The organism is Myxococcus sp. AM011 (genome assembly GCF_013372595.1).
GTDB lineage: Bacteria > Myxococcota > Myxococcia > Myxococcales > Myxococcaceae > Myxococcus > Myxococcus eversor.
In genome coordinates this window covers 1-42,305 of the sequence record NZ_JABXEM010000064.1, presented here as the reverse complement: position 1 = coordinate 42,305, position 42,305 = coordinate 1, and the positions used below count along the sequence as shown (strand labels likewise).

The window sequence follows — 42,305 nt, the reverse complement described above, 5'->3', positions numbered from 1 at the left end:
CCACCCGCCCGAGCCCGAGGCGGGTGTCAGCGCGACGTCAGCCCCCGGCGCCATCCTCTTCGTCTCCGCGGACACGCGCGGCTACCTGGGCCCCTGTGGCTGCAGCGAGAACATGCGCGGCGGCATCGCCCGGGCGGCCTTCCAGGTGCGCGAGGCGCGACAGGGCACCCTGCCCGTGCTGTACGTGGACGGCGGCAACAGCCTCTTCGGTGAAACCACGCTCAAGCCCGGCCAGGTTCCCCAGGAGGAGCTGAAGGCGAAGGCGCTGGCGGACGCCATGCGGTTGATGGGGCTGGCGGTGCGTGCCACCGGGCCCCTGGACGACACGCGCGGCGCGGACTTCCGACAGGGGCTGGGACTGCCCGAAGTCGCTGACGGCGCGGTGAAGCTGCTGCCCGCGGGCTCGCGCAAGGTAGCCGTCGTCGCCGCGGACTCGCCGGCCCAGTTCGTGGCGGCCAGTGCCAGGGCCCGCGCGGAGGGCGCGGACTTCGTGCTGGGGCTCTTGGATGCGCCCTTGGAAGAGGCGCAGAAGGCGGCGGAGACGCCGGGGCTCTCGGTGGACGTGCTGGTGGCCACGCGCTCCGCCACGGAGATGAGCGGAGAGCAGAACCGGCTGGTGAAGGCTTCGGTGCCCGTCGTCGCGCCGCAGAGCAAGGGCCGCTCGCTGGTGCGCGTGGACCTGAGCTACGCGCCAAAGCCGGGACGCTTCACGCTCCAGAAGGGCCAGGCCGACCTGGAGCGCGAGGTGGCCGCGCTGGAGCAGCGCACCGCGCTCCTGGACAAGGAGATCAACCTCCCGGGCATCGACCCGAAGCTCAAGGCGCTCAAGCAGGCCAAGCGCGACGAGCTGGTGGCGCGCAGGCAGGCGCTGGTGACGGCGCCGCCCGCGTCATCGCCGGACGTGAATGGCTTCACGGTGCGCTTCGTGCCGCTGGAGTCGGGGCTGCCCTCGTCGCCGGACGCGCAGGCCCTGGTGGCGCGCTACGACGCGGAGGTCGGCAAGCTGAACCTCGCGTGGGCGAAGGAGCACGGGCAGGACTGCCCCGTACCCGCCAAGGGCCAGTCGGCCTTCGTCGGCAACGAGCCGTGCCGCTCGTGCCACGAGGAGTCCTTCCCGGTGTGGGAGAAGTCCAAGCACCACCACGCATGGGAGACGCTGGAGGAGGTGGGCAAGCAGCATCACCTCAACTGCGTGGGTTGCCATGTCACGGGCTGGGAGCAGCCCGGAGGCGTGTGTCGCCTGGACAAGGTGGCGGGGCGCGAGGACGTGGGCTGTGAGAGCTGCCACGGTCCGGGCTCCGCGCACTCGGACGAGCCGAGCGCGGACAACATCATCGCCTCGCCCGGCGAAGCGGTGTGCGTCACGTGCCACAACCCGGAGAACTCGCCCCACTTCGACTTCGCGACGTACCTGCCGCGAATCCTGGGGCCGGGACACGGAAAGCCCGTGGACGCCCAGCCGCCGGGCAAGCCAGCGGACGCACCGAAGCCCGCCAAACCGTAATCACGTGTCAGCGCCTGGCCGCTCGTACCCACGGAGCGTGCAGAGATAAGCCTTACCGCGCGACTCGTTGTTTGACTGTCAAGAAAAAGCGCGAATACTTCGGCCTTCGCCTGCTTCTGGGCGCACTCTTCCTGCGACCAAATGCTGCCTCTCTGCCTGCTCTTGCTGAACCTGGCCTCGCTCCCCATCTCGGAGGGAGTGCCACCACCCATGCCCCCGTCACCGCCGGGCATGCGCGTGCTCGCCGCGGAGGAGACTCGGGCCATGGCCACCGCTCCTTCGGTGGTGAAGGACACGCTGCCCACCTCGGGCGGCGCCGTGACGAAGAGCGAGCCCGTGCCTCCTCCGAGCACCGGTGCCGCGAAGACCGAGGGCTCCGCCTCCTCGCCTGCCGTGGGCTCCACGGCCCAGGTCGTCGCGCCTCCGGGCGTGGGCACCGCCGCGACGCCGGCCCCGAGCAACACGGTGAAGGCTCCCGCCTCCACGGGTGCGGGCGAGGTCAAGGCTTCCGTCGCAGGCAATGCGGCGGCTGAAGACGACAAGGCTGATGGCGACGGGCCAGACGCCGACGACAAGCGCGCGGGAGCGAACGGCGCGGACGCGGAGGACCCGGACGATGAGCCCGAGGCCACGCGTGAGATGGTGGAGTCCGAGTCCGCGGAGCTGGAGGAGTTGCGCGCGCTGGAAGGCGCGACGTTGGACCCGGCGGCGCGGCCGAGCGCGGAGGTGATGCAGTCCCTGCGTCGCCTGGGGCTCGCGAACCCGCTGCGCATGCGGATGCTGGACGCGCTGGAGGAGCCCACCTTCCGCGAGGACGACACGCCAGAGCAGCTGCCGCTCATCACCAACCTGGCTGCGTTCGACGTGGGGTTGATTCAGGACCGCTACGACATCCCGGTGGAGATGCAGCCGCTGGTGGCGCAGTACATCCAGTTCTTCCAGGGGCCCGGACGGCGCTGGTTCCGCAAGTGGATGTCCCGCTCAGCGCGCTACCTGCCGGTGATGCAGCCGATTTTGGAGAAGCACGGCCTGCCTCGGGACACGGTGTACCTGGCGATGATTGAGAGCGGCTTCTCCGCGCACGCGTACTCGTGGGCGCACGCGTCCGGCCCGTGGCAGTTCATCTCCAGCACCGGCAAGCAGTACGGCCTCAAGCAGGACTTCTGGGTGGACGAGCGCAGGGACCCCATCAAGGCGACGGGCGCCGCGGCGACGTACCTCAAGGACCTCTACAGGGAGCTGGGCCACTGGTACCTGGCCTGGGCGGGCTACAACACGGGCTCCGGCCGGGTGCGGCGCATGGTGGAGCGCCACGGCACGAAGGACTTCTGGGTGCTGTCGGAGGAGAAGGGCCTGGCGAAGGAGACGAAGCACTACGTGCCCAAGCTCATCGCCGCCGCGCTGGTGGCGAAGAACCCGTCGGCGTTCGGCTTCTCCGAGCAGGAGTTCGACTACGAGCAGCCGCTCGAGTTCGACGTGGTGGAGCTGACGGACGCGACGGACCTGGACGTGGTGGCGCGCGCGGCGGGGGTGAACATCCAGGACGTGCAGGACCTGAACCCGGAGCTGAAGCGCTGGTGCACGCCTCCGGCGACCGCGAAGAACCCCTACAAGCTGCGGTTGCCCACGGGCTCGTCGCCCCGGTTCGTGGAGGGCTTCAAGAAGCTCTCTCCGGCCGAGCGACTGACGTTCCGGGTGCACACCGTGAAGCGGGGCGACACGCTGTCGCAAATCGCGGAGCGCTACGGCACGGCGTCGGAGGCCATCCTCCAGATGAACCGGCTCAAGAGCGCGCGGACGTTGAAGCTCGGCACGGACCTGGTGATTCCGGTGCCGGCGAGCAAGGCGGGCCCCACCGGTGGCGGCGCGTTGGCGAGCAAGGTGGCGCAGGCCCGCCGCAATGGCGTGGTGGTGCACCGTCCCGAGGACGAGGTGCCCGCGGGCACACCGAAGGGGCCCGTGGCCGCCGGCCCGGTGAAGACGGAGACGCTCAACGGACGCAAGCGCGTGACGTATGGCGTGCAGTCCGGCGACAGCCTCTGGGTCATCGCCACGAAGTTCAACGTGTCGGTGGATGACCTGAAGAAGTGGAACAACCTCCGGCGGCGCAACCCGACGTTGCAGGTGGGCTCGTTGGTGTACGTGTGGCCCGAGGGCACGTCCCAGGTGCAGGAGCGCGCGGGCACGGTGGTGATGGCGAAGCAGGTGGCCGCGAACGTGGGGAAGCCAGGTGGCAAGGTGCACGCGCTGGCCGAGGGCGAGACGCTCTGGTCCGTGGCGCAGCGCTACGGCGTCACCGTCGAGGACATCATGCGGTGGAACAACATCAAGGACCACCGGACCCTCCCCACGGGGAAGGTGCTCTCACTGAGCGCGCCGTGAGCCTTCGCGCGAGGACGTCTTCGGACGTCCCCATGTCGGGCGAGTGATTTGCAAACGGGCCGGGGATGACCTTGCCCATTTCGCGGAACGACTCGCTCGCCCTTCCCTTCTCACTCGACGCCAACGACGTCGCCCGCCCGAGCGAGGCAGGCCTCGGATGGGCTCACACGCATCCTCCATCGCGAGCCCGCGACAACGTCCTGGAGACCGCACCGCGCATCCAGGTCTCGCGACTCCCGTCCCACGAAGCGCGGACGGCTCAACGTGGCCCTGAGGCCGACAGGCTCGCCCACGGAATCACGGGGCCGAACGTTCTGGAGCCTGCTTCGATATCACTCGGCACACCCACGCGCCCTACCACCTCGCGCGGCGATGGTCCGGCTCCCGCGCAGCCCACCTCCGTGAGCGGCTGGGGCAGCTCCTCCTGGCCACCCGCCCCCTTGGCGCAACCACTCGCCAACGCCCATTTCACCGGCCTGCCCCAACTCGCGGACGTGGCCTCGGGCCAGGCAGTCCTCGGCCCGGGCTCACGAGGTGGCGGCCCGCGCGCGGTGCAGACGGCGTTGTTGAACATGGGCTTCGCCCTCCACGGCGGCGCGGACGGAGAGTTCGGCCCCCAGACGGCGCGCGCCCTGCGCAATTTCCAGGTGCACGCGGGCCGCGACTTTCCCACCGTCAAACCCACGGGCGTACTCGACACCGCCACACTGCGCGCCCTGGACGCGCTCGCGCCCGAGCCCGGCACGAAGGGCCAGTCCCAGGGAATTCCTCCCGCCGTCTACGACGGGCAGCCCGTGCGCGTCGTCGTCGCGCTGCGCGAGCACCGCACGTTCCTCTACGACAACGAGGGGCGCCTCGTGGACATCTTCCCGAACGCCTCGGGCACCACCGCCACGCCCACGCGCGCGGGCCTCAAGGTCGTCCGAGCCCGGCTGGACCAGGCCGCCGCCGAGGCAGCGGGGGCGCGCCTGTGGAACGACAGACACGTCTTCGGCACGCGCATCCTCGATTTGTCCTGGGCCGACGGACGGCACTCCGCCGAGGAGCTTCACGGAACCAACGCCCCCGCCCTGCTCGGCGGGGACGTGTCCCACGGCTGCATCCGTCACTCGAACGAGGCCATCGTCGTGCTCCACGACGCGCTCTCCGCGGGAGACCGCGTGGCCATCGTGGAGCACGTGGACGACCCGCACCTGGGTGGCGCCCTGGTGCCGGTCTCCTGAGTGCTACCCCTCCTCGAGCAACGCCTTCAGCTCCCGCACGCGGCGGGTGATGGCGTCGCGGTCCACCGAGCGGTAGACCTCCGGCAACAGCTCCCGGCTGGTGCACTCCTGCACCGCCACGAGGTTCTGGAGCTCGATTTCCAGCGGGTAGCTGGGAGGCACGAAGTCCGCCAGCACCGCGGCCAGGTCCTCCTTCGCCACGGACTCGCGGCCCTCCGCCAGTGCGCGGAACTTCGAGCGCACCATGACGGCCTCGATATCCGCGCCGCTGAAGGCCCGAATCCCCTCCGGAATCATCTTGGAGAAGGAGTCGATGCCCTCCACGGACACGCCCGTCTTCTTGGACATGACCTGGAACAGCTCGTCCCGCTCCGCGTCCGTCTGCGGATAGAAGAGCGCCAGGTGCTCCTCCGCGCGGCCCTGCCGCTTGAGGTCGATGGGCAGCAGGTCCGGCCGCGCCGTCATCAGGAACCAGACAATCTTGCCGCGGTACTGCGTGTTGCCCATGAAGGAGGCAATGGAGCCGAACACGCGGCTGCTCGTCCCGGAGTCCCCGCCCGAGTCACGGTTGCCGAGGAAGGTGTCCGCCTCGTCAATCATCACCGCCACCGGCCACAGCGCCTTGAGGAGGTTGAAGATCTTCTCGAGGTTCGCCTCGGTGACGCCCTGCCACTGGCTGCGGAAGTTCAGGAACTTCACCACCGGGATTCCAATCTCCCCGGCGAAGCAGCTCACCATGAACGTCTTGCCCGTGCCCACGGGGCCCGACAGCAGGTAGCCCATGGGCATGACCTCGATGCGCCCCTTCTTCAGGGCCGAGGCCGCCTGCCGCAGCATCTGCTTCGCCTTGGCATGTCCCGCCACCGCGTCCAGCGTGTGCGAGGGCTCGATGAACTCCAGCAGGCCGTGGCACTCCGCCTGGATGATCTCCTTCTTCTTCTCCTTGAGCAGGTCGGAGGTGATGCGAATCTCCCGCTCCAGCGCCTCCGTCAGCACGCGGTCCAGGTTGATGCGCGACAGGCCGGCCGTCATCTTCGCCAGGCCCGCCAGCGGCACGTCCGACAGCGACTGGAGCCGCTTGCCCTCCAGCTTGTAGCGCACGTACTCCAGCCGCTCCTCCTCGGTGGGCAGCGGCAGCTCAATCGGCGCCACGTACGGGTTGCGGGAGATGCGCGGAGAGATGTCCGCCAGGTTCTCCGCCAGCAGCACCACGGACACGTCGCCCGCGAGGAACTGCGGGTCGTGCGCCCACTTGTCCAGCGTGGCCAGCACGAAGCGGTCCTCGGACGACAGGTGGGAAATCTCCCCGCCCGGCACCAGCGTCTCCGCGAAGTCGATGATGAGCGCCAGCGAGCGCCCCTCGCTCAGCCGCATCCGCAGGAAGTTCTCCAGAATCTGGAGCGCGCGGCCCGGGTCTCTCGGCATCACCTTCGAGTAGTCCGTGCCGTACATCGCGTCATAGCCGGCCATCGTCCGCGCCAGGTCCTTCTGCGTCTCCGGCGTGGCCGAGCGGATGCCCGACGAGCGGTCGTAGAAGAGGACGTGGTCTCGCCCGCCGAACAGCTCCTCGGAGAGGAAGGTCTTCAGCGTGCCGAAGCCCCGCCCGCCGTCCTCCAACTGGAGCGGCTGGAGGTCCCTCACCGCCCCGAAGAGCAGGAAGGTGCTCACCGTCTTCGTGTAGTACTTGCGGGCCAGCTGCTGCGCCCAACGGGGGAGGTCCGCCAGCGGATCTTCCTTGTGAACCTTGCGCACCTTGCTCACGGACACACGCCTCCTGTCGCTCCTCCGGACGGGGAGCAGACGCACCCGCTTCCCACGAGGGAAGCGGGGCTCGATTTCATGGAATCTAACGGCAGCGGGGCTGACGCTTGAGGGAAACCGTCGCCGTGGCGATGGATTCTCCGGACTCCGGCGCGGGCACGTCCACCTCCGCGTCGTTGTGGCACTTCAGCTTCAGCGTGAGCTGGCGCACGCTCGGATTCACCAACACCGTGGCGGGCGTCTCTCCCAGCTCCTGGCCGTTCGCGAAGATGACGGCGCCCGCGGGCTTGGAGTCGATCTTCACCGACACCTTGGACACCACGGGCTCCAGCTTCAGCGACACCTCGAAGGGACCATCACCCGTCAGGGGCACCCGCTTGGACGCCGGCTTGTGCTGCGGCGCGCTGATCTCCACCACCCACTCCTGCCCGGAGATGGGGACACCCTTGATGAACGCATCCGAGGCGCCCTGCGACCGGACCACCTTGCCGTCCACCTTCACCTGGGCATCCGACGGCTGGGTGACGAGCACCAGTGACGCGGTGCGCACCAGACTCTCCAGGGCGACCTCCACCGGCTCCACGCCCTTGCCGCTGTTGACCTGGAGGGTCCGCGTGAAGGTCTTGTAGCCCTCCGCGCTCACCGTGACCATGACCTGCCCGGCCGTCACCTCGCGCAGGAGCGTGGTGCCGGTGCCCTCCACGGGGATGGGCTGGGTGTCCAACGTCACCTGCATCCGGCCACGCACCTCGGGAGGGACGCGCTGGAGGTCCAGCATGACGTAGCCAACCCCGGGCCGGCTCGCCATCCACCCCACGACGCCGAGCAGCAGCACCGCGGCCACGCCGACAATCGCGTAGAGCACCCGCTTGTCCAGACCCCGTCGACCCAGCGCGGGCACGGCGGCGGTCGGATGGTCCTCCTGCTCGTAGTCCTCCTCCTGCTCGACATGGCGAGGCGGAGGCGGGCGCGGCGGAGTTCCCGCGCCGAGCATGGGGGGCGGACGCGAGTGGCCGCCCTGAAGCCCCTCCGCCAGCGCCGCGCGGGAGACGCCCTGCGACACGTCCGGAGGCAGCGCCGAGCGCGGAATCCCCTGGGAGACGTCCGGCGAGGGCCCTTCCCGGACGATGCGGGGCAGCCCATCACCACCAGCGCCACGGCTGCCACGCGGTCCTGGCGCCGAGTTGGCGACCTCCGAGGGCATCAGCGTGGGCACCGTCACCGAGGGACGGGCCGGCGCGCCCGCGGGCATCAGCACGGGCATGGACGGAAGGGAGTTCCGGGGAGGCGCCTGCGGCGGGATGACGGCCGTCTTGCCCGTGGTGGGCTCGTCGTCCTCGTCGTCCGACTGCTTCGGGTTGCGCGACTCCAGCGGAGTGACGGCGCGGCCCACGGCCGCTCCCGGCTGGGTCGTCGGCTCCGGCCGCTCGTCGAAGACGTGGTCGCTGGACACCAGTTGCGTGGCCTGGACCTCGTCCTCCTTCGGCGCGGGCGCGGCGGTGGCCGCCGTCAGCCGGGGCAGCGCGGCCAGCGTGGGCGAGCGCCGCACGCCGGTGGGGGACACGGAGCCCATCGTCGCGGTGGACCGGGGCGCGCCCATGGGCTGCACCACGGGCACCGCCTGCGGGGGCGGAGCCGAGGGGGCCGCCGCGGGCATGGCCATCATCCCGCCGGAGCCACCCGTGCTGAAGCCCGTGGCCGCCTCCAGCGCGGCGAGCATGCCGTCGGGAGGACGGATGTCGGCGTACTCGGACAGGCGCTGCCGCTCGCGCTCCACTTCCTCCGCGAAGGTGGACTTCATGTACTGCATGAGGTCCTTGCGGCCGAAGATGGTCTCGCTGGTGATGAGGAAGCGCTGCAGGTCGTCGCCCAGCTCGCTGGCGTACTGGTAGCGCTCGTCCACGTCCTTGGCGAGCGCGCGCATGACGATCTTCTCCAGCACCTCCGGGATGCGCCGGTTGAACGTGGACGGCGGCGGCACCTCCGCCTTGCGCACCTTCTCCAGCACGCTGAAGTCGCTGTCGCCCACGAAGAGCCGCTCGCCCGTGAGCATCTCGTAGAGACACACTCCGATGGCGAACACGTCCGAGCGCCGGTCCAACGGCAGGCCGCGGATCTGCTCCGGGCTCATGTAGCCGAACTTGCCCTTGAGGATGCCCGCCTGCGTCTTGGTCGCCTTGCCCGCCGCCTTGGCGATGCCGAAGTCGATGACCTTGACCTCGCCCTCGAAGGAGATGAGGACGTTCTGCGGCGAGATGTCGCGGTGGACGATGTTCATGTCCCGCCCCATCCCGTCCTTCTTCCGGTGGGCGTAGTCCAGGCCCTCGCACATCTTGGACAGGCAGAAGGCCACCAGCGGCACCGGCGCGGGCTCACCCTTCTTCCGGCAGCGGTCGAAGATGGCCCGCATGTCCTTGCCGGGGATGTACTCCATCGAGATGAAGTAGCTGCTGACGATCTGCCCCAGCTCGTAGATCTGCGCGATGTTGGCGTGGCTCAGCTGGACGCTGATCTTCGCCTCATCGATGAACATCGAGATGAACTCTTCGTCCTCCGCGATGTTCGGCAGGATGCGCTTGATGGCCACGAGCCGCTCGAAGCCGCTCGCGCCGAACTGCTTGCCGCGCCACACCTCCGCCATGCCGCCGATGTTGACGCGGTCCAGTAGGAGGTACTTCCCGAATGGGATGGGCTGACGCTTCGGTTGAGAGGTCGTCACGTGGGGGAGGGTCCGTTCAATGGGAGCCTAGCGATCGCCCCTCTGTAGGGTCAACCACACGGAGACCCTCACGCGCTCTCCAGGCAGGCAGGCAACAGGCACGTAGCAGCGCCAATTTTTCTCAAGGTTGAAGACTGGAGGTTCCCCCGTCGGTGCCGCCCTCGGCCGTGGGGGCCGGGGCATCCCGGAACGCCGCCCCGGACTCGGCCGCTGCATCCCGGAACGCCTGGCCCGGCTCGGCCGGGTCCTCCTCGGCGATGGCCGGCTGGACCAGCAGGAAGCGCACCTTGCCCTCGGCGGAGAGCAGCTCCGGCGCCCCGAAGCGCTTCTCCGCGGAGAGGCCCACCAGCGTCACCCAGGCGCCCTTGCGCTCGGGGGCGACGCAGTACAACAGCGTCCCGGGACGGACGCCTGGGGCATCGCGTACCGGGCCCTCGCAGTCCTTTCGGACCTGGAGGGCATAGGCCGTCAGTGGCTCCCCATGCACCAGGTAGGGCGGCCGGCCCAACTCCTCCAGCAGGGGCTGGAGCACCCGGGGGTCCTCGGCCACGGCGTCCTGGCTGGAAAGGGCCTGGGCCAGCTTGTGGAAGCGCTGGAGGCTCATGGACGCCATGTCCGTGGAGTCGATGGGGATGCGGCTCTCCGCGAGCACCAGGTCCGCGAAGAGCGCGCCGACGAGGACGATGGGCAGGAGCCGGAAGCCCTTGAAGCCCTCCACCTTGCCTTGCACCAGGCCCACGACGGCGACCGCCGTCGCCAGGGCGGCCAGCGCCAGCACCACCGAGGGGCGGATGGGCGAGGGCAGATCCACGAGGGCGGAGACATCGGCGGTACGGGCGCGCAGCGCGTCGGCCAGGTCTCCTCCGTAAATCCAGGTGATGGCGGCCAGGCTGAGCACATTGCCCAGCAGCGTCTTTCGGGAGGGGAGCGTCATCCAGCGAGCGTCCGTGCGGGGTCGGTGGCGGCGGCGCGGCGGCTGGGGAAGTACGCCCCGGCCAGCGCGGCCAGGAGTCCCAGCACCACCCCACCCAGCACCACCGGCCAGGGAAAGGAGAAGAAGCTGTCGGGCTTGAACGGGAAGTTGGGCAGGTAGCCCGCGGCGAAGCGGTTGACGCCCAGGGACGCGAGGAGCGCCACCCCGGTGCCGATGGCCCCGCCGGCCAGGCCCACCACGGCGGACTCGGCCAGGACGATGGCCCGGATGTCGGAGCGAGACGCGCCCACGGCCTGCATCACGCCAATCTCCTTGGCGCGCGCGCGCACCGAGGCCGACAGCGCGTGGGCGATGTTCACCGCCGCCAGGATGCAGATGAGGATGGACAAGAGCGCCAGCGCGGAGGTCGTCAGCGCGACGGCCGCGCCCGTGTTCTCCGCCATGCGGCGCTCCTGGTCATCGATTTCCAGGCCCATGGCCTTCACCGCGTCCACCAGCGCGGGCACCTTGGACGGGTCCGTGGCGACGAGGGTGACACCGGTGAAGGTGTCCGCGTCCACGCCCGCCTCGCGGTTGATGCGCATGGCCGTCTCCAGGGGAATGGTGATGCCGGCGAACATGGCCCGGTCCGACGCGCCCACCACCTGCGTCTGCACGGAACGGCTGGGTCCCGTCGCGGAGTTCGCCGACACGTAGGAGCGGTTGAACTCCACCGGGAAGCCGAAGCCGACAATCATGTTGGCGGAGAGCTGCGGCAGCTTGCGCGCCGGGGCGAACGTCTTGTTGTACAGCTCCAGGAGCCGCGTGGAGACGAGCACCGGAATCGGCTGTCCCTCGCCCGGGTCCTTGAACTCGCCCATCTGCGTGTCGCCCTTCACCAGAGACGGCTCCACGCCCATCGCCAGCACCTCCATGCCCATGCGCAGCTTGGTGCCGAAGAAGGCGCCGTCGTAGCGAGTCACCGCCGGCACGCGCACGTTCATCTTCCGGTGCGCCGCCTCCACGCCGGGCAGCGAGCGCAGGCGCTCCACCGCCTCCGCATCCAGCTTGCCGCCGCCCAGGAGAGAGCCCAGCGACACCGCCGCGGGCACCACGTCCACCATGCGCGCGTCGTTGGGGAAGATCTTCTCGCGGATGACCTGGCCCACGCCCAGGCCCAGGCCGATGAAGAACACCAGCGTGCCCACGCCCATGGCCACGCCGAACGCGGAGAAGAAGGCGCCCCGGCGCTCGCGCGCGAGGCTCAGTCGTACCAGTCGGGACAGCGCGTCCAGCCTCACGGGGCACCTCCCAGGACCGAGCGCTCCGTGGCGCGCTCCTCCACGAGCTTGCCCTCCTTGAGCCGCAACACCCGTCGCGCGGCGACGCTCATCCGCTCCTCGTGCGTGACGGCGAGCACGGTGAGCCCCTCACGGTGCAGCTCGCGGAAGAGCTGGATGACACCGTCGCCGGTGTTCGCATCCAGGTTGCCGGTGGGCTCGTCGCACAGGAGCAGCCGGGGTCCGCCGTAGAGGGCGCGGGCGATGGCCACGCGCTGACGCTCTCCACCGGACAGGCGCACCGGGGCGCGGTCCTTCTTCGCGCCCAGGCCCACGCGCTCCAGCAGGGCCTCCGCGCGCTTGACGGCATCCGCGGTGCGCGGGCCGAAGTACGAGGGCAGCAGCACATTCTCCAACGCGGACAGGTTGGGGATGAGGTGGAAGGACTGGAAGACGAAGCCCACGTGCGTGTTGCGGAAGCGCGCCAGGTCCTTGTCCTTCAGGCCCCCGAGCGTCACCCCGCCCACCTTCACCTCGCCCCGGTAGTCGACATCCAGGCCGCCCAACAGGTGCAGCAGCGTGGACTTGCCGCTGCCGGACGGGCCCACCACGGCGACGAAGTCCCCGGCTTCCACGTCCAGGGACATCGAATCGAGCACCCGCACCCGGGTGCCATCTCCATCCAGATATTCCTTGGTGACGTCTCGAGCGTGAATCACGGAGTGGCCGGCTGGGTCGTGGTGGAAGACGGCGAGGTGGGGGTGAGGCGCAGGGACATCTCCGCCTGGAGCGCGCGCTCCTTGCGCGACACGGACAGCGTCACGGCGCGCAGGTCATCGGTGGCCTCCAGCCAGCGCACGGTGGTGGCCTTGATGGCGAAGCCGCCAATGCCCCAGGCCTCCGACGGCAGGTTCTTCACCGAGTCCGCCAGCCGGCGCAAATCCAGCACCGCGCTGAACGCGGCGTCCTGGCCCACGTCCTTCAGGTCCGAGGACAGCGGCCCTTCGCCGGCCTTCGCCGCGAGGGTGGCGAGCGAAGCTTCGAGTTGCGACTGGGGCGAGGCCACGAGCAGCTTGCCGTTGGGGCCGAGCGCGAAGTGGGCGCCCTCCCCCGCGCGATACGTCGTGAGATAGACGCGCTGGCCACCCTTCAGCTCAGCGGCCTCCACCTTGGCGCCGAAGTCGCTGGAGAGCTGCGGCAGCTTCTCCAGGAGGGCCTGCGTCCGCGCGGCGTCCTCCAGCTCCGACAGGGCCACGAGATTCACGAAGCGGAACGGGTTGGTGCGGCGCAAGTCGAGCGCGGGCATGCCGGAGCCGAGCTGCACCTTGGGCGACAGCGACAGGGCCAGCACCGTGCCCGGCTTGAAGTTGTCGAGCACCTCCGCCTTCACGTCGAGCCCGCTCTTCTGCACCGCGCGCGTCAGGTAGTCGCCCACGAGGTAGGGCCACACGCCGTCGAGCTGGGACGGGTCGCCCCGGAAGCGCGCCACGAAGAAGCTGTCAGGGGGCAGGAAGCCACGCAGGTCCACCGCGTCCTTCACGGCGTCCAACGCGGCCAGCGACTCCTTCGTGTCCGGCCACGGCGCATCCGCGTGGACGGTGACGGAGCGATCGTCGATGAGGCCGGTCAGCGTGAGCCCCTGCACGGTACCGGCGGGGAGCAGCAGGCCGGTGCCGCCCGAGAGGAACACGTGGAAGTCTCGCTTCGACGGCAGGCGCTGGAGGGACGCGGCCAGGATGGGCTCCTTCGCGAGCGACTTGTCCTCGGTCTGACTGGCCAGGGGGCGCAGCGCCGCGACGGAGGGCCCCACGCCCAGGAGCGCGAACTTGCCGCCGTCGATGAAGAGCAGACCCAGCGCCGCGTCCGTGGAGCCCGGACGGCTGAAGGTGACGAGCTTGCCGCCCGCGCCACTCTCCTCCTTCTTCTCGGAGGCTCCCAGTCGGGTGCGCGCGAAGCCGGCGAACGTCGCCTCCAGCTTCTCCGCGTCCTTGACGCCCACGACGGAGACGGCGCGATTGCCGCCGAGGAAGGCCGCGCCGGCGCCGAGTTCGGGAGCGAGGCCCGCGGCCTCCAGGGCCTGACGGCTGCGCAGGTCGACGCCCACCTGACGCATCACCGCGTTCACATAGCCCTCCGCCGAGGAGAAGCTCTGGAGCTGGGCGGCGAAGGAGGCGACCTTCAGGTTCTGGAAGCGCGCCAGCTTCTCTCCGAGCGCTCCCAGGTCGTGGATGACGACGGAGGCTTGCGCATCGCGAGGCAGGTAGCGCGCGGGGCCGGAGGCAGTGGGCGCGACAGGCCCCTCGTCCTTGCCACAGCGTGAGCAGCCCGCGATGGCGAGCACGAGGAGGAGGGTCGGAAGCCAGGCTCGGCGGAACATGGCGGCAGGACAGGACGGCTGGGCCGGAGAGTCAATGTATTCCTGTGCGGGGCGTACGTCCGCCTCCCGGCCAAGGGACCCGGATGATGGGCAGGCAACTTCGCGGGAGAGACACGGCCCGCCAGAGCGTCTCCGCGAGGTGAGCCGACGCCATTCAGTCAGCGAGTCGCACTGCGGCATTGCCAATCTGACGGGTTCAGACGGGCCCCTTCATGGAGTCCCGCCACGGAAGAGCAAGGGCACGGCACTTGAAACACAAGCGGCGCCCTTCCCTGCCATGGAGCCTCATGACGCTATTCGAGTTGGCAGTGATTCTGGGTGCCCTCGGGGGCGCCCTCTTCGGAGCCATCTTCGGGTGGCGAATCCATCCCGCCGTCAGCCTCGTGGGCCTCTTCGTCGGCGGAGGGCTGGGCATCTTCACCTGCCAGGCACTGCTCATGTTGGCCTTCGCCGTCCTCATCTTCGTGGAGGAGGGTCCGCGAAGAGTCATCGCACTCTGGAAGAAGCTCCTTCCTCCGCGAGACGGAGGAAGGGACGAGCAGCCACCCTGAGACTCAACTCAACTCAGGAGGAGTTCGGCGATGCCGCGTCAGCGCACCCGAGAGCCATGCGGCAGCGGGCCGCGCGTCTCCTCGGTGAACTCCAGGAACTGCTCCATCTGCCGCACGGACTCGTCGGTGGCCTCGGCCTCCGCGCTCAGCATGGTGAGCTGCCGATTCACCACTTCCGGGTCCCGGATGGCAATCGATTGCTCGTGCGTCAGCCGCATCATGTCCTCGATGCCGGCGAGCTGGTGGCTGACCACTTCCCTGCTCTCGCTCGCCTGTTCGAAGCGCGCCAGCCGCTTGCGCAGGATATCCACCCGGTTCTGCTTCACGTCCTTCAGCCGGGGGTTCGTCTCGCGCGCCACGTCCTCTTCCAGCTCGCGCACGTCCTTCTCGAGATTCCCCCGGTCGGAGCTGTTGAGGTACGAGCGGTACTGGTTCAGCGTGGAGATGAGCCGCAGGAACGACGTCAGCAACGCGTCCAGCCGAGGCTCGCTGTCCGACTCCAGCACCTTGCCGCCCGGCAGCTTGCGGTAGTTGGCGAGAATCTTCTCCTTGAGCCCGACGAGCTGCTGGTAGTGCTCGCGCTGCGACGGAGCCAGGTCCGCCAGGAGCGAGTCCACCGCCTTGCGCGCGGCCTCCGGGTCCGTCTGCTCGCGCGAGCGGATGGCCCGCTGGAAGCGCGGCATCGACGAGAAGAGGCCCAGGTACAGCCCCTCCAGCCCGAGCGCCAGCAAGGCGGGCAACGGCTCGCCCGTCATCGCGGCGGAGGCGGCGGCCGTGCCCAACCCCACCAGGTTGGCCGGCAGCATGAATGCGGCCTTGATGTAGTTCGGCGACTTCTTCGCCACGTCCGACCTCCCCTTCCCGGCGCCCAGTCAATGGCTTCAGGGACCGCGCGCCTCCGACACGTACTTCAACGCTCCCAGGTCCCTCGTATCCTCCGCGAGTGGCACCTGGGGTCCCTGCTTGAGCTTCTGGAAGAGCGCGGCGGCGCTCTGGTACAGCTCGTCATAGGTGACCGGCGCCTCGCCGGAAAGGCCGAAGAACGCTCGATTGTCCGCCAGTGTCGCCGGCGGCGCGCTGCGGATGGCCTCAATCGGGTCACCCAGGTACGGCGCCACCTCGCCCAGCATCCGAGCCCCCGCCGTCGGGTCCTTCAGCACGCTCTGCCCCGCGTCCAGCATCCCTCGCAGCACCCGCCTCACCGCGTCCGGATAGCGCGCCGCGAAGTCACCCCGCGCCACCAGCACCGTCGCCACCAGGTGCGGCGCGTCCGCCGTCGTCGCGAGCACCGCCCCACCCCGGTCCTTCGCCGCCAGCTCCACGTCGCCCCACAGCCCCACCACCGCGTCCACGCGGCCCTCGCGCAGCGCCCGGCCCGCGTCCAACGTGGAGGGCAGGTCCACCCAACGCACGTCCGTCGTCCGCAGCCCCGCTCGCGCCAGCACCCACAGCGCGAAGTAGTGCGTGGAGCTGAAGGGGTAGACGCCCACGCGCTTGCCTCGCAGGCTCGCCAGGTCCGTCACACCCACCGCCGCGAGCGCCTCCTGCCCCCGGCTGCGCCCCGCCAGCAATATCGTTCTGGGTGCCGCGTCTCGCAGCCCCGGCGCCCAGGACGCCAGCCGGTCCACCGACAGCATGGCCATGTCCACGCCGCCGTTCTCCGCGCCAATGGCCAAGGCCTGCCGCAGCTCCTCCTCACGGCCGAAGAGCACCGCCCGCGCGTCCAGCGCATAGGCCGTCTTCAAGAAGCCCTGCGCCGCGTTGGGAGGCGCCGCCGGGTTGTCCAGCGTCGTCGCGCCACCCGCCGCGACGAGCAGCCCGGCCGCGGAGCCTCGCGGCGTGAAGCCGATGAGCACCGGCCGCAGCGGCACGGACGCCACGTCCGCCACCGGCGCGGACACGCCCGCGGGAAAGTCTCCGGGAGACAGGCGCACCGCCTCGCGCACGGAGGGGAAGAAGCGCGCCTGGAGCGTGTCCAGGTATCCCATGCGGGACGCGAGCACCCAGCTCGCGCCCAGCACGCACAGGAACAAGAAGAGAAAGAGACCTGGCCCACGGTGGAGCTTCATCCGTCAGTTCCCAGGTCTCTTCCCTTCATCGTGTCAACCGCCAGGGCCTACTCGACCCCGACCTTCTTGCCGATGGTCTTCCCCGTCTGTCCGCTCACGTCCGACACCGGGGCGGGGCTCTCCATCAGCCCCATCTCCATCTTGAACTGCTTCACCAGTTCGTTGGCCTGGATCTTCTCGGCCTCTTCTTCAATCTGCGCGGACTGGTGGTCCACCGACTCGAGTGCCATCTGCATGCGCGCCTCGTTCACGGCGGTGCGCTCCTCCACCTTGCGCAGCATCTCGTCGTGCGTCGAGTCGATGCCGGCGACGGTGAAGGACTCCATCGTGTCGGCCACCTTGGCCTGCCACTTGGCGCGCCGCGCGTCACGGATGGCCGTCATCGCCTCCGCCGTCTTCTTGTCCTTCTCCCGCATGAACGCCTTCTTGACGTTCAGCGCCTTCTCGTACGCGAGCCGCGCCGTCTCCAGCTGCGCCTCGTTGCGCTCCAGCGCGTCCTTCTCCACCTGGAGCTTCGTCGCGTACTGCGCCGCCAGGTCGTCACGACCGGCCTGGATGGCGGCCTTCACCTTGGCCGTCAGCCCGCGCACGTCGTCCTTGTACTTGCTGTTCTCCTTCTCCAGCAGCGTCACGTTCGCCCGGACCATGGCGATGGACTCGTTCATCTTCGGGACCTGGTCGTTCAGGTCACGGATGTTCTGCTCGAGAATGAGCTCCGGATCCTCGATGGAGGAGACGAAGAAGCCCGCGAAGCTGCGCAACGCCCTCTTGAGTCTGTCCCACATGTCGCCGGTCTACCTCCGTCCAGACCTACTCGCAGTCACCTTACACGAACTCAGGGGGGAGCAAGCAGCCGCATCCGCCCCTCTGATCAGTGCTACGCGAACTCACCTAAGGCGATTGCCGACCACCCACAAGTCCCATCGTGCCTCCCCGCTCGGACACCTCGGGTAGCAGCCCGCGAGCCGTCCCCTGGTGGGCCTCCCTCAGCGGGGACTTGCCCTGACGCCGGGAAGCAGGGAAAACCGTCCCTGCGTGGACAGTGCGTTGGGTTGGACCCACTCCTCCTTCGATGAGTCGCTGGCGCGGGCGGTGGACGCCCAGCGACGAAGCGTGCTGGGCACGGGGGCGGCGGTGCGCCTCGTCGGCGCGCTGATCTTCCTGCTCGTCACCACGGCGCTGTGGCTGAGCGGCGGCGAGGACTGGCGCCCCTACCCGCTCCTGCTGGCCCCCTATGTGGGCGTGGCCACCATCCTCTTCGTCGTGAGGAACCGCCCGGAGGCGAGCTGGCTGGGCATCGTCCAGTCCCCCGTGGACGTCGCCCTCGTCTACGGCCTGCAGCACCTGGCCCTCCCCATCTCCCCCTTTCCGGCCGGGGTGGCGGGCTTCAGCCTGGGCCTGTTCGCCCTGGTCGTGACGCTCAGCGGGCTCGCCCTTCGCCCCACCGTCGTCTACGGCACCGCCGCGCTGTCGTCGGTGGCCCAGGCGGCGTTGATGCGCGAGGCCGGCGTGGGCTGGGGCGCCGTGGTCATCGCCGTCGTCACCCTGCTGATGGTCGCCGCGGTGAAGCACTACGGCACCGGGCGGCTGCGCACGCTCGCGGGGGCCCTCACCCGCGTGGAAGTGGACAGTGCCCTGGAGGCCCGCCGCTTCCAGGAAGTCGATGAGGCCCGGCGCATCATCGCGAGGATGCTCGACGAGGAGCACGCGAAGAACGACGAGCTCCGGGCGCTCCAGCGCGACAAGGAGCTGCTGACGCAGTTCCTCGTACACGACTTGCGCTCGCCCCTGTCGGCGCTGACCATGACGCTGGCCTGGATGGAGCAGGAGCTTCCCGAGGGCCACCTCCACGAGTCCGCTCGCACGGGCCTGGCCGTCACCGCGCGCCTGGACCGGATGCTCACGGACTTGATGGACGTGACGCGGATGGAGCAGGGCCGGCTGGCGCCCCGCAAGGTGCCGCTCGACATGGGCCGCCTGCTGGAGGAGGTGCGCGGTTCGATGGAGAACGTGGGCCGCGCCCGCAAGCTCACCCTGGATGTCGTCACGCCCCGGGCGCTGGCGCTGCAAGGAGACCAGGAGCTGCTCTACCGCGTGGTGGAGAACCTGGCCACCAATGCGCTCCGCTATGCGCCCACGGGCGGCCGCGTGCGGCTGGAGGGCGGCATCGATGAGCGGGGCCCCTGGCTCGCGGTGCGCAACGACGGCCCGCCGGTTCCCGAGGACCTGCGCGCGCGCCTCTTCGACAAGTACGTGCAGGGCGACCAGGAGCGAGACAACCGCCGGGGCTACGGCCTGGGGCTGTACTTCTCCCGGCTGGCCGTGGAGGCCCACGGAGGCAGGCTCTCCTTGGAGGACGCTCCCGACTGGCCCACGTCCTTCGTGGTGCGGCTGCCCGCCTGAGCCGTCGACTCAGCCGCGGGCACGCTGCCGGCGGCGGAGGATGCGCTCGACGTTGGAGCGGGCGCTCGCCATCACCGACGACGCGTCCAGCGTGGTGAGCACGCCGTCCTTCAACACCGGCTTGCCGTCGATGAAGACGTGCGTCACGTCGCTGCCGCGCGCGGAGTGCACCAGCGGCGCCAGGACGTCCTCGGATGACGGGCCACAATGCAGGCCGCTCACGTCCACCACGGTGATATCGGCGCGCTTGCCCAGCTCGAGCGAGCCCACCTCGTCCTCCAGGCCGAGCGCCCGGGCGCCGTTCAGCGTGGCCATCTCCAGCACGCGCATGGGCGTCATCGCGCGAGGCCCCACGCGCGGGTTGTGCAGCACCGCCGCCAGCCGCATCTCGTTGAAGATATCGAGCGTGTTGTTGCAGGGCGCGCCATCCGCGCCCAACGCCACCGTCACGCCCGCCTCCAGCAGCTCCGGCACCTTGGCGATGCCCGAGGCGAGCTTGAGGTTGGAGCCAGGGCAGTGACACACCACGGTGTTCGTCTCACGGATGAGCTCCTGCTCCTCCGCGGACAGCCACACGCAGTGGGCCAGCGTCACGTGCCGCCCCGTCAGCCCCAGCGTGTGGAAGAAGTCGACGTTGTCCCGGCCGCCCGAGTACTGGCGCACCGCGTCCGTCTCCTTCGCGTTCTCACTGGCGTGGGTGTGGATGCGCACGTTGTGCTCGCGCGACAGCTTCGCCACCTCGCGCATCAGCTCCGGCGTGCAGGACAGCACGAAGCGGGGCGCGAAGGCGTAGCGCAGCCGGCCCTCGTGCGTGCCGTGCCATTTCTCCAGCAGCGCCAGGCTGTGGGCCAGCGACTCGGCGGTGGACTCGCGCAGCCCGTCGGGCACGTTGGCGCCCGCGTCCATCATCGCCTTGCCGCCCACCAGCCGGAAGCCCGAGTCCCGCGCGGACTCGAAGACGGCGTCGTAGTGGTGCACGCTGCCCATGTCGAGCGCGGCCGTGGAGCCCGAGCGGATGAGCTCCGCGAAGGTCAGGTCCGCCGAGGCGCGCATCGAAGCCGCGTCGTGGGACGCCTCGAAGGGCCAGATGCGCTCGCGAAGCCAGTCGAGCAGCTCCATGCCATCCGCGCGTCCCCGGAACAGCGTCTGACAGGCGTGCAGGTGGCCATGGATGAGGCCCGGCAGCACCACCTTCCCCGCCATGTCCATCACTCGTCGCGTGCCACGGGCCTTCAGGCCCCGGCCCACCTTCGCGATGCGCCCGTCCTGCACGAGGACGTCCGCGCCCACGAGCACCTCGCGCTCGCGGTTCATCGTCACCACGGTGCCGCCAGTCAGAAGCAGATCCACGGGTGCTCAGGCTCTCTTAGAGGAAGTCCTTGGTGAAGGCGTGCGGCAGCAGCTCGCCCAGGGAATAGCGCGCCTCGTCCCCACGAGGGGTGCGGCTGCGCACCTGCATCCGCGACGGACCGAACTCGGCCATCACCTGACGGCACATGCCGCACGGAGGAACGGGCGTGTCCGAGTCGGCCACGACAGCCACCGCCACGGGCTGGGAGCGGCCCTGCGCCACGCCCGCGGCGAAGGCATTGCGCTCCGCGCACACGGTGAGGCCGTAGGTGGCGTTCTCCACGTTGCAGCCGGCCATCACCGAGCCATCCGCGTACAGAATCGCGGCGCCCACCGGGAAGCGGGAGTATGGCACGTGCGCCCGCTCGCGCACCCGGGTGGCCTCTTCGAACAGCCGCTCCCAGGGAATCTCATCCGCCATGTCGCCGCCTTCCGAGGTGACGGGGTGGGTCTCAGCGAGGTTCGCCCTGGAGTCGCATGTCGTCCAGGTGACGGGCGATGGCCAGCTCCGCCTCCACTGGCAGGTCCTCGAAGCGCACGTGGGCGGCGGGGCCTTGCGGGCCGTCCGTCACGTGGAGCACCTCGCCCCTGGCTTCCACTTCGTCGGGGAGGATGGGCAGCGTGAAGCGCACCTCCACCTTCGCGCCCGCCTCCAGCCCGGGGCCATTCCAGGCGCAGCCGCCCAGGGACAGGTCCCCATCCCGCGCCTCGAAGTCCGCCGAGCTGCCCGCCCGGCGCACCTTCAGGCGCATGGGAATCCGGGGGGAGTCGCGCCGGTCCTCGGCCTTGTCGCTCATCGAGTTGTTCCTCTCGGCCATCGCCGTTCCAGTCCTGACGCTCATGCCCGTACCACGGTCGGAAGCGCCTGGGAGGTGGCCCGCCCACGAGTCCACGCGCGCGGCTCACCCGGCCCCGCCAGCGGGGCATCGTCCGGGAAGTCGAAGCCCATCCTCGGCTCCCACTCCCAGGCCCCCCGGCGAACGGCCACGGCCGCCTCCGTCACGTGTTCATGAAGCACCATCCGCCGCCCATCATACGCTTGCCCACCCGCCAGGGAGGCGCCGAATTTCAACCCCCGGACGGGTTCGCCCGGGAATGTCCTGTACCAGGAGTGCGCCCCATTGCCGCCGCGCGTCGAACCCGGCGGGCCCAGGGCCCGTTCACGCCCCGGGGTGCGCCGGAGGACTCAAGGGGGGACGTCCTCGTTCCGGGTGTCCCACCACTCCTCGCCGTAGCTGATGAAGATCTGCTCGCCGGGGTGGATGTCCCGCAGGGCGTAGAAGGTGAAGATGTCGCGGTCCGCCGCCCGGTAGTACGCGGCGGTGGGCTCCTTCGCGTGGTTGTAGAGCATGCCGTAGCCCAGCACGAGCGCGACCCAGTCCCCCGCGGGCTGCTGCTCTCGCTCGCCCCAGCGAATCTGGAAGACGTAGTCGTCGAGCGGGGGATGCCGCGTGTGCTTCTGCAGCATCTTGAGGTAGCGACACTCCTCGATGAGTTCGCCCGCCTTGATGAATTCATCGGTGAAGACGCCGAAGCCCCACTCGCAGGGCCGGACCTTCACTCCCGGATGGAGATACAGCGCTTCGCCCGTGTTCATGCGTCCCTGCCGCCGTTGGGACCGGAAAGATGCCGCGTTCCGGGGCGGAGGTGAAGAACAGAGCGAAGCGCCGAGCCGCCCTACTCCACCCGCTCGCGCACCAGAGGACGGGGCGCGGGGGCGGCATCGCCGAAGTGGTAGGCGGCCACCAGGCGGGCCTTCACTCCCTCCACGGGGGCCTCGTCGTTGTAGTGCACGCGCACCACGGGCTCGCCCTTCGTCACCGCTTCGCCCGTCTTCTTCAGGAGGGTGAAGCCCACGGCGGGGTCGATCTTGCTGTCCACCCGCTGACGTCCGGCGCCGAGCGCCACGCCCGCCAGGCCCACGCCCTCCGTGTCGATGCCCGTCACGTACCCATCCCGGGGCGCCACCACGTCCACCGTGGAGCGAGCCTGGGGCAACAGCGAGTAGTCGTCGATGGAGCGCGGGTCTCCCCCCTGCGACAGGACGATCTCCTTCAGCTTGCGCAGCGCGCTGCCGTCCTCCACGGACTTGCGCAGCTTCTCGCGCGCCTCGTCCACGGTGGCGGCCTTCTTGCCGAGCACCAGCATCTCCGCCGTCAGCGCGTAGGTGATTTCGGTGTAGTCGTCCGGGGCCTCGCCGCGGAGCATGTCCACCGCCTCCATCACCTCCAGCGCGTTGCCCACCTTGCGCCCGAGCGGCTGGTCCATGTCCGTCAGCAGCGCGACGACCTTGCGCCCCATCTCCGCGCCCAGGCCAATCATCGTCCGGGCCAGCGTGCGGGCGTCCTCGTCGCGCTTCATGAACGCGCCACTGCCCACCTTCACGTCCAGCACCAGCGCGTCGATGCCCTCCGCCAGCTTCTTGCTCATGATGGAGGACGCAATCAGCGGGATGCAGTCCACCGTCGCCGTCACATCACGCAGCGCGTAGAGCTTCTTGTCCGCGGGCGCCACCTGCGCCGTCTGGCCAATCAGGCAGCAGCCGACCTCGCGGACCAGCCGACGGTACTCGGCCGTCGACAGGTTCACATTGAAGCCGGGGATGGACTCCAGTTTGTCCAGCGTCCCGCCCGTGTGGCCCAGGCCCCGGCCCGAAATCATCGGCACCGGCACCCCGCACGCCGCGGCCAGGGGGGCCAGGCTGAGCGACACCTTGTCGCCCACGCCGCCCGTCGAATGCTTGTCCACCTTCACGGCCGGGGTGTCGGACAGGTCCAGCACCTCGCCGGATTCGAGCATGGCGCGCGCCCAGGCGCCCAGCTCCCGGGAATCCATCCCCCGGAAGAAGACGGCCATGCACATGGCCGCCATCTGATAGTCCGCCACCGTCCCCGCCGTATACGCCTGGATGAATGAGCGGATGTCCGCCGGCTCCAGCCGGCCTCCATCCCGCTTCGACTTGATGAGCTCGTAGGGTTGCACGGGAACTGCCCATACCAGGAACCTGGGCCCCCATGCACTTCCGCGAAAGGCGCCGCCGCATCTGGTAGATAGCCAGCCATGACGCTTCGCCTTCAGGTCCTCGCCCTCACGGCGCTCCTCTGCGCCTGTTCCAAGCAGAAGGAAGAGACGCCCCCCTCCGGCGCTCCGGCCCCCGCCTCCGCTCAGCAGGAGGCGAAGAAGCCCATCCCCGTGGGCCTCGTCATCGACGTGGGCGGTCGGGGTGATCACTCGTTCAACGACGCCGCCCTGCGAGGCCTGGAGCTGTGGGCCGCCGGCAAGCGTTACGAGGGCGGCAAGTACGTGGACGCCACGCCGGACGACGTGCGCAAGTCCCTGCCGGGCCACCTGGCCTCCATTGCCTCCACCCTCCAGCCCCTGCCCATCCAGCCCGTCGTCCTCCAGAGCAAGGCCCAGGAGGACTACATCCCCAACCTCCAGCTCCTCGTGGACCGGGGCACCCAGCTCACCATCGGCAACGGCTACATGCTGGCCAACGCCGTGCGCACGTCGGCCCAGGAGAACCCCCAGGCCCGCTTCCTGCTCATCGACAGCCAGGTGCTGGATGCCCAGGGCAAGACGCTGCGGCTGCCCAACGTGCGCACCGTCCTCTTCAAGGAGCACGAGGGCAGCTTCCTCGTCGGCGCGCTCGCGGGCCTCGTCACGAAGACGAACAAGGTGGGCTTCGTGGGCGGCATCGAGGTGCCCCTCATCCAGCGCTTCGAGGTCGGCTACCGCGCCGGCGTGAAGACGACGAAGCCCGAGGCCGCCCAGGCCCTGATGTCCGTGTACACCGGCAGCTTCAACGACATGGCCGCGGGCAAGCAGGTGGCGCAGGACCTCATCGCCAAGGGCGCGGACGTCATCTTCCACGCTGCGGGCTCGGACGGCATCGGCGTCATCCAGGCGGTGAAGGAGGCGCGCGCGGCCGGCAAGAACGTGTACGCCATCGGCGTGGACTCGGACCAGTCGCACGTGGCGCCGGAGGCCATCCTCACCTCCATGCTGAAGCACACGGACCTGGTCGTGTACCAGGCCGCCAAGGACCTGGTGGACGGCAAGTTCACCGCCACCGAGCTGCTGCTGGGCCTCAAGGAGAACGCGGTGGCCATGGCCGAGGTGCGCGTGGACTTCCCCGGCAAGGCGGAGGCGCTCCAGAAGGTGGAGGGGCTGCGCCAGCGCGTCATCTCCGGACAGCTCCAGGTGCCTTCCGTCCCGGCGGACCTCGCCACCTTCCAGGCCGCCGCGCCCTGATCTCCCTCCGACACATCCAGAAGCGGTTCGGCGCCGTCAACGCGCTGGACGACGTGTCGCTCGACATCCGCGAAGGGGAATTGCTCGCGGTGGTGGGAGAGAACGGCGCGGGCAAGTCCAGCCTGATGAACGTCCTCTACGGGCTCTACCATCCGGACTCCGGTGAGGTGTCCGTGGGCGGCAAGTCCGTGCGCCTCAAGAGTCCCCGCGACGCGATTGCCTTGGGCATCGGCATGGTGCACCAGCACTTCATGCTCGTGCCCACGCTGACGGTGGCGGAGAACGTGGTGCTCGGGCGCGAGCCCACGCGACGCGGGCTGTTCGACTGGGAGCGCGCCGTCAAGGAAGTCGCCGCGACGTGCGAGCGCTTCGGCTTCGTGTTGGACCCGCGTGCCCGCGTGGACACACTCACGGTGGGCTCGCAGCAGAAGGTGGAGATCGTCAAGGCGCTGCACCGGGGCGCCCGCGTGCTCATCCTCGACGAGCCCACCGCCGTCCTCACGCCCCAGGAAGCTGACGAGCTGGCCCGCGTCATGCGCGGACTGGTCGCGCAGGGGCGCACCGTGGTGCTCATCAGCCACAAGCTGAAGGAAGTGCTCGGAGTGGCGGACCGCATCGCCGTCATGAGGCGCGGCCGGCTGGTGGCGGAGGTGCGGCCCTCGGAGACCTCGGCGACGGCGCTTGCCGCCCTCATGGTGGGCGAGAGCCAGCGCGCAGTGATGAGCAACGCGGCGGCGACCCCGGAGGAGAAGCTCGCCAGCGAGGCCCTGCTGGAAGCAGTGGGGTTCCCGGCGCAGGGGGATAACGGACGGCCCGCGCAGCACGGTGGCGAAGCCCACCTCGGCGACGTCCTGCTGGAAGCAACGGGACTCCAGGCTCTCGGCGACAACGGACGAACCGCGCCTCGCGTCAGTGAGAAGTTCCCTGGCGGAGCCCTGCTGGAAACAACGGGACTCCAGGCTCTCGGCGACAACGGACGGCCCGTGCCTCGCGTCGGGGAGAAGCCCCCGGGTGACCTCCTGCTGGAGGCAACGGGACTCCAGGCTCTCGGCGACAACGGGTGCCCCGCGCTGCGCGGCGTGGACCTGACGGTGCGCGAGGGAGAAATCGTCGGCATCGCCGGTGTCGACGGCAACGGGCAGCGCGAGCTGGCCGAAGTGCTCACCGGCCTGCGCTCGCTGACGGCGGGAAGCGGCACGCTGCTCGGAAGGCCCCTGAAGGGCCTCACTCCCGCCGAAGCGCGAGCACGCGGCGTGGGCCACGTGCCCGAGGACCGGCTGCGCCGCGCGGTGGTGAAGGCCCTCAGCGTTGAGGAGAACATCGCGCTCGGACGGCACTCGGGGCCGCCCTTCGCGAAGGGCATGTGGATTGATTTCGCCGGCCGCCGTGAGCGAGCCCAATCACTCCTGGCCGCCTACGACGTGCGCCCGCCCGAGCCGACGCTGCCCCTGCAGGCCCTGTCCGGCGGCAACCAGCAGAAGGTCGTGGTCGCGCGCGAGTTGGACGCCCGACCTCGCCTGCTCGTGGTGGTGCAGCCCACGCGAGGCCTGGACATCGGCGCGGTGACGCAGGTGCACGCGCGGCTTCGCGAGGCACGCGCACAGGGAACGGGAGTGGTGCTGGTGTCGTTGGACCTGGAAGAAGTGCTGGCCCTGGCGGACCGCGTCTACGTGCTCTTCGAGGGCCGCGTGACGGGACAGTTCACCCGGCCGGAGTACGACGAGCGGGAGCTGGGACGTCGAATGCTGGGAGCGGAGCAGGCCCATGGGTGAGCGGACGCGGCAGGCCCTGCCCTCGGTGCTGTCGGTGCTGTTGTCGCTCGTGGTGTGCTGGATGCTCATCGCCTTCAGCCGGGACACGGACGGCCTGGCCACCGCCACGGCGGCCTATCTCCAGATGCTCTGGGGCGGCGTGGGCGACTGGCCCCGCTTCCTCGACGGCGCTCCCATCACCGTGCTCACCCGTCCGTTGGGCGAAGCGGCGATGAAGGCCGCGCTGCTCACCCTCACCGGCCTGTCCGTGGCGGTGGCCTTCAAGGTGGGCCTGTTCAACATCGGCGCCCAGGGACAGATGCTGCTCGGCGCGCTCGCCGCAGCGGTGGTGGGCGCGCACGTCGCCCTGCCCGGCGCGCTGCACATCCCCGCCGCGCTCCTCGCCGCCGCGCTGGCCGGGGGCGCCTGGGCGGGCATCGCCGGCGCGCTCAAGCTCTACCGGGGCGTGCACGAGGTCATCTCCACCATCATGCTCAACTGGGTGGCGGTGAGGCTGGTGGACAACTGGCTCGTGGTGGGTCCCCTGCGCGGCGTGGCCGAGGCTGGCGCGTCCATCACCGGCACCGCGGAAATCCACCCCACCGCGACGCTTCCGCGCCTCCTGGGAGACATGTCCCGCCTCAACCTGGGCTTCGTCATCGCCACCGTCGCCGCCGTGGCGGTGTGGGCGTGGCTGACGCGCACCCGCTCCGGCTTCGAGACGCGCGCGGTGGGCTTGGGTGATGAGGCAGCTCGCGCCGCGGGCATCCCCGTGGCGCGGCGCGCGGGGCTGGCCATGGCGCTGGCCGGAGCGCTGGCGGGGCTCGCTGGCGCGGTGCTGGTGCTGGGCACGGAAGGCCGCTACCCGGGCACGCTGGGCGCGCCCTACGGCTTCGACGGCATCGCCATCGCGCTCATCGGCAACAACCACCCGCTGGGCGTGGGCGCCGCGGCACTCTTCTTCGGCGTGCTGCGAGCAGGTGGCACGCGCATGCAGCTGCTCGACGTGCACAAGAGCTTCCCCGAGCTCATCCAGGGCCTCGCGCTGCTCTTCGTGGCCGGACGCCTCATCTGGCTGGCCGCGCTGCGCCGTCGAAGCGCACCAAAGCCCGTCACGGCCGCGCCGCCCGCTCCGGCCGCGCAGGTGCCCCATGCTTGAAATCCTCCACCGGCTGCTGTTCGCCACGCTGGACGCGGCCCCCGCGCTCGTCTTCGCCGCCCTGGGCGCGGTGCTCTCCGAGCGTGCCGGCGTCGTCGCCGTGGGCGTCGAGGGGATGATGCGCGTGGGTGCCTTCTGCGCCGCGGTGGCCGCGCTCGTCATGCCCACTCCCGCGGCCGTCGGCATGGGAATGCTCGCGGGCGCGGCGCTGGCGGCGGTGCACGGCTTCCTGTGCATCCGCTGGCGCTCGGACCAGGTCGTGTCCGGCATCGCCCTCAACCTGGTGGCCCTGGCTGGAGGGACGTTCCTGCTCGAGACGCACTTCGGGCCCAACGGGACACCGCCCATCCAACAGCTCCCGCCCCTCCACTGGCCCGAGCTCGCCTCGGTGCCCCTCCTGGGCGCGCTCTCCGGCCACGCGGCCCCCACGTACCTGGCACTGCTGTTGCCGCTGCTGCTCCAAGGAATGTTGACCCGCACCCCCCTGGGACTGCGCCTGCGCGCGGTGGGCGACAAGCCCCACGCGGTGGCCACCCTGGGTCTTTCCGTTCCCGCCTTGAGGTGGGGCGCGGTGCTGGGCGGCGGACTGCTCGCGGGCCTGGGCGGCGCGGTGCTCTCCACCACCGTGTTGGACCGCTTCGAGCAGCACACGCCCGCGGGCCTGGGCTTCATGGCCCTGGCCGCCATGGTGTTCGGCCGCTGGACGCCCATGGGCGCCTTCGCCGCCGCGGCCTTCTTCGCCTTCGGCAACGCGCTGCGAATCGGCCTGGCCTCCAGCGCCCCAGGCCTCCTGGAGCTGGTGCCCCAGGGCGTCCTGCTCGCCCTGCCCTACCTGCTGACGCTCCTGGTCCTCACCTTCCAGGGCCAGCGCAACAGCACCCCGGCCTCACTCGGCGTCCCATACGAGCAGGAGTCCCGCTGAGGTCACTCGATCCACTAGAGTCATTCCATACCCGGGTATAGAATGATTCCTGGTCAGAAGTGACCCCTAGGTGTCGGATGGCCAACGTCGCCTCCTTCGAATGGTGGAGAAAGACGACACTCCAACCCCTTGCGGTTATTGAAACTAACTCCGGGTTTCTCCGGGATTGAGACACAGGGCGTCGGAAATCCCGGCGGCACGGGCCTCGCATATAGAGGCCAGGTCGGGCCGCGCCGGAATGGAATCAGGCCACCGGGGGGAGGCTTCATCCAGTCTGACGCAAGGCCCGGAGGGACTCCTTGTGAAACCCGGGCCCGGTCGGTCCGGTCAACACGGCGGGGGTGGGTGATGCTGGATACGACGGGAACGACCGAGACGTACAGACCCCGCGTTTTGGCGGTGGACGTGGAGTCAGAAGGCATGGAGCGGCTGTGCTCCATCCTGGCCCCCGCGGGCTACGACGTCCTGACAGCACGGGGACCGGCGGCCCGTCAGGCCGCGGACCTGGTGCTGCTCGACGTGGAGCGTCCGGGGACGGATGGGCTGGCGGCGTACCGACGGCTCCAGGCGGAGCTGGGTGCGAGCTCGGTGCCGGTGCTGATGCTCACCCGCAGGGCGGACCGCCAGACGCGGCGACAGGTGCTGGAAGCCGGCGTGGATGATCTGCTGACGACGGAGCCGTTGGACCCGTTGGAGCTGAAGGTCCGCGTGCACACGCTGCTGGAGCTCAAGGCGCACCGCGAGCGCGGTGGGCAGCGGGCCGAAGAGCTGTTGGACCCGCGCACCCGCTGGGTGGAGATGGAGCGGCTGGCGCGCGTGGGCACGCTGGCGGCGGACGTCGCCCAGAACCTGGGTCACATCGGCGAGGGACTCCAGAGCGCGCTGGGACACGTGCGCGAGCGCGCGATGCAGGGCCTGCCTCCGGACGTGGAGGAGCTCAAGAAGCTGGGCGTCGCCGGCGAGCAGATGCGGCTGTACGGCCAGCACCTCCTGTCGCTCGGCCCCTCGAACCCCAAGGACATCCAGCGCTTCGACTTGCGGGAGCTGGTCCCCGTCGTCGTGGAGCGCATGCGGGGCAACGGCCGGCTGGGCACGGCCGAGGTGACGGTGGTGCTGCCCGAGGACCCCATCGCCGTCGTCTTCAACCGCCGCCAGTTGGAGCAGGTGGTGGTGGAGATGCTGGCCAACGCGGCGGAGGCGGTGGAGGACGTGATGGACCGTCCGCGCCGCATCCACGTGGGCGTGGAGCTGCCGGACATGTTCGGCGACTTCGGCCCGCGCCTCTTCGTCAAGGACACGGGCATCGGCATCTTCGAGGACGAACTGCAGGCCGTCTTCGAGCCCTACTACACGACGAAGCCGCCGGAGAAAGGCGCCGGGCTGGGCCTCACCGTGGCGCGCGCCCTGGTGGAGTCCATGGGCGGCAAGCTGACGGTGCAGAGCCGCGTCAACCTGGGCAGCACCTTCACGCTGGAGCTGCCCGAGCAGACCTCCTCCTGGTAGTCGCCCGCCGCTCTAGAAGCGGTAGGCGATGCCGAAGAGGGCCTCCATGGCGAACTCGCTCTCGTCCCAGTCGGGGATGAGCGCGGGCCCCATGCGCAGGTTGAAGGTGGCCGCCAGCCGGCTGTCGATGAAGTACTCGAGCCCGCCGCCCACCAGGATGGGGATGACGGGGCCGATGCTCTCCCCGAAGTAGACGTGGAAGGGCATGTCGATGCCCACGTTCACCATCAGCGCGCTGGTGACGGGGATGCCCACGACGAAGGCCACCGGCAGCGCCAGGCCCACGTCCGTGTCGCCGTCGTCGAAGTAGAAGAGCGGCCCGGGCTGGAAGGTGAGCGCGAAGGAGACCTTGCTCGTCTTGGCCAGCTCCCACCGCATCCACGCCTGCAGTTTGATGCCGGGCGCGGTGTGGCGCACCCAGCCCTCGCGGCCCCAGTTGAAGCTGAACTTGCCGCCGATGTCGAAGCGCTCCGAGGTGCCATGGAGCACGCCCAGCGTGAGGCCCGGCCAGCCGATCTGCCCGGAGAACGCGGTGTTGCCCCGCCCCAGCGTGTCGGCGGCGAGCACGGACCAGCCCTGCCCACCTCGCGCCAACGCGGAGCCAGGAAGGGCCAACAGGCAGGCGAGGAGGACTCCAGGAACGAGGCGCTTCACACGAATCCTTTCGACGGGGGCCACGCCAGGCGCGGCCAGGGGGAAGCCGAAGAACGAGGTGAGGTGTGAATCAGGACTCAGGTGGGTTGTCCACGCTCACGTGCGAGCGCGATGAAGGCTTCGATGAAGGAGGTCAGCCGGGCCTCGGCGCGCGCACGGGCCTGGGCCAGGGGCTCACCCGCCGCGGGCGTCTCCTTGCGCTCGAAGTAGTATTTGATTTTCGGCTCGGTGCCGGACGGACGCAGGGTGACCCGGCCACCGCCCTCCAGCTCCAGCGCGAGCACGTTGGACGGCGGCAGGCCATTCACCCCGCGCTGGTAGTCCAGCACGGCCCGGACAGCCTCCGTGCCGACGTGGGAGGGAGGCCGGGCGCGGAAGGCATCCATGATGCCCCGGATGACCTGCGCGCCCGCCGCGCCGGGCAGCGTGACGTTGCGCTGGGCGCCGACGTAGAGGCCGTGCTGGCGCTGAATCTCCTCCAGGTAGCCGAGCACGGTGGTACCGCGCGACTCGCACCACGCGGCCAGGTCCGCCATGACGAGCGCCGCGCCGACGCCGTCCTTGTCCCGCGTCACGGTGCCGGCGGTGTAGCCCAACGCCTCCTCGTAGCCGAAGACGAACTGGAGGCCCTCGGAGCGCTCGCGCTCCAGCGCGCGGTTGGCGATCCACTTGAAGCCCGTGAGCACCTCGTCATACGCCGCGCCGAGCGAGCGGGCGATGTCCCCCAGCTGCGTCGACGAGACGATGGTGGTGACGACGTACGGGCGGCCCCGCTTCGTCCCCTGCGTCAGGAGGTAGTGGCCCAGGAGCACGCCCACCTCGTTGCCGGTGAGCATGCGCAGCCCGCCATCCGCCTCGCGGGCCATGACGGCCAGCCGGTCCGCGTCCGGGTCATTGGCCAGCACCAGGTCGGCCTTCACGCGCTCGGCCGTCGCGCGCGACAGGTCCATGGCACCGGGCTCCTCCGGGTTGGGGAAGCGCACCGTGGGGAAGCGGCCGTCCGGCATCTGCTGCTCGGCCACGGGCGTGAAGCGAGGGAAGCCCGCGTCGCGCAGCGCCCGCTCCGCCCAGACGCCGCCCACGCCGTGCATCGCCGTGTAGACGATGGACAGCGTGTCGGAGCCCTTCTTGTGCACGCGCAGCCCGAGGATGGCGCGCAGGTAGTCCTCGCCCAGCGAGTCCGGGATGTCACGCCACAGGCCCTGCTCGCGCGCCTGGGCCACCGTCAGCAGCGGCACGCGGTTGGCGGGCTCCACCCGGGCGATGGCGGAGGCGATGCCCGTGTCGTGAGGGGGGATGATTTGAGCGCCGTTGCCCCAGTACACCTTGTAACCGTTGTACTCGGGTGGATTGTGGCTGGCCGTCACCATGATGGCCGCGGCGGCATTCAGGTGGAGGCAGGCGAACGCGGCGAGCGGCGTGGGCACCGGCGGCGAGAAGACATGGGCGGGGATGCCCTCGGCGGTGAGCACTGCGGCGGTGTCCTCGGCCAGCTCCGCGCTCAGCTTGCGCGCGTCGCGACCCACCACCACGCCCCGGGTGGCGGCGTCCGGCACGTGCTCCTTGAGGTAGCGCGCCAGGCCCGCGGTGGTGCGGCGCACCACGGCGCGGTTCATCCGGTTGGGCCCGGCGCCCAGCACGCCGCGGAGGCCCGCGGTGCCGAACTCCAGGTCGCCAGCGAAGCGGTCCGCCAGCTCGGTGAGGTCTCCCTGCGCGAGCAGCCGCGCCAGTTCCTCGGCGGTGACGGGGTCCGGGTCCGCCAGGCGCCATGCCTCCGCCCGCTCTCTCAATCCGGTGTCGTTCATGGAGCCTCGAAGCCTCGTGCAATCTGGGCGCGCGCGGAAGACCCGCCTCGGGCGCCGGTGGATTTTCAGCTGTAGTCGGTGAGCTTGCGACGCGTGGCGCGGCCCTTGGGACCGTCCTTGCCGCCCTGGCACGTCACGCACAGCTCCGCATAGGGCATGGCCCGCAGCCGCCCGAGCGGAACCTCGTCCCCGCACTCCTCGCACTCACCGAAGGAGTCCGGCTCGTCCCGCAGCTTGCCCAGCGCCTTGAGCACGCGGGCCAGCACGCCGTCCATGTTCCGGTTCCGGTTGGAGGCGATGGCCTGCATCATCTCGTTGAGGGGCTGCTCGTCCTCATCGCCGCCGATGCGCGCGTCATCGGTGCGGTTGGGCTCGATTTTCGAGGGCGTCTTCTCGGTCAGCTCGGCATGCAGCGCCAGCAGCAGCGCCTTGAGTTCATCTCGCTGTTTCGCGTTCACGTCGGCTCCGCCGAATCAATACTTCGCGGTGGAAACCTGGCCGGTGACGATGGCCACCGACGCGGACGCGCCCAGGCGGTTGGCGCCCGCACGCAGCATGTTCATCGCGTCCTCGGAAGAGCGGACGCCGCCGGACGCCTTGACGCCCACGCCGTCGCCCACCGTCGAGCGCATCAACTCCACGTCCTCCACCGTCGCGCCGCCCGAACTGAAGCCGGTGGACGTCTTCACGAAGGCGGCGCCCGCGGACTTCGACAGCAGGCAGGCGAAGACCTTCTCGTCGCGCGTGAGCAGCGTCGTCTCGAGGATGACCTTCACCGGATACGGGCGGCTGGCCTCCACCACGGCGGCGATGTCCAGGAACACGGCGATATGGTCCTTCGCCCTGAGCGCGCCGATGTTGACCACCATGTCGATTTCACGCGCCCCGGCGGCGATGGCCTCACGGGCCTCGAACGCCTTGGCCGACGACAGCGCCGCGCCCAACGGGAAGCCCACCACGGCGATGGGCACCGTGGAGGAACCCGCCAGGATTCTGGCGACGGTGGCCACGTGCGAGCTGTTCACGCAGACCGTGGCGAAGCCGTACCGACGCGCCTCCTCGGCCACCTTCACCACGTCTTCCTCGCGCGCCTCGGGCTTGAGCAGCGTGTGGTCGATGTACGGCGCCAGGTCCGCCGCGGACCGGACGGAGTCCAGGTCCACGCGCCCCGTGCCATGACGGGTGAAGGGGGTGGGAGTGGCGTCGGTGGGGGTGGCCTCCCGGGCGCCCGTCCACGCCTGAAGGCGGCGGCGAGCCTGGTCGGCGATTTCCTCGACGTACTTGAAGAGGTCCTCGAAGTCGGACATGGCGGCCCCTTAGCCCACTTCCAGGGCCTCGGGAAGCGCGCGAGCGACCCGTGCGTTTCCTGCTCGCACCCGAGGTGCCGAGGGTGGGAACGTGGCGGTAGAGTCCGCACCGTGATGTCCCGTCTCCGGCTGTCCAGCTTCCTTGCCCTCCTGCTCGCCGCGCTTCCAGGCATCGCCGCGAGCCCGCCCTCCCCTCCTCTCACCTTCAGCACCGACACCAGGCCCCTCACGGTCCACTTCTTCGACGTGGGCCAGGGCGACGCCGCGCTCATCATCTCCCCCACCGGGAAGACGGTCCTCATCGACGGAGGCCCTCCCGAGGCCCGTGAGCGACTCGCCGCCCGACTGCGCACCCTGGTGACGGGGCCACTGGACCTGGCCATCCTCACCCACCCGCACCTGGACCACCTGGGCGGGTTCACGGACGCGCTGCGCGCCGTCGGTGCGAAGCGCTTCATGGACCCGGGCTTCAACCACCCCAGCGAGGCCTACAAGGATTTGCTCGGCTTCGTCGGCGACTCGGTGGGCCAGGTGATGAACCCCGAGCCCAATCCCGCCACCCCGGATTCGCTGCTCACCATCGGCCTGGGGGAAGGCGTGTCGCTCACCGTCCTCTGGCCGCGCGCGCCCCGGGAGCCCTTCCTCACGGGGACGCGCTCGGACGCCAACTCCAACTCCATCGTCGCCAAGCTGACCTATGGGAAGACGGCCTTCCTCCTCGTCGGCGACGCGGAGCCGGACACGGAGACCGCCCTGCTCCAGCGCCCCCTCGACCTCACGACGACGGTGCTGAAGGTCGCCCACCACGGAGGACGGCACTCCTCCACCGCCGCGTTCCTCGCCGCGGCGAAACCCCAGGCCGCCGTCATCTCCGTCGGCGCCAAGAACGACTACGGCCACCCCGCTCGCGAGACGCTGGAGCGGCTCGACGCCGTCGGCGCCCACGTGCTGCGCACGGACCGGGATGGCGAGGTCATCGCCGCCAGCGACGGGCACTCCGTCACGCTGCGGGCCAACGGCGGCACCGGCGCGCTGCTGGTGGTGCCAGGAAACCTCAAACCGGGCCCCATCGCGCTCGGCCCCGTCGTCCCCACTCCCTCCCGCACGGGACGAGGCACGGTCGCCTCCGTCGAGCCTCGTGACGAGAGCAGGGGCACCTCGCCCGCTCCAGGTGAGCGCGGCGGCGCGCTCACGAGCACCGAGAGTTCCGGGCCTTATGTGGGACTCAAGAACAGCAAGGTGTTCCACCGCGAGACGTGTTCCACGCTGAAGCGTTCCAAGTCTGAACGCACGCTCTACCTGAACCGCGAAGCCGCCCTGCGCGAGCGTCGCCCCGCAGAGGATTGCCACCCATGAGCCCCCGCCATCTCGCCTTGCTGGGGACCCTGCTGGCCCTGTCGGCTTGCAAGGAATCACCGGACCCGTCCACCGCTCGCCCCTCGGAGACCCGGCGCTACTTCGGCACCGCCGCCGACGGGAAGCTGCACGTCTACTTCTTCGACGTGGGCCAGGGAGACGCCGCGCTCATCGTCTCCCCCAAGGGCAACACGGTGCTGGTGGACTCGGGCCCGGCCAGTGCCGCCGGCCACCTGGTGAATCGCCTCCCGGAGCTGCTCGTCAAGCAGTTGGACCTGGTCATCCTCACCCACCCGCACAACGACCATCACGGTGCGCTGGATGCCGTGCTGCGAAGGGTGGGCGCGCGCCAGTTGATGGAGCCGCAGTTGCCCGGCGCTCCACCCGACTACAATCCCCTGCTCACCGCCATCAGCGGGCGCGGAATCCAGGTGGTCTCGCCCGCGCCGCCGACGTCCACGCCCAATGCCCCGCAGCGCATCAACCTGGGCGACGGCGTCTCACTGACCATCCTCTGGCCCCGGGCGCCCACCGAGCCGCTCCTCGAGTCCGACAAGGCAGCCATGGAGGTCAACTCCATCGTCATGCGGCTCTCCTATGGCGAGACGTCGGTGCTCTTCGCCGGTGACGCGCTCGCGCAGACGGAGGAGTACCTGCTCGCGCGCGAGGTCTCCGTCCAGTCCACGCTGCTCAAGGTGGGAGCCCATGGGCTGAACAGCGCCACCACCGCGCCCTTTCTGGCCCGCGTGGGAGCGCGCGCCGCCGTCATCTCCGTGGGCGCCAACAACGACCTCAGGGCCCCAGCCGCCGCCACGCTGGACCGATTGAAGGCCGCGCACGTCCAGGTGTTCCGCACCGACGTGGATGGCGAGGTGCAGGTGGTCAGCGACGGCAAGTCGCTGGTCGTCACGCCCCAGCGGCTGCCACAGGGAAAGCCCAGCGACACGCGCTACACCCTCGTGGGCCAGGGGCCCACGCCGGAGCCGAACTTCTGGGCCGGCAAGCCCCTGCCCGAGAAGCAGGTCCCGCCCCCGCCGCCCGAGGACGTGCAGCCCATCGAGACGCTCCAGACGACGAAGACGGAGCCGCCCGCGCCCGTGGCCGATGGGCGCACGGACCGCTCGAAGAAGTACAAGGGCAAGTACGTCGCCAGCCGCAAACGCAATAAGTTCCACTACCCGGACTGCGACGGGGCGAAGAAGATCCACGCCGAGAACCTCATCGAATTCAAGACGCGCGAGGAAGCGGCCCAGGGGGGACGCCAGCCCGCCCAGGACTGCAACCCATGACGAAGGCACCCATGTCGCGGGCCACGCTGGACCGCATCGAAGACGACATCGCGGTGCTCATCGTCGACGGGCGCGAGGTGACGCGGCCTCTCTCGTCACTCCCTGCCGGGGTGCGCGAGGGCGACGTGCTGGACCTGGAGACGATGCGCGTGGACTCCGAAGCCACTGAGGCGCTGCGCGAGGAGGTGCGCCTGGCGCGTCAGCGGGCGATGCAGGGCAAGAAGCCACCTCCGGGCGACTTCGACCTCTGAGCCAAGGCCCCGGGCGCGCGGGGCGTCCCAACCGAGGCCCCCCTCGACGCGAGAGGCCCGGGGACCGCGCACGCGGCTATCGCCCGAGAGTGAGTGAGGCATCCAGGCCCGAGGCCTCCCCTCAAGACGAGAGGGAGAGGCCCAGGGCCTGAGAGCGACTACCGCCCGGAGAGGACGAGCGGAATCTCCAGGTCGACGTCCTCTCCCGAGAAGCTGGAGAAGACCATGCGCTTGGCGCGCTCCCGGATGCAGGAGCCCACCGCGTTGGACGAGCCGTTCAAATCCTTGCGGCTGAACGTCGTGGCCTTCACCGCGCCGGACGTCCCCACCGTGGCGGTGAGCGTCACCTTCCCTCCCTTGAAGGACGGGTTGCGCTTCAGCTCCTGCTCCACGCAGTCGCGGAACGAGACCTGGGTCTGCTCGACGATGCGCTCCACTTCCTCGTCCGAGGGACCGCCAACCTCTTCCGTATCCGCCGCGGCCACGTCCGCACCCTCGCGGACCTCCGGGGCGACGTCCTTCTTCTCCGCGTCGTTGTAGACGGCCGCCACCTGCGCCTCGGAAGGAGCAGGCACGGCGGCACCCTCGCCCGCCGAAGGCTCGGCGGCCTTGGGCTCGGTGGGAGGCTCGGCCTTCGGCTCGGGCGCCGCCTTGGGAGGAGGCTGAGGCGCCACCGGCGGAGGCGTCTTGCCCAGCAGCTTGTCGCGCAGCGCGCCCATGCCCGCGCCAGTGAAGACGGACTGCTCCACCGGAGCGCCCGCGGCGTCCACCGTCGTCACGCGCAACGGCATGACGCCCAGCGACTCCGACAGCACGTACGCACCGCCCAGCGGGACGACGATGAGCAGGAGCGCGAAGACGGCGTACTTCCAACCGGAGTTGCGCTTGGTGACGCCCGCCTTCTTGGCGAAGTGGCGCGTGTCCTCCCGAGGACGACGCTCCTCCTCGTCACCGCCGCCCAGCGAGGCCAGCGGATCCTCCTGCGGGACGTCGTCCTGGTCGCCCTTCTCCGGAAGGTCCAGGTCGGAGAACAGCTCGTTCAGCGGAGCCGCGGTGGGCGCGGCACCCCGTCGCGCCGCGGCCTGCGGCTGCTGGCCCCGTGGATCAGGCTCGCCGAAATACGTCGTGTCCGGGTCCTCCTCGGGCACCCAGGCGCGCTGGGGCTCCGGCTCGGGCTCCGGCTCCTGGGGGTACTGCGGCTCCGGCTCGGGGAAGTAGTGCTGCGGCTCCGGCTCCGGCTCCCGACGAGCAGGCGCGTTCTTCGAGGCACGGGCGGAAGGAGGTGGCTCCGCCACGGGCGGAGGCGGAGGAGGCAGGGGCTCCGGTTCGGGCGGCGGGGTGAACAGCCCGGCGAGCTCCGGCACATCCGCACCGCGCTTCCAGTCCGCCATGCCCTGCTGCCAGAAGAAGCTGCGGCCACTGATGGTGCCGGTGGCGACGAGCTCCCGGAGCGCACCCTCATCGAGGGGGCCCTCCTGCTTGTTCTTCACCATCACGAACCAGGGCGAACCCGTGGCCCGCATGGGTGCTGCACGCGTGGGCTCATCGTCCCAGGGCGTTTGAAGCGCGGCGGGTGGCGCCTTGGCCACGGCGGGCGCGGCGGTGACGGGCGCGGCGGCGGGCTCGGCCAGGGAGCGCTCTTGCGCTCGCAGCCGCTCCACGTCCGCGAGCGACACCACGCGGGTGCTCTCCTCTTCGGCGGGTCCTTCGACGGTGATGACGTTCTGGCAGTTCTTGCAACGGACCTTGACCGTCTTGCCGCGGACTTTTTCGTCCGCAATGGAGTACCGCTTCTGGCAATTGTCGCAGGTGAAGTTCAAGGGGAGCGTCCGGCTCACTGGGGGGAGACTGGGTTCTGGATGCTACCGCTAGAAATCTCCCGCGCAAACCATCGGTTGACTCCGTCTTGCGCGCCAACTATGCAGCCGCCCTCTGTCTTCTCTCGGCCTTATTCAGAAGGTGGCGAATGCCGGCGAAGGACCTCGGATCGAAGTTCGTCTGCTACAAGTGCCAGACGAAGTTCTACGACATGAAGAAGCCTGACCCGCTGTGCCCCAAGTGTGGCGCGGACCAGCGGGAAAGCCCTGCTCTCAAGCCCCAGCCCGAGGGACGACGCGGACGCTTGGCCGCCGCCCCGAAGGTCATCGAACCGATTGAACCCGAAGAGCCCGCGGCCGCGAGCGAGGAAGAGGAAGAAGACCTCGACTCGTTCGACGACGACGAGAGCGCTCCGGCGGAAACCGAAGAAGAAGAAACCTGAGTCGTGGGGTGATGGGGACTCCCTGGCGGTTGCCGGGAGTCCCTGCGCCTCGGTCGTACCCACGAGGCCTTGAAGCGAGGGCGCGCCCGTCGAGGGGCGCCGCCAAGGCTCCGTTCAGCGTGATGCGCCCGGCCGCGCTCCGCTCAAGTTCCCGACGCCAGCGACAGCTCCATCATCGCGCGGCGGATCTGCTCGTAGAGGCCAGGTCCCATCTCCTGCATCCCCACCGGACGGATGTCCTTGCGGGTCGGCTCCTGGTGCGCGTTTGACTGGCTCGTCAGAGTCGTCCGCTTCTTGGCCTGTTGCATGACTCGGCCCCCCTCTCGTGATGTTGCTCGCCAGTATTGTAGCAATTTTTCTACCGGGGCGGAAATGAAATCCGGATCACCCACGCCTCGACATCTAGAACGTCCAGCGCCGGAAATCTTTCAACCTTTCGCTACAGGCGTGAGCAATCCCGCTACTTCAGGTCGCCTACCGCCCAGGATTGCTCGACCTCTGCGATTTCCCCGGCGCGGACCGTCACCGTCCGCTCCGCCGGGGGCAGCCGCTCGTGCCAGAAGACGAGGGTGTGGGTGCCCTCGGGGACTTCCAGCTTGAAGCGCCCCTCGGGGCTGGTGGTCGCGAAGTAGGAGTGGTCGAAGGTACGGACCACCGCGCGCATCCAGGGGTGGATGTCGCAGCGGATGGGGACGATGCCCGGCTCGGCGGGGAGCGGCTTGCGCGTCGTCATTCCCTCCAGCGGCATGGCCACGTTGAAGAAGGAGCGGTTGGAGCCGGAGGCGGCGCGCACGTTGTGGACGAGCGGATCAGAGTTGCGCAGCGTCACGGAGCCGCCGGCGCGGGCGGCCAGGACGGGCGGCTCATAGACGCACTTCTTCTGGTCCAGCACGGGCTCGGGCGGTGGGCGGGAAGGAGTGGGGAGCCCCGCGCCGGACTTGAGGGAAACCACCGTGTGGGCGAGCTCCCCCGCCGGGCCGACGACGAGGGAGCGGTCCTCCGCCTGCTCGCCACACACGGACACGACGGTGCCGGTGGTGGGAGACAAGGTAGGGGCAGGAGGCGTGCCCATGAGGTGAACGCGACCCTCGACGGTGCCCCACTTCACGTCGGCGGCGGGGCGCGCGGGCGAGGGAGCCGTCGCCACGGGAGCGTCGGTGGCCGAGGGAGGGGGCGTCTCGCGGCATGCGGAGACGAGCGCGAGGAGGAGCAGCGGGCGATGAAAGGTGGCGCGGAGCACGTGCCCGGTCTAACGGGTGCGTGAAGCTCTTTCAAATGGCGAGGAGCAATCCAAGGGCCCAGGGGATGACTCATGGTCCATTTGGGCGTTGGACCCTTATCACCCTTGTTGGTAGAAGAGCGCGCGGCCGTACACGGTGCGGCTCTGTGGGAGGCAGCAACTTTGCGGGAGAAATTGAAGGCGCTGGCGGAGCTTCAGAATGTGGACCTGGAGGTCGCATCGCTCCGGAAGGCCGCGGACGTCCACCCCCGTCAGATTGCCGAACTGGAGCGCGAGCTGGGTGTGGCTCGCAGCGCCATCGAGGCTGAGCGCGCGCGCGTCACTGACATGGAGCGGCAGAAGGCGGAGCGCGAGCAGAGCATCACGGACGAGAAGGACAAGGTGAAGAAGTGGGAGGCGCGGCTGAGCGAACAGCGCTCCACCCGCGAGTACTCCGCCCTGGCCCGTGAAATCGATATCGCCAAGAAGGCCAACCTGACGATGGCCGAGGAACAGGTGGAGCTCATCAAACAGCTCGGCCTGGCTCGCGAGGCCCTCAAGGGGAAGGAGGCCGACTTCGGGACGAAGCAGCAAGGCCTCTCGGCGCGAATGGCGGAGCTGCGCGGCAAGCTGGGCGAGTCCGAGGAGCAGGTGAAGAAGCTCGAGGGAAGTCGCGCCGCCGTGGCGAACTCCGTCGACTCCAACCTGCTGCGGCGCTACGAGTCCATCCGCAAGAAGAAGCTGCCCGCGCTGGTCGGCGTGGTGGCGGGCACTTGCCGGGGCTGCAACATGAACGTGCCCCCTCAGCTCTACAACCAGTTGCGCACCTCGCTGGGCACGGACATCTGCCCGTCCTGCAACCGCATCATCTACGCGGTGGAAGCCCTCGAGGAAACACCCGCGGCGGCGAAGTAGGCCGCCGATGACGGCACCGTCCCTCGTCGACATCCTCCGCCACATCGCGCGTGAGGAGCCGCTCTCGTCGACGGTGCGCACCTTCCGCGGACTCACGCGGGAGCGATTGGGTCAGCTTCTCGACGAAGCCGCCACCCGTCTGGGCCCTCCCGCGAGGGCCGAGGACGGAGCGGCGGCGAGCGCGGCTTCCGCCTCCCGGGCGGTGGAGCCGCTCCCCTCTTCCGAGCCCCTTCCTCGCGTGCGCGTCTACTCGGACGGCGCCGCGAGAGGAAACCCCGGCCCCGCGGGCGCGGGCGCGGTGGTGACGGACCCCGAGGGGCACGTGGTGGCGCGGCTCGGTCGCTTCCTCGGGACGCAGACGAACAACACCGCCGAGTACCAGGGCCTGCTGCTGGGCCTGAAGCACGCGAAGGCGATGGGCGCGCGCGAGGTGGACGTCTACGCCGACAGCGAGCTGCTCATCCGCCAGTTGGATGGGCTGTACCAGGTGAAGAGCATGACGCTCAGGCCCCTCTTCGAGGAGGCGCGGCGGCTCCTGGCGCTCTTCTCCAAGGTGAAGCTCCACCACATCCCCCGCGCGAAGAACGCGCAGGCGGATGAGATGAGCAACCGGGCCATCGACGAGCGGATGTAGTCCGCCACGCCCTACGAGTCCCCTGGAGTGGACCGCTGTCCCGAGGCTGTTGTAAGGGACAGGTGCCGGAGTGGTCCGGGTGAACGCCGGTCACCGCAGTCACGGGTGGCGGGAGGAAAGTCCGGGCTCCATAGGGCAGGGTGCTGGCTAACGGCCAGTCGAGGCGACTCGCAGGAAAGTGCCACAGAAAACAGACCGCCCGTTCCGAAAGGGGCGGGTAAGGGTGAAACGGTGCGGTAAGAGCGCACCGCGTCTGGGGTGACTCAGACGGCACGGTAAACCCCACCTGGAGCAAGAGCCAATAGGAGCGCGTCCCCGCTGTCTGGGGGACAGGGATTGCCCGTCCCATGCGTTCGGGTTGCTCGCTGATGAGGCCCCTGGGTAACCAGGGCCCTAGATGAATGTTCATCGCCCGTTCCGAAAGGGGCGGGGACAGAACTCGGCTTACAGGGCCACTCCGGCGCTTTTCCTCGTGAGCCCCAGCCCGCGCGCCC

The 42,305-nt window shown here is 69.8% G+C and carries 37 protein-coding genes and 1 other RNA gene; 17 read left to right on the top strand and 21 right to left on the bottom strand.

Features of this window, described 5'->3' with window-relative positions; translation table 11 throughout:
• The 3 genes from HUW62_RS15805 to HUW62_RS15795 form a co-directional block, all read left to right on the top strand.
• A partial coding sequence (locus tag HUW62_RS15805) for a multiheme c-type cytochrome (protein ID WP_176434936.1) occupies positions 1–1,504 on the top strand: 1,504 nt, incomplete at its 5' end.
• 210 nt (positions 1,505–1,714) lie between these two features.
• Positions 1,715–3,886 carry a LysM peptidoglycan-binding domain-containing protein gene (locus HUW62_RS15800; RefSeq protein WP_255203451.1) on the top strand — a complete coding sequence of 724 codons (2,172 nt, stop codon included), beginning with the start codon at positions 1,715–1,717 and terminating at the stop codon, positions 3,884–3,886.
• 440 nt (positions 3,887–4,326) lie between these two features.
• Positions 4,327–5,109, top strand: coding sequence for a L,D-transpeptidase family protein (locus tag HUW62_RS15795; protein WP_240356326.1), 783 nt, complete (start codon positions 4,327–4,329; stop codon positions 5,107–5,109).
• A 3-nt stretch (positions 5,110–5,112) separates the two neighbouring features.
• Here the strand turns inward: HUW62_RS15795 and HUW62_RS15790 are convergent, their stop codons facing one another.
• The 6 genes from HUW62_RS15790 to HUW62_RS15765 form a co-directional block, all read right to left on the bottom strand.
• Positions 5,113–6,870 (bottom strand): AAA family ATPase, encoded by a 1,758-nt coding sequence (locus tag HUW62_RS15790; protein ID WP_176434934.1) that lies wholly within the window; start codon positions 6,868–6,870, stop codon positions 5,113–5,115.
• 85 nt (positions 6,871–6,955) lie between these two features.
• The gene (locus HUW62_RS15785; RefSeq protein ID WP_176434933.1) at positions 6,956–9,589 is read right to left on the bottom strand and encodes a protein kinase; all 2,634 of its coding nucleotides are present in this window, start codon (positions 9,587–9,589) and stop codon (positions 6,956–6,958) included.
• Positions 9,590–9,710: 121 nt separating this feature from the next.
• The gene (locus HUW62_RS15780; RefSeq protein ID WP_176434932.1) at positions 9,711–10,523 is read right to left on the bottom strand and encodes a hypothetical protein; all 813 of its coding nucleotides are present in this window, start codon (positions 10,521–10,523) and stop codon (positions 9,711–9,713) included.
• Complete coding sequence (locus HUW62_RS15775; RefSeq protein WP_163865304.1) at positions 10,520–11,803, bottom strand: ABC transporter permease; 1,284 nt, start codon at positions 11,801–11,803, stop codon at positions 10,520–10,522. Before HUW62_RS15775 ends, HUW62_RS15780 begins: the two co-directional genes overlap by 4 nt.
• Positions 11,800–12,501 carry an ABC transporter ATP-binding protein gene (locus HUW62_RS15770; RefSeq protein WP_163865305.1) on the bottom strand — a complete coding sequence of 234 codons (702 nt, stop codon included), beginning with the start codon at positions 12,499–12,501 and terminating at the stop codon, positions 11,800–11,802. The genes HUW62_RS15775 and HUW62_RS15770 overlap by 4 nt, the downstream gene beginning before the upstream one ends.
• Entirely contained in the window at positions 12,498–14,159 is a 1,662-nt protein-coding gene (locus HUW62_RS15765; protein ID WP_176434931.1) for a hypothetical protein, read from the bottom strand. The genes HUW62_RS15770 and HUW62_RS15765 overlap by 4 nt, the downstream gene beginning before the upstream one ends.
• Positions 14,160–14,446: 287 nt before the next feature.
• Between HUW62_RS15765 and HUW62_RS15760 the strand changes: the two genes are divergently transcribed.
• Entirely contained in the window at positions 14,447–14,710 is a 264-nt protein-coding gene (locus HUW62_RS15760; RefSeq protein WP_163865307.1) for a hypothetical protein, read from the top strand.
• Positions 14,711–14,748: 38 nt separating this feature from the next.
• Here the strand turns inward: HUW62_RS15760 and HUW62_RS15755 are convergent, their stop codons facing one another.
• The 3 genes from HUW62_RS15755 to HUW62_RS15745 all read right to left on the bottom strand — a co-directional run bounded on the left by HUW62_RS15755 (position 14,749) and on the right by HUW62_RS15745 (position 17,564).
• Positions 14,749–15,516: a hypothetical protein gene (locus HUW62_RS15755; protein ID WP_163865505.1), complete on the bottom strand. Its 768-nt coding sequence runs from the start codon at positions 15,514–15,516 to the stop codon at positions 14,749–14,751.
• Positions 15,517–15,591: 75 nt separating this feature from the next.
• On the bottom strand, positions 15,592–16,779 hold the full coding sequence (locus tag HUW62_RS15750) for an ABC transporter substrate-binding protein (RefSeq protein WP_163865308.1): 1,188 nt from the start codon (positions 16,777–16,779) through the stop codon (positions 15,592–15,594).
• Positions 16,780–16,826: 47 nt separating this feature from the next.
• A complete protein-coding gene (locus HUW62_RS15745) occupies positions 16,827–17,564 on the bottom strand; it encodes a PspA/IM30 family protein (protein ID WP_163865309.1) in 738 nt (245 codons plus the stop codon).
• 262 nt (positions 17,565–17,826) lie between these two features.
• Here HUW62_RS15745 and HUW62_RS15740 point away from each other — a divergent pair, with 262 nt between their 5' ends.
• Positions 17,827–19,182, top strand: coding sequence for a HAMP domain-containing sensor histidine kinase (locus HUW62_RS15740; protein ID WP_240356327.1), 1,356 nt, complete (start codon positions 17,827–17,829; stop codon positions 19,180–19,182).
• 9 nt (positions 19,183–19,191) lie between these two features.
• Here the strand turns inward: HUW62_RS15740 and HUW62_RS15735 are convergent, their stop codons facing one another.
• From HUW62_RS15735 to HUW62_RS15715, 5 genes are all read right to left on the bottom strand, one after another.
• The gene (locus tag HUW62_RS15735) at positions 19,192–20,532 is read right to left on the bottom strand and encodes a 5'-deoxyadenosine deaminase (protein ID WP_163865311.1); all 1,341 of its coding nucleotides are present in this window, start codon (positions 20,530–20,532) and stop codon (positions 19,192–19,194) included.
• A gap of 16 nt (positions 20,533–20,548) precedes the next feature.
• Positions 20,549–20,953, bottom strand: coding sequence for a cytidine deaminase (locus HUW62_RS15730; RefSeq protein ID WP_163865312.1), 405 nt, complete (start codon positions 20,951–20,953; stop codon positions 20,549–20,551).
• Positions 20,954–20,984: 31 nt separating this feature from the next.
• Complete coding sequence (locus tag HUW62_RS15725) at positions 20,985–21,350, bottom strand: PilZ domain-containing protein (protein WP_163865313.1); 366 nt, start codon at positions 21,348–21,350, stop codon at positions 20,985–20,987.
• Between the two features lie 368 nt (positions 21,351–21,718).
• Positions 21,719–22,129 carry an SET domain-containing protein-lysine N-methyltransferase gene (locus HUW62_RS15720; protein ID WP_163865314.1) on the bottom strand — a complete coding sequence of 137 codons (411 nt, stop codon included), beginning with the start codon at positions 22,127–22,129 and terminating at the stop codon, positions 21,719–21,721.
• An 80-nt stretch (positions 22,130–22,209) separates the two neighbouring features.
• A complete protein-coding gene (locus HUW62_RS15715) occupies positions 22,210–23,514 on the bottom strand; it encodes a thymidine phosphorylase (protein ID WP_163865315.1) in 1,305 nt (434 codons plus the stop codon).
• 78 nt (positions 23,515–23,592) lie between these two features.
• Here HUW62_RS15715 and HUW62_RS15710 point away from each other — a divergent pair, with 78 nt between their 5' ends.
• The 5 genes from HUW62_RS15710 to HUW62_RS15685 all read left to right on the top strand — a co-directional run bounded on the left by HUW62_RS15710 (position 23,593) and on the right by HUW62_RS15685 (position 30,121).
• Complete coding sequence (locus HUW62_RS15710) at positions 23,593–24,786, top strand: BMP family protein (RefSeq protein WP_163865316.1); 1,194 nt, start codon at positions 23,593–23,595, stop codon at positions 24,784–24,786.
• Between the two features lie 53 nt (positions 24,787–24,839).
• Positions 24,840–26,558 (top strand): ABC transporter ATP-binding protein, encoded by a 1,719-nt coding sequence (locus HUW62_RS48765; protein ID WP_240356328.1) that lies wholly within the window; start codon positions 24,840–24,842, stop codon positions 26,556–26,558.
• The gene (locus tag HUW62_RS15695) at positions 26,551–27,696 is read left to right on the top strand and encodes an ABC transporter permease (protein WP_176434929.1); all 1,146 of its coding nucleotides are present in this window, start codon (positions 26,551–26,553) and stop codon (positions 27,694–27,696) included. Before HUW62_RS48765 ends, HUW62_RS15695 begins: the two co-directional genes overlap by 8 nt.
• Entirely contained in the window at positions 27,689–28,618 is a 930-nt protein-coding gene (locus HUW62_RS15690) for an ABC transporter permease (protein ID WP_163865318.1), read from the top strand. The genes HUW62_RS15695 and HUW62_RS15690 overlap by 8 nt, the downstream gene beginning before the upstream one ends.
• A gap of 420 nt (positions 28,619–29,038) precedes the next feature.
• Complete coding sequence (locus HUW62_RS15685) at positions 29,039–30,121, top strand: sensor histidine kinase (protein ID WP_240356329.1); 1,083 nt, start codon at positions 29,039–29,041, stop codon at positions 30,119–30,121.
• 12 nt (positions 30,122–30,133) lie between these two features.
• Here HUW62_RS15685 and HUW62_RS15680 read toward each other — a convergent pair whose 3' ends face one another.
• The 4 genes from HUW62_RS15680 to deoC form a co-directional block, all read right to left on the bottom strand.
• The gene (locus tag HUW62_RS15680) at positions 30,134–30,775 is read right to left on the bottom strand and encodes a hypothetical protein (protein ID WP_176434928.1); all 642 of its coding nucleotides are present in this window, start codon (positions 30,773–30,775) and stop codon (positions 30,134–30,136) included.
• A gap of 77 nt (positions 30,776–30,852) precedes the next feature.
• The gene (locus HUW62_RS15675; protein ID WP_176434927.1) at positions 30,853–32,580 is read right to left on the bottom strand and encodes a phospho-sugar mutase; all 1,728 of its coding nucleotides are present in this window, start codon (positions 32,578–32,580) and stop codon (positions 30,853–30,855) included.
• A gap of 65 nt (positions 32,581–32,645) precedes the next feature.
• Positions 32,646–33,038 carry a TraR/DksA family transcriptional regulator gene (locus HUW62_RS15670; protein WP_163865321.1) on the bottom strand — a complete coding sequence of 131 codons (393 nt, stop codon included), beginning with the start codon at positions 33,036–33,038 and terminating at the stop codon, positions 32,646–32,648.
• A 15-nt stretch (positions 33,039–33,053) separates the two neighbouring features.
• Positions 33,054–33,887 carry a deoxyribose-phosphate aldolase gene (deoC, locus tag HUW62_RS15665; protein WP_163865322.1) on the bottom strand — a complete coding sequence of 278 codons (834 nt, stop codon included), beginning with the start codon at positions 33,885–33,887 and terminating at the stop codon, positions 33,054–33,056.
• A gap of 114 nt (positions 33,888–34,001) precedes the next feature.
• On the opposite strand from deoC, the gene HUW62_RS15660 reads away from it, so the two are divergent.
• Genes HUW62_RS15660 through HUW62_RS15650 form a run of 3 tightly spaced genes read left to right on the top strand, consistent with a single transcriptional unit; the run spans position 34,002 to position 36,783 of the window.
• Positions 34,002–35,243 carry a ComEC/Rec2 family competence protein gene (locus HUW62_RS15660; RefSeq protein ID WP_163865507.1) on the top strand — a complete coding sequence of 414 codons (1,242 nt, stop codon included), beginning with the start codon at positions 34,002–34,004 and terminating at the stop codon, positions 35,241–35,243.
• On the top strand, positions 35,240–36,532 hold the full coding sequence (locus HUW62_RS15655; protein WP_176434926.1) for a ComEC/Rec2 family competence protein: 1,293 nt from the start codon (positions 35,240–35,242) through the stop codon (positions 36,530–36,532). The genes HUW62_RS15660 and HUW62_RS15655 overlap by 4 nt, the downstream gene beginning before the upstream one ends.
• Positions 36,529–36,783: a DUF3006 domain-containing protein gene (locus HUW62_RS15650; protein WP_240356330.1), complete on the top strand. Its 255-nt coding sequence runs from the start codon at positions 36,529–36,531 to the stop codon at positions 36,781–36,783. Before HUW62_RS15655 ends, HUW62_RS15650 begins: the two co-directional genes overlap by 4 nt.
• Positions 36,784–36,941: 158 nt before the next feature.
• Here HUW62_RS15650 and HUW62_RS49670 read toward each other — a convergent pair whose 3' ends face one another.
• Positions 36,942–38,603 carry an AgmX/PglI C-terminal domain-containing protein gene (locus HUW62_RS49670; RefSeq protein ID WP_163865324.1) on the bottom strand — a complete coding sequence of 554 codons (1,662 nt, stop codon included), beginning with the start codon at positions 38,601–38,603 and terminating at the stop codon, positions 36,942–36,944.
• Positions 38,604–38,749: 146 nt separating this feature from the next.
• On the opposite strand from HUW62_RS49670, the gene HUW62_RS15640 reads away from it, so the two are divergent.
• Positions 38,750–39,043, top strand: a complete 294-nt coding sequence (locus tag HUW62_RS15640; protein WP_163865325.1) for an FYDLN acid domain-containing protein — start codon at positions 38,750–38,752, stop codon at positions 39,041–39,043.
• A 143-nt stretch (positions 39,044–39,186) separates the two neighbouring features.
• Here the strand turns inward: HUW62_RS15640 and HUW62_RS15635 are convergent, their stop codons facing one another.
• Together HUW62_RS15635 and HUW62_RS15630 are read right to left on the bottom strand one after the other, a co-directional pair.
• Positions 39,187–39,351, bottom strand: a complete 165-nt coding sequence (locus tag HUW62_RS15635) for a hypothetical protein (protein ID WP_176434925.1) — start codon at positions 39,349–39,351, stop codon at positions 39,187–39,189.
• Between the two features lie 152 nt (positions 39,352–39,503).
• Positions 39,504–40,283: a hypothetical protein gene (locus HUW62_RS15630; RefSeq protein WP_176434924.1), complete on the bottom strand. Its 780-nt coding sequence runs from the start codon at positions 40,281–40,283 to the stop codon at positions 39,504–39,506.
• Positions 40,284–40,445: 162 nt separating this feature from the next.
• Here HUW62_RS15630 and HUW62_RS15625 point away from each other — a divergent pair, with 162 nt between their 5' ends.
• The 3 genes from HUW62_RS15625 (at position 40,446) to rnpB (ending at position 42,274) form a co-directional block, all read left to right on the top strand.
• Positions 40,446–41,177, top strand: a complete 732-nt coding sequence (locus HUW62_RS15625) for a zinc ribbon domain-containing protein (RefSeq protein ID WP_163865327.1) — start codon at positions 40,446–40,448, stop codon at positions 41,175–41,177.
• Positions 41,178–41,184: 7 nt separating this feature from the next.
• Complete coding sequence (locus tag HUW62_RS15620; protein WP_163865328.1) at positions 41,185–41,811, top strand: ribonuclease HI family protein; 627 nt, start codon at positions 41,185–41,187, stop codon at positions 41,809–41,811.
• 67 nt (positions 41,812–41,878) lie between these two features.
• An RNA gene (gene rnpB / locus HUW62_RS15615) (RNase P RNA component class A) lies at positions 41,879–42,274 on the top strand.
• Positions 42,275–42,305 lie beyond the last annotated feature (31 nt).

What these genes read in the sequence shown, in the direction of transcription:
- HUW62_RS15695 (WP_176434929.1), top strand. Translation starts at nt 26,551, where the DNA reads ATGGGTGAGCGGACGCGGCAGGCCCTGCCCTCGGTGCTGTCGGTGCTG.
- HUW62_RS15730 (WP_163865312.1), bottom strand. Translation starts at nt 20,953, where the DNA reads ATGGCGGATGAGATTCCCTGGGAGCGGCTGTTCGAAGAGGCCACCCGG.
- HUW62_RS15720 (WP_163865314.1), bottom strand. Translation starts at nt 22,129, where the DNA reads ATGAACACGGGCGAAGCGCTGTATCTCCATCCGGGAGTGAAGGTCCGG.
- HUW62_RS15800 (WP_255203451.1), top strand. Translation starts at nt 1,715, where the DNA reads ATGCCCCCGTCACCGCCGGGCATGCGCGTGCTCGCCGCGGAGGAGACT.
- deoC (WP_163865322.1), bottom strand. Translation starts at nt 33,887, where the DNA reads ATGTCCGACTTCGAGGACCTCTTCAAGTACGTCGAGGAAATCGCCGAC.
- HUW62_RS15760 (WP_163865307.1), top strand. Translation starts at nt 14,447, where the DNA reads ATGACGCTATTCGAGTTGGCAGTGATTCTGGGTGCCCTCGGGGGCGCC.
- HUW62_RS15690 (WP_163865318.1), top strand. Translation starts at nt 27,689, where the DNA reads ATGCTTGAAATCCTCCACCGGCTGCTGTTCGCCACGCTGGACGCGGCC.
- HUW62_RS15620 (WP_163865328.1), top strand. Translation starts at nt 41,185, where the DNA reads ATGACGGCACCGTCCCTCGTCGACATCCTCCGCCACATCGCGCGTGAG.
- HUW62_RS15725 (WP_163865313.1), bottom strand. Translation starts at nt 21,350, where the DNA reads ATGGCCGAGAGGAACAACTCGATGAGCGACAAGGCCGAGGACCGGCGC.
- HUW62_RS15765 (WP_176434931.1), bottom strand. Translation starts at nt 14,159, where the DNA reads ATGTTCCGCCGAGCCTGGCTTCCGACCCTCCTCCTCGTGCTCGCCATC.
- HUW62_RS15755 (WP_163865505.1), bottom strand. Translation starts at nt 15,516, where the DNA reads ATGCTGCCGGCCAACCTGGTGGGGTTGGGCACGGCCGCCGCCTCCGCC.
- HUW62_RS15675 (WP_176434927.1), bottom strand. Translation starts at nt 32,580, where the DNA reads ATGAACGACACCGGATTGAGAGAGCGGGCGGAGGCATGGCGCCTGGCG.
- HUW62_RS15750 (WP_163865308.1), bottom strand. Translation starts at nt 16,779, where the DNA reads ATGAAGCTCCACCGTGGGCCAGGTCTCTTTCTCTTCTTGTTCCTGTGC.
- HUW62_RS15650 (WP_240356330.1), top strand. Translation starts at nt 36,529, where the DNA reads ATGACGAAGGCACCCATGTCGCGGGCCACGCTGGACCGCATCGAAGAC.
- HUW62_RS15640 (WP_163865325.1), top strand. Translation starts at nt 38,750, where the DNA reads ATGCCGGCGAAGGACCTCGGATCGAAGTTCGTCTGCTACAAGTGCCAG.
- HUW62_RS15745 (WP_163865309.1), bottom strand. Translation starts at nt 17,564, where the DNA reads ATGTGGGACAGACTCAAGAGGGCGTTGCGCAGCTTCGCGGGCTTCTTC.
- HUW62_RS15685 (WP_240356329.1), top strand. Translation starts at nt 29,039, where the DNA reads ATGGAGCGGCTGTGCTCCATCCTGGCCCCCGCGGGCTACGACGTCCTG.
- HUW62_RS15710 (WP_163865316.1), top strand. Translation starts at nt 23,593, where the DNA reads ATGACGCTTCGCCTTCAGGTCCTCGCCCTCACGGCGCTCCTCTGCGCC.
- HUW62_RS15655 (WP_176434926.1), top strand. Translation starts at nt 35,240, where the DNA reads ATGAGCCCCCGCCATCTCGCCTTGCTGGGGACCCTGCTGGCCCTGTCG.
- HUW62_RS15635 (WP_176434925.1), bottom strand. Translation starts at nt 39,351, where the DNA reads ATGCAACAGGCCAAGAAGCGGACGACTCTGACGAGCCAGTCAAACGCG.
- HUW62_RS15660 (WP_163865507.1), top strand. Translation starts at nt 34,002, where the DNA reads ATGTCCCGTCTCCGGCTGTCCAGCTTCCTTGCCCTCCTGCTCGCCGCG.
- HUW62_RS15780 (WP_176434932.1), bottom strand. Translation starts at nt 10,523, where the DNA reads ATGACGCTCCCCTCCCGAAAGACGCTGCTGGGCAATGTGCTCAGCCTG.